50 protein-coding genes (1 of these 50 cut by a window edge) are annotated in these 57,671 nt (G+C 61.0%); 11 read left to right on the top strand and 39 right to left on the bottom strand.

Features of this window, described 5'->3' with window-relative positions; genetic code table 11:
* Nucleotides 1-742: the 5' portion of a xanthine dehydrogenase family protein molybdopterin-binding subunit gene (locus tag JL39_RS24490; RefSeq protein ID WP_037156867.1), read on the bottom strand. The gene continues 1,604 nt to the left of window position 1, outside the view; the window shows 742 of its 2,346 coding nt (coding positions 1-742); its start codon is at nucleotides 740-742; the stop codon falls past the left edge of the window.
* Nucleotides 743-858: 116 nt separating this feature from the next.
* On the bottom strand, nucleotides 859-1,347 hold the full coding sequence (locus JL39_RS24485) for a (2Fe-2S)-binding protein (protein ID WP_037156864.1): 489 nt from the start codon (nucleotides 1,345-1,347) through the stop codon (nucleotides 859-861).
* 277 nt (nucleotides 1,348-1,624) lie between these two features.
* On the opposite strand from JL39_RS24485, the gene JL39_RS24480 reads away from it, so the two are divergent.
* The 6 genes from JL39_RS24480 (at nucleotide 1,625) to JL39_RS24455 (ending at nucleotide 11,992) form a co-directional block, all read left to right on the top strand.
* Nucleotides 1,625-1,891, top strand: a complete 267-nt coding sequence (locus JL39_RS24480; protein ID WP_037156862.1) for a glycine zipper domain-containing protein — start codon at nucleotides 1,625-1,627, stop codon at nucleotides 1,889-1,891.
* 174 nt (nucleotides 1,892-2,065) lie between these two features.
* Complete coding sequence (locus JL39_RS24475) at nucleotides 2,066-3,991, top strand: autotransporter assembly complex family protein (RefSeq protein WP_081952974.1); 1,926 nt, start codon at nucleotides 2,066-2,068, stop codon at nucleotides 3,989-3,991.
* Nucleotides 3,992-4,020: 29 nt separating this feature from the next.
* On the top strand, nucleotides 4,021-8,523 hold the full coding sequence (locus JL39_RS24470) for a translocation/assembly module TamB domain-containing protein (RefSeq protein WP_037156858.1): 4,503 nt from the start codon (nucleotides 4,021-4,023) through the stop codon (nucleotides 8,521-8,523).
* Nucleotides 8,524-8,562: 39 nt separating this feature from the next.
* A complete protein-coding gene (gene rocF / locus JL39_RS24465; protein WP_037156855.1) occupies nucleotides 8,563-9,492 on the top strand; it encodes an arginase in 930 nt (309 codons plus the stop codon).
* Nucleotides 9,493-9,725: 233 nt separating this feature from the next.
* Complete coding sequence (locus JL39_RS24460) at nucleotides 9,726-11,513, top strand: PAS domain-containing methyl-accepting chemotaxis protein (protein ID WP_037156854.1); 1,788 nt, start codon at nucleotides 9,726-9,728, stop codon at nucleotides 11,511-11,513.
* Entirely contained in the window at nucleotides 11,513-11,992 is a 480-nt protein-coding gene (locus tag JL39_RS24455; protein ID WP_037156852.1) for a chemotaxis protein CheW, read from the top strand. Before JL39_RS24460 ends, JL39_RS24455 begins: the two co-directional genes overlap by 1 nt.
* Before the next feature lie 68 nt (nucleotides 11,993-12,060).
* Here the strand turns inward: JL39_RS24455 and JL39_RS24450 are convergent, their stop codons facing one another.
* From JL39_RS24450 to JL39_RS24405, 10 genes are all read right to left on the bottom strand, one after another.
* Nucleotides 12,061-13,110, bottom strand: coding sequence for an aldo/keto reductase (locus JL39_RS24450; RefSeq protein ID WP_037156849.1), 1,050 nt, complete (start codon nucleotides 13,108-13,110; stop codon nucleotides 12,061-12,063).
* A gap of 258 nt (nucleotides 13,111-13,368) precedes the next feature.
* Entirely contained in the window at nucleotides 13,369-13,707 is a 339-nt protein-coding gene (locus JL39_RS24445) for a formate dehydrogenase subunit delta (RefSeq protein WP_037156847.1), read from the bottom strand.
* Nucleotides 13,697-14,524, bottom strand: a complete 828-nt coding sequence (gene fdhD / locus JL39_RS24440) for a formate dehydrogenase accessory sulfurtransferase FdhD (protein ID WP_037156845.1) — start codon at nucleotides 14,522-14,524, stop codon at nucleotides 13,697-13,699. Before fdhD ends, JL39_RS24445 begins: the two co-directional genes overlap by 11 nt.
* Before the next feature lie 4 nt (nucleotides 14,525-14,528).
* Complete coding sequence (gene fdhF, locus JL39_RS24435; protein WP_037156843.1) at nucleotides 14,529-17,408, bottom strand: formate dehydrogenase subunit alpha; 2,880 nt, start codon at nucleotides 17,406-17,408, stop codon at nucleotides 14,529-14,531.
* Between the two features lie 4 nt (nucleotides 17,409-17,412).
* Complete coding sequence (locus JL39_RS24430; RefSeq protein ID WP_037156842.1) at nucleotides 17,413-18,969, bottom strand: NADH-quinone oxidoreductase subunit NuoF; 1,557 nt, start codon at nucleotides 18,967-18,969, stop codon at nucleotides 17,413-17,415.
* On the bottom strand, nucleotides 18,966-19,445 hold the full coding sequence (locus JL39_RS24425; RefSeq protein WP_037156840.1) for a formate dehydrogenase subunit gamma: 480 nt from the start codon (nucleotides 19,443-19,445) through the stop codon (nucleotides 18,966-18,968). The genes JL39_RS24430 and JL39_RS24425 overlap by 4 nt, the downstream gene beginning before the upstream one ends.
* 168 nt (nucleotides 19,446-19,613) lie before the next feature.
* A complete protein-coding gene (locus JL39_RS24420) occupies nucleotides 19,614-20,507 on the bottom strand; it encodes a LysR family transcriptional regulator (protein ID WP_037156838.1) in 894 nt (297 codons plus the stop codon).
* A 68-nt stretch (nucleotides 20,508-20,575) separates the two neighbouring features.
* Nucleotides 20,576-21,700, bottom strand: a complete 1,125-nt coding sequence (locus JL39_RS24415; RefSeq protein ID WP_037156836.1) for a mandelate racemase/muconate lactonizing enzyme family protein — start codon at nucleotides 21,698-21,700, stop codon at nucleotides 20,576-20,578.
* 13 nt (nucleotides 21,701-21,713) lie between these two features.
* Nucleotides 21,714-23,213: an aldehyde dehydrogenase family protein gene (locus JL39_RS24410; RefSeq protein ID WP_037156834.1), complete on the bottom strand. Its 1,500-nt coding sequence runs from the start codon at nucleotides 23,211-23,213 to the stop codon at nucleotides 21,714-21,716.
* Nucleotides 23,213-24,397 carry an iron-containing alcohol dehydrogenase gene (locus tag JL39_RS24405; RefSeq protein WP_227704333.1) on the bottom strand — a complete coding sequence of 395 codons (1,185 nt, stop codon included), beginning with the start codon at nucleotides 24,395-24,397 and terminating at the stop codon, nucleotides 23,213-23,215. Before JL39_RS24405 ends, JL39_RS24410 begins: the two co-directional genes overlap by 1 nt.
* A gap of 70 nt (nucleotides 24,398-24,467) precedes the next feature.
* On the opposite strand from JL39_RS24405, the gene JL39_RS24400 reads away from it, so the two are divergent.
* Complete coding sequence (locus tag JL39_RS24400; RefSeq protein ID WP_037156833.1) at nucleotides 24,468-25,364, top strand: LysR substrate-binding domain-containing protein; 897 nt, start codon at nucleotides 24,468-24,470, stop codon at nucleotides 25,362-25,364.
* A gap of 53 nt (nucleotides 25,365-25,417) precedes the next feature.
* Here the strand turns inward: JL39_RS24400 and JL39_RS24395 are convergent, their stop codons facing one another.
* The 10 genes from JL39_RS24395 to JL39_RS24350 all read right to left on the bottom strand — a co-directional run bounded on the left by JL39_RS24395 (nucleotide 25,418) and on the right by JL39_RS24350 (nucleotide 36,012).
* Nucleotides 25,418-25,825 carry a F0F1 ATP synthase subunit epsilon gene (locus JL39_RS24395; protein WP_037156831.1) on the bottom strand — a complete coding sequence of 136 codons (408 nt, stop codon included), beginning with the start codon at nucleotides 25,823-25,825 and terminating at the stop codon, nucleotides 25,418-25,420.
* Between the two features lie 174 nt (nucleotides 25,826-25,999).
* Nucleotides 26,000-27,430: a F0F1 ATP synthase subunit beta gene (atpD, locus tag JL39_RS24390; protein ID WP_037156829.1), complete on the bottom strand. Its 1,431-nt coding sequence runs from the start codon at nucleotides 27,428-27,430 to the stop codon at nucleotides 26,000-26,002.
* A 23-nt stretch (nucleotides 27,431-27,453) separates the two neighbouring features.
* Nucleotides 27,454-28,335, bottom strand: a complete 882-nt coding sequence (locus JL39_RS24385; protein ID WP_037156827.1) for a F0F1 ATP synthase subunit gamma — start codon at nucleotides 28,333-28,335, stop codon at nucleotides 27,454-27,456.
* Between the two features lie 42 nt (nucleotides 28,336-28,377).
* Entirely contained in the window at nucleotides 28,378-29,907 is a 1,530-nt protein-coding gene (gene atpA / locus JL39_RS24380; RefSeq protein ID WP_037156825.1) for a F0F1 ATP synthase subunit alpha, read from the bottom strand.
* The gene (locus JL39_RS24375) at nucleotides 29,907-30,473 is read right to left on the bottom strand and encodes a F0F1 ATP synthase subunit delta (protein WP_152601253.1); all 567 of its coding nucleotides are present in this window, start codon (nucleotides 30,471-30,473) and stop codon (nucleotides 29,907-29,909) included. Before JL39_RS24375 ends, atpA begins: the two co-directional genes overlap by 1 nt.
* A gap of 262 nt (nucleotides 30,474-30,735) precedes the next feature.
* Nucleotides 30,736-31,119 (bottom strand): hypothetical protein, encoded by a 384-nt coding sequence (locus tag JL39_RS24370; protein WP_037156820.1) that lies wholly within the window; start codon nucleotides 31,117-31,119, stop codon nucleotides 30,736-30,738.
* A 70-nt stretch (nucleotides 31,120-31,189) separates the two neighbouring features.
* On the bottom strand, nucleotides 31,190-33,412 hold the full coding sequence (locus JL39_RS24365; protein WP_037156818.1) for a primosomal protein N': 2,223 nt from the start codon (nucleotides 33,410-33,412) through the stop codon (nucleotides 31,190-31,192).
* Nucleotides 33,413-33,461: 49 nt separating this feature from the next.
* Complete coding sequence (locus tag JL39_RS24360; protein WP_037156816.1) at nucleotides 33,462-34,598, bottom strand: AAA family ATPase; 1,137 nt, start codon at nucleotides 34,596-34,598, stop codon at nucleotides 33,462-33,464.
* Nucleotides 34,599-34,639: 41 nt separating this feature from the next.
* Nucleotides 34,640-35,077, bottom strand: a complete 438-nt coding sequence (locus JL39_RS24355; RefSeq protein WP_037156813.1) for a GNAT family N-acetyltransferase — start codon at nucleotides 35,075-35,077, stop codon at nucleotides 34,640-34,642.
* Nucleotides 35,078-35,082: 5 nt separating this feature from the next.
* Nucleotides 35,083-36,012 carry a 1-acyl-sn-glycerol-3-phosphate acyltransferase gene (locus JL39_RS24350; RefSeq protein ID WP_037156811.1) on the bottom strand — a complete coding sequence of 310 codons (930 nt, stop codon included), beginning with the start codon at nucleotides 36,010-36,012 and terminating at the stop codon, nucleotides 35,083-35,085.
* A 151-nt stretch (nucleotides 36,013-36,163) separates the two neighbouring features.
* On the opposite strand from JL39_RS24350, the gene JL39_RS24345 reads away from it, so the two are divergent.
* Nucleotides 36,164-37,099, top strand: coding sequence for a tyrosine recombinase XerC (locus JL39_RS24345; RefSeq protein WP_037156809.1), 936 nt, complete (start codon nucleotides 36,164-36,166; stop codon nucleotides 37,097-37,099).
* Between the two features lie 79 nt (nucleotides 37,100-37,178).
* Nucleotides 37,179-38,258, top strand: coding sequence for a TraB/GumN family protein (locus JL39_RS24340; RefSeq protein ID WP_037156807.1), 1,080 nt, complete (start codon nucleotides 37,179-37,181; stop codon nucleotides 38,256-38,258).
* 3 nt (nucleotides 38,259-38,261) lie between these two features.
* Here JL39_RS24340 and JL39_RS24335 read toward each other — a convergent pair whose 3' ends face one another.
* The 16 genes from JL39_RS24335 to sdhC form a co-directional block, all read right to left on the bottom strand.
* Nucleotides 38,262-38,762 (bottom strand): cytochrome b/b6 domain-containing protein, encoded by a 501-nt coding sequence (locus tag JL39_RS24335; RefSeq protein ID WP_037156805.1) that lies wholly within the window; start codon nucleotides 38,760-38,762, stop codon nucleotides 38,262-38,264.
* Between the two features lie 365 nt (nucleotides 38,763-39,127).
* Nucleotides 39,128-40,534, bottom strand: coding sequence for a dihydrolipoyl dehydrogenase (gene lpdA, locus JL39_RS24330; protein WP_037156803.1), 1,407 nt, complete (start codon nucleotides 40,532-40,534; stop codon nucleotides 39,128-39,130).
* Nucleotides 40,535-40,573: 39 nt separating this feature from the next.
* Entirely contained in the window at nucleotides 40,574-41,077 is a 504-nt protein-coding gene (locus JL39_RS24325) for a hypothetical protein (RefSeq protein ID WP_052183090.1), read from the bottom strand.
* Between the two features lie 5 nt (nucleotides 41,078-41,082).
* Nucleotides 41,083-41,499 (bottom strand): MAPEG family protein, encoded by a 417-nt coding sequence (locus JL39_RS24320; protein ID WP_037157290.1) that lies wholly within the window; start codon nucleotides 41,497-41,499, stop codon nucleotides 41,083-41,085.
* A 15-nt stretch (nucleotides 41,500-41,514) separates the two neighbouring features.
* Nucleotides 41,515-42,768: a 2-oxoglutarate dehydrogenase complex dihydrolipoyllysine-residue succinyltransferase gene (gene odhB, locus JL39_RS24315; RefSeq protein WP_037156800.1), complete on the bottom strand. Its 1,254-nt coding sequence runs from the start codon at nucleotides 42,766-42,768 to the stop codon at nucleotides 41,515-41,517.
* Between the two features lie 58 nt (nucleotides 42,769-42,826).
* Nucleotides 42,827-45,823, bottom strand: coding sequence for a 2-oxoglutarate dehydrogenase E1 component (locus JL39_RS24310; RefSeq protein WP_037156798.1), 2,997 nt, complete (start codon nucleotides 45,821-45,823; stop codon nucleotides 42,827-42,829).
* Between the two features lie 181 nt (nucleotides 45,824-46,004).
* Nucleotides 46,005-46,910, bottom strand: coding sequence for a succinate--CoA ligase subunit alpha (sucD, locus tag JL39_RS24305; protein ID WP_037156796.1), 906 nt, complete (start codon nucleotides 46,908-46,910; stop codon nucleotides 46,005-46,007).
* Between the two features lie 19 nt (nucleotides 46,911-46,929).
* Nucleotides 46,930-48,123: an ADP-forming succinate--CoA ligase subunit beta gene (gene sucC, locus JL39_RS24300; RefSeq protein WP_037156794.1), complete on the bottom strand. Its 1,194-nt coding sequence runs from the start codon at nucleotides 48,121-48,123 to the stop codon at nucleotides 46,930-46,932.
* Nucleotides 48,124-48,159: 36 nt separating this feature from the next.
* Nucleotides 48,160-49,122 carry a malate dehydrogenase gene (gene mdh, locus JL39_RS24295; RefSeq protein WP_037156792.1) on the bottom strand — a complete coding sequence of 321 codons (963 nt, stop codon included), beginning with the start codon at nucleotides 49,120-49,122 and terminating at the stop codon, nucleotides 48,160-48,162.
* Between the two features lie 176 nt (nucleotides 49,123-49,298).
* Nucleotides 49,299-50,462, bottom strand: a complete 1,164-nt coding sequence (zapE, locus tag JL39_RS24290; protein ID WP_037156790.1) for a cell division protein ZapE — start codon at nucleotides 50,460-50,462, stop codon at nucleotides 49,299-49,301.
* Nucleotides 50,463-50,490: 28 nt separating this feature from the next.
* Complete coding sequence (locus tag JL39_RS24285) at nucleotides 50,491-51,018, bottom strand: protease inhibitor Inh/omp19 family protein (RefSeq protein ID WP_037157288.1); 528 nt, start codon at nucleotides 51,016-51,018, stop codon at nucleotides 50,491-50,493.
* Between the two features lie 265 nt (nucleotides 51,019-51,283).
* Nucleotides 51,284-52,063, bottom strand: coding sequence for a succinate dehydrogenase iron-sulfur subunit (locus JL39_RS24280; protein WP_037156787.1), 780 nt, complete (start codon nucleotides 52,061-52,063; stop codon nucleotides 51,284-51,286).
* On the bottom strand, nucleotides 52,056-52,973 hold the full coding sequence (locus tag JL39_RS24275; RefSeq protein WP_161784798.1) for a glycosyltransferase family 25 protein: 918 nt from the start codon (nucleotides 52,971-52,973) through the stop codon (nucleotides 52,056-52,058). The genes JL39_RS24280 and JL39_RS24275 overlap by 8 nt, the downstream gene beginning before the upstream one ends.
* A 13-nt stretch (nucleotides 52,974-52,986) precedes the next feature.
* Nucleotides 52,987-54,828: a succinate dehydrogenase flavoprotein subunit gene (gene sdhA / locus JL39_RS24270; protein WP_037156783.1), complete on the bottom strand. Its 1,842-nt coding sequence runs from the start codon at nucleotides 54,826-54,828 to the stop codon at nucleotides 52,987-52,989.
* A 7-nt stretch (nucleotides 54,829-54,835) separates the two neighbouring features.
* Nucleotides 54,836-55,216, bottom strand: a complete 381-nt coding sequence (sdhD, locus tag JL39_RS24265) for a succinate dehydrogenase, hydrophobic membrane anchor protein (protein WP_037156781.1) — start codon at nucleotides 55,214-55,216, stop codon at nucleotides 54,836-54,838.
* Nucleotides 55,217-55,228: 12 nt separating this feature from the next.
* A complete protein-coding gene (gene sdhC, locus JL39_RS24260; RefSeq protein ID WP_037156779.1) occupies nucleotides 55,229-55,621 on the bottom strand; it encodes a succinate dehydrogenase, cytochrome b556 subunit in 393 nt (130 codons plus the stop codon).
* Nucleotides 55,622-55,905: 284 nt separating this feature from the next.
* On the opposite strand from sdhC, the gene JL39_RS24255 reads away from it, so the two are divergent.
* On the top strand, nucleotides 55,906-56,310 hold the full coding sequence (locus JL39_RS24255) for a hypothetical protein (protein ID WP_037156777.1): 405 nt from the start codon (nucleotides 55,906-55,908) through the stop codon (nucleotides 56,308-56,310).
* 54 nt (nucleotides 56,311-56,364) lie between these two features.
* On the opposite strand, the gene JL39_RS24250 is transcribed toward JL39_RS24255, so the two are convergent.
* Nucleotides 56,365-56,733 carry a helix-turn-helix domain-containing protein gene (locus JL39_RS24250; RefSeq protein WP_037156775.1) on the bottom strand — a complete coding sequence of 123 codons (369 nt, stop codon included), beginning with the start codon at nucleotides 56,731-56,733 and terminating at the stop codon, nucleotides 56,365-56,367.
* 125 nt (nucleotides 56,734-56,858) lie between these two features.
* On the opposite strand from JL39_RS24250, the gene JL39_RS24245 reads away from it, so the two are divergent.
* Nucleotides 56,859-57,443, top strand: coding sequence for a glutathione binding-like protein (locus JL39_RS24245; protein WP_037156774.1), 585 nt, complete (start codon nucleotides 56,859-56,861; stop codon nucleotides 57,441-57,443).
* Nucleotides 57,444-57,671 lie beyond the last annotated feature (228 nt).

Below are 57,671 nucleotides of genomic sequence, written 5' to 3'. Positions count from 1 at the left end.
TGACGCGCAGCTTGTTTTCCGGCGCGACATTGTAGAACGCACTCATGACAAGGCGAGCCACGTGCGGGTTCTGGCTCGTCGTATAGCAGGTGTAGTGGTCTTCGGCCGCATCATAGATGCCGAGCGTGGCGCGCGGTTCCATCGGGTTCGGCGAAAGCCGGTTGTTGACGATCTCGATCTCGGTGACATGCGCGGCCGACGCGATCGCCCTGTCGGTCGCATCCGGATCGCCAAGCTGCCAGTCAAAGATCAGGTTGTTTGATGCTTCCGGGTGGAGCTGCGGCGCTCCGGCCTCCAGCGCTGCGGTCGCCTCGGTGACGACCGGAAGCAGCTCGTAGTCGATGACGACGGCTTCCGCCGCATCGCGGGCCTCACCGATGGAATCCGCCACGACGATCGCAACCGCATCGCCCACATAGCGCACGGTTTCAGCGGCGAGCGGCCGCCATGCGCCCATTTTCATCGGTGAGCCATCCTTCGAATGGATCATCCAGCCGCAGATGAGACTGCCGATACCATCGGCCTGCAGCTGCTTGCCGTCCAGCACATCGATGACGCCCGGCATGGACTTCGCGGCACTCGCATCGAAGCTCTTGATCCTGGCATGCGCGTGCGGACTGCGAATGAAGTAGGCGGATTTCATGCCGGGGACGATCATGTCGTCCGTATAGCGCCCCTTGCCGGTCAGGAAACGCTTGTCTTCCTTGCGGGTTACGCGTGCACCGATTCCTTCAACACCCATTTTCATCTCCTCCAGAAATGAGCGAATAGCCAATAGGAAGTAGCGAATAGAGGGAGTTCGAGTAGCGACGGGCCAAACCAGCGGCCAACTATTCGCTACTCCCTATTCGCTTGCCTTCACTCCGCCGCTTGACGGCCCGATGCCATTTCGGCATCGGCGGCGAGGATGGCCTTGACAATATTGTGGTAACCGGTACAGCGACAGATATTGCCTTCCAGCCCTGCGCGGACCTTCTCTTCTGTCAGCGAACCGCCTTCACGGTTGATCATGTCGACCGCCGTCATCACCATTCCGGGCGTGCAGAAGCCGCATTGAAGTCCGTGGTGTTCCTTGAAGGCCGCCTGCACCGGATGCAGTTCGCCCTGGCCGGCCAGCCCCTCGATCGTTGTGATCGTTGAACCGGAAGCCTGTACCGCGAGGATGGAACAGCTTTTGACCGAATGGCCGTCCATATGGATGACACAAGCGCCGCACTGGGTCGTGTCGCATCCCACATGCGTTCCGGTCAAACCAAGTTTCTCTCGGATGAAGTGCACGAGCAGGGTGCGATCCTCGCACTCGCCGCTCATCGTGCGGCCGTTCACGGTCAGCGTCACTTTCGTCATCATTTTCCTCCTCGCATCTCTCCCGGATACGGGAATCATCATTTGCTTTTTTACGGAGAGGATCAACTGCTACTTTCTATGGAAACGTCAATTATTTGGTCGGCCTCGGAACCCGTCTTGACGCTTCCACGAGCGATTCGAGGACAAATTCCTCAAAGAAATGAAGGCGGCATATGGACTCTTCTATATCGCACCCTATTGTTCCCGCGATAGTGCTGGAGCTTGCTGGCGGATGCCGCGGAAGGGCCGGCCATAATAAGACATAAGGAGAAATGTCATGAAGAAAGCCATCGTGCTTCTGATGCTTGGCGCATCGCTCGCGAGTTGCACCGCAACTGAACAAGGCGCTGGCATCGGCGCTGCATCGGGTGCCGTGATCGGTGGCCTCGCGACAGGCAACGTCCGCGGTGCGGCTGTCGGCGCCGCGATCGGCGGCGTATCGGGTGCATTGATCGGCTCCGTCGCCGAACAGCCCGGTCAGTGCTACTATCGCGACCGCTATGGCCGTCGCTATGTCGACGATTGCCCGCGCGGTTACCGATAAACGCTCGGATTGCCGGCGGAATGTGTGGCCCCGGAGCACGCTTCGGGGCTTTTTCTTTCATGAAATCATCGCGAAGGACAGACAAGGGGTACCCCGCCCCTTCTTTTGCCGTTAGATAGGTTTTGTTGGGGGCTATGAGGACTCAAAGCCGAGGCGTCGACAGTTAATTTGCGTATGCGAAACAGAAGTACGGGGCGGGAAAAGGACCGGAAGCTGAGGGGAGCAGGCATCGTCGCAATGCTCGTCGCCGCCTTTCTGTTTGCTCCGCCGCTCGCAAACGATGCCTACGCCTTCAAGATATTCGGCATAACGCTCTTCGGGGATGACGAGGAGACGGTCGAGGTCATCGATCCTGTCCGGTACGACGTGACACTTGAGACGGGAGATGCGGACAAGGATCTCAAGGAGCGCCTCGAAAATGCGGCGTCGCTCGTCACCGACGAGAAGCTGCCCGTCTCCGGCGATCTTGGTGTCATCATCAAGGCGCGGGAAGACCGCGACCGACTGATCGCCGTTCTTTATGAAGAAGCGCGTTACGGCGGCACCGTGCATATTTCCGTCAACGGCACCGACATAGACAGCTTGCCACCCAATCCGACCTTCAATCACGCTGCGCCGGTTCCGGTGACCGTTCGCATCGCCCCCGGTCCGGTCTTCAAGCTTGGCTCAGTGCGTTTTGAAGGAGATGCCGTCGGACGCGATCCCGCAAAATACGACCTGGTTCCCGGCGGAAAAGCCGGATCTCGCCTCATCCTCAAAGCCGGCGAGCAGCTTCTCGTCGATCTGAAGGATGAGGGCCGGCCGCTTGCAAAGCTTACCGAGCGACAGGTAACCGCCGATCACAGGACGAATACCATCGATGTCGTGCTTGGTGCTGCCGGTGGTCCCATGGCGCCTTTCGGTGCGGTGGCCGTTAAGGGCTCGCGCACCGTCGATGCCGCCTTCATCAGCCGTTATTCACGGCTCGACAGAGGCGGGCGTTATTCGCCGGAGCAACTGAAGAAGGCGAATGACCGCCTGCGCGAGCTCGGTGTCTTTTCGAGCGTGACGATCCGAGAAGCGGATAGACTCGCTCCGAACGGTTCGCTGCCGCTGACGATCGAGGTTTCAGAAGGCAAACATCGTTATTTCGGCTTCGGCGCCGAATACTCTTCGATCGACGGAATCGGCCTTGAAGGCTATTGGGGTCATCGCAATCTGTTCGGCGAGGCCGAATCGCTGCGTATCGAGGGCAAGGTGTCCGGCATCGGAGCTACGACCGATCTCGGCACCTACGACTACTCCGCCGGCATCATATTCACCAAACCCGGTGCCTTCGTGCCCGAGGCTACTTTCGAATCCCGTCTCGAAGCCAAGAGCGAGACGCCGGATGCCTACGAGGCACAATCGATCACCTATTCGGCCAGCATTGCCTATGAATTGAACGACAGGGACAAGTTGACTGCCGGCGGCGAAATAGCCTGGATCAATACCGACGACGCATTCGGCAAGAACCAGTATCTCACCGTCAGTCTTCCGCTTGGTTTCGAACGGGACGCCCGCGATAACAAGCTCGATCCGACGGAAGGTTATCACGCCACGCTGGCGGCTAAGCCCAGCTATGAGCTTCTGGACGGCACGGTCTTCTCCTCATTCGAAGGTTCGATCTCCGGCTATCTCGGCTTCGGGGAAGAAAATGGCATCGTGCTCGCGGGCCGGCTTGCGGCCGGTACACTGGTCGGTGCCGACGATCTTGAAAGCATTCCGGCGACGCGCAGATTCTTCGCCGGAGGCGGTGGATCGGTGCGCGGCTATGCCTATCGGGAAATTTCGCCCTATAACAGTGCCGACGAGCCGACGGGCGGGCGATCCTATACGCTGGGCTCTTTCGAAGTACGGGTAAAAGTGTCAGAGAGTATCGGCATTGTACCTTTTATCGATGTCGGTACCGTGTCGACCGGAATCATGCCTGATTTTTCTGATATACGCGCGGGAGCGGGGATCGGCGTACGATATGCCACGCCTTTTGGGCCGCTCCGACTTGACGTCGCAATTCCGTTGCAGCGTTACGATGGCGGCAGCCAATATGGGATCTATGCGGGTATAGGACAGGCATTCTGAAAGGCAGATGGAAAGGTAGCATATCGGGCATGACGCTGATGGTTCGCCTGCTGAAATGGGTTGTGAAGGCCGTGCTTGGCGCGGTCGCGATTCTGTTCGTCATGGCGTTTGGTGTTCTCCTTTTCGTGGCGCTCACTCCTGTTGGCGGACGGGTGGCGGCAGACCGAATCTCCGCAATTGTTTCCACCCCGGACCGAACCATCACCTTTTCGCGGCCGGAGGGCCTTTTGACCGGCGATCTGCGGATCGACACGCTTACCCTTTCCGACAAGACAGGGCCCTACGCCCAGATCGGCGGCATCAAGGTCGACTGGTCACCAACGGCGTTGGCCGGAGGTGTTTTCCATGCCGAACGTATTTCCGCCGAGACCGTGAATTTCATCCGTCCGCCGCGGCCCTCGAACACCCCGGAAGCACCTCAAACGACTTCGAGTTCTTCAGGATCCCCTCTCCCGATCGGCATCCGCGTCGCACAGATCGACCTGCCGGACATCAATCTCTCTCAGGCGCTTTCCGGACGGGATTTCTCCCTCTCGGTCAAGGGCTCGATAGATGCGACCGGACCCGACATCTCGCTCGATTTGCAGGCAACCCGGAAGGATGAGCCGGATGCAAAGGCATCCGCCGATGTGGTCTACGCCCCCTCCGAGAATCGTCTGACACTGAAAGCCGCTGTCTCCGAGCCGCAAGGTGGTCTGCTTGCCCGCCTCCTGCGCCTGCCGGGCGCGCCTGCGGTGGAACTGGCGCTCGACGGCGAAGGTCCGCTTTCCGATTGGGCCGGCAAATTGCAGGGCAGCGTCGGCGGCACCCCGGTCATCGCCGTCGACGGCAAGCACATGCTCATCGAGGACGGCAGGCACCGCGTCGAGGTGACTGGCGGCGGCCAGCTCGCAACCCTGTTGCCGCCCGCGTTCCGGCCTCTGTTCGACGGCACGACCGATATCAATGTCGCCGCAATCTATGCCGACTCCGGCCGCGTCGACATCGAACGCGGCAACCTCACCTCGGGCGCCGTGAAGATTTCCGCACAGGGGGTCTGGGATCCAACGGGCGACAACAGCCTCACTGCGGGTCTCGCCGGCACCAACGGTCCGGTAGCCTTCGTCTGGCCGATCAGCGGTCAGGAGAGCCGGTTTTCTTTCGAGAGCATCAATTTCACCCTGACGGGTGCCGCATCCTCGGCCCGCTTCAACGCAACGGCTGCCTTGAGCGCCGCCGAACTGCCGCAAGGTCGCTTCGGGCAAATCCGTCTGCAGGCGGAAAGCGAGGATCTCAATCTCATCGATCGCGCAGGCAGTATCCGCAGCCGGTTCACCGTTGCTCGCACGGACTTTACAAACGATAGCCTCGATCGAATCATCGGCGGGCCTGTGACGCTGGATGCGCCGCTCAGGCTCGCGCCGCCGGCGATCGGCCTCGACGCGGCGACCTTTGACAGCGCCAATGTCAATGGCACACTTTCTGGCGCCTATGACATGTCGAAGCAGGCTGTCACTGGTAATTTCCGTGTCTTCGCAAACCCTGCCGTGCTGCCGGCCGCGCTGGTCTCGAAGTTCGAGGGCAAACTTTCGGCCGAAGGTTATGTCAACGCGGCGACCGACGGCCGTGGCCGTGTAAGCCTCGAAAACTTCGTGATGCGCTCCAATGCAGTTGAGGCGAATGGTAACGTTGTTCTCGAAAACCAGACCGTGACCGGCCACCTTGCCGGCCGCATGCCGGACTTGAAGCGCTGGCTGCCCGAAGGCGAGGGCGCTGCGGGGTTCGACATCGCTGTCAACGGCCCGCTCGCCGCAATGGGCGTGAAGGCCGTTCTCAATTCCGCGGACGCACGTCTCGTCGGCCGCAAGCTCCAGAACATGAGCGTTGTCTTCGACGGTACCGCCGACCCGAACGCACCCAGGGGCAAGTTGACGGCCACGGGCTCGTTGGACGGCCAGCCGATCCGCGCCAACGCCGATATAATCTCGACACAGGGCCGTACGAGCGCACCGTCAATCAGCGCCGAGGTCGGCCCCAACAAACTCAATGGTGCGTTGAGCTTCTCACCCGATTTCCTGCCGGAAGGCCAGTTGAACTTCGATTTTCCGGATGTCTCGATGCTTGCCGCACTCGCCGCCCAACAGGCCCAGGGCGATCTCCGCGGCTCCGTGACTTTCAGCAATACGGATGGCCGGGCCGGCGCCGCAATCCGGGCCTCCGGCAATGCGCTTCGCCGCGGTTCGATCGAGATCGTCCAGCCGAACATCGATCTTGCCATTCCGGACATAAAGGCGATTGCGGCCGAGGGCACCGTGCGCGCCGCCCGCATCGGCGCCGGATCCGTTGGCGTCAGCGACATCAACCTTGACGTCAGCCATAGCGGCAGCAGGACAGGCTTCAACCTCACCGCCCAATACGACAATGCGCCGCTCAATGCCGTTGGTGATGTCCAGACCGATGGCGAGATCTCGGTGGGCATAGAGAATTTCACCGCCTCGCCACGCAACATCCCGGTTCGGCTTGCCGCCCCCACCCGTATTGCCATCGCCAATGGTGGTGCGCGGCTTGCCGGACTAACGCTCGCGACCGGCAGCGGCAGCGTCACCGTTAACGGCACTGCGGGCTCATCCCTCGACCTGACGGCCAATATCAACGCACTGCCTGCGAACCTGCTCAATGCCTTCGTTCCGGCGATCAACGCTGCCGGCACGATCTCCGGCACCGTGAACGCCACGGGGTCCACGTCCGCTCCTGCCATCCGCTATGATCTTGAATGGAATGATGCACAGCTTCGCCAGACGCGCGATGCTGGCATCAGTCCGTTTCGCCTCGAAGCAAGCGGAAGCTTTGCCAATGGGACGATCGCACTAGACACCACCCGCCTGACGGGGTCCGACGGCCTCGACCTGTCCGCCGCCGGCCGCGTTCTCCTTCAGAACGGTGTTCCGGCTCTCGACATCAACGCCCGTGCCAATGCGGTGCCCGCAAGCCTGATCAACGCCTTCGCGCCGAACCTGGGCGCCCGCGGCACAATTTCCGGGACAGTCACCGCAACCGGGACGCCGGAAGCGCCTGCCGTCCGTTACGATCTTCGCTGGGCCGATGCCGGCGTCAGCCAGACCGCATCTGCGGGGCTGGCACCACTGAACGTCACGGCAAACGGGACTTTCCAGAATGCTGCAGTCACCGTAGATACCAGACTTTCGGGTGGCGGTGGCATCTCGCTTGCGGGCCGCGGTTCGGTTTCACTGGCTGGCGAAAAGCCTCTCAACCTCAAATTCAACGGGCAATTGCCCTTCTCCATCCTCGCCGGCCAGCTTGCCGCTCAAGGCTTCGTGCTGGAAGGTACCGGCAATATCGATCTGGCAATCGGCGGCACGGCTTCGGCGCCGGCGATCACTGGCACGGCCTCCTCATCCGGCGCACGGCTTGTCGACGTGCGGCGCAACCTTGCCGTTACTGATCTTGCCGCCAATATCTCCTTCAACGGTAACAACGCCAATATTTCCCAGCTCTCCGGCAAGCTCTCAGGCGGCGGCAGCATCTCGATCCAGGGCTCGGTCGGCATTACGCCCGGCTCCGGCTTTCCGGCCGATCTGAGGATCACGCTGGCGCGGGCAACCTATGCGGACGGGACCCTCTTTGCCGCAACGGCCGACGGCGCCTTGACCCTGACCGGCCCGCTGACGTCAGGCCCCGTCCTTGGTGGCCGGGTAACGCTGACCAAGGCAGCGATCACCGTGCCTGCTCGGCTCCCGACCTCGCTTGCGGAAATAGACATCCATCACCGCAATGCCCCACCCGATGTGCTGCGACAGATGGAGGAACTCCGTCCCAGGGAGGCAACCGGCAGTTCGAGGCCGATCGCCCTCAATCTGCAGATCAGCGCTCCCAACGGCATCTTCGTCCGCGGTCGCGGTATCGATGCGGAACTCGGCGGTGACCTGACCATAACCGGCACAGCAGTAGATCCCATCGTCTCCGGCGGTTTCGAAATGCGCCGTGGACGCATCGTCATCCTCGCCAAGCGGCTCGATTTCACGGAAGGTGAAATCACCTTCGGCGGCGGGCTGATCCCGGTCCTGAACATGGAAGCCAGCACGACCTCGGCCCAGACGACAATCATCGTGAAGGTCAGCGGCGTGGCGAACGATCCGACCATCACCTTCTCTTCTTCGCCCGCCCTGCCGCAGGATGAGGTCCTGGCGCGGCTGATCTTCGGCCAGTCCATGTCCCGGCTTTCGCCGCTGCAGATCGCCCAGCTCGCCGATGCCGTTACCCAGCTCGCCGGTGGTGGTTCCACCTCCCTTCTCGAAACCCTGCGCAGCAATCTCGGCGTCGACGACCTCGATATCAACACCGACGAGACGGGCCAGACGACCGTCTCCGTCGGCCGCTACATCAACAATCGTACCTATGTGCAGGTCGAGCAGGGCGGCTCCGGCGGCGCCGAGGCCACGATCAATCTCGATATCGGCCGAGGCGTGAAACTCAAGGCCGGCGCCGGGACAGAAGGCGGCAAGGCCGGCATCTTTTACGAGCGAGAATACTGATTTCGAGCCTCATTTATCCTGCCTTTCCCGGAGAAGAGAATGAACTCCAAGGACATCACATTGATCGGCGTTCCCCTGGAAGAAGGGTCCGGCCGCGGCGGGTGCGCCATGGGCCCGGCAGCCTTCCGTCTGGCTGGCATTGTCAAGTCGCTGGAAGGCCTGGGGTTCCGCGTCAGCGATAGCGGAGACCTGCGCCCGGAACCTGCAACCGATCTCGAAGAGCGGCAGGATGCCAAGAATCTGCCGATCGTCGGCGCTTTCGCGCGGGCTCTGGAAAACCGGACCTATGAAAAGGCCAAAGCCGGTACGATACCCGTGATCATGGGCGGGGATCATAGCCTTTCCATGGGCAGCGTCCCGGGCATGGCCCGCTACGCAGCCGGGATCGGCCGGCCGCTTTTCGTGCTCTGGATCGATGCCCATGCGGATTTCAACTCGCCGGAAACCTCGCCGTCAGGCAATATTCACGGAATGCCGGTGGCCTTCTTCACAGGACAGGCGGAATTCGCACCGATCCTCGACGGCGACCGCCCCATGGTCGACCCGCGGAATGTTTTCCAGATCGGCATCCGCTCCGTCGATGAAATCGAGCGGAGGATGATCGCCGAGCACGGCGTCAACGTCTTCGACATGCGCGCCATCGATGAGAACGGCATCGCAGCGATCATGCTTCAGGTGATCGATAGGGTAAACGCCGCCAACGGTCTTTTGCATGTCAGCCTTGACGTGGATTTCCTCGATCCGGATATCGCACCGGGAGTAGGCACCACCGTACCGGGAGGCGCAACCTTCCGCGAAGCGCATCTGATCATGGAAATGTTGCATGATACCGGACTTGTCTGTTCGCTCGATCTCGTCGAGCTGAACCCGTTCCTTGACGATCGCGGCAAGAGCGCGCGGATCATGGTGGAATTGACGGCAAGCCTTTTCGGCCGGCGGGTCCTGGATCGCCCGACCCGTTCCGCTTGATCATCAGCCGCAAACACAAAAAATGCACGCCTTTCATGTAGAAAATTGACATAATAAAGTTTATGTACGTATTTTCCCCAAGGACATAAAGCAAATCATTGACCTGACGTTAATTTTTATGGGCTACTTCTTGTGAGACTCAAGTACCCCCTGCAGCGCGGTGCTTATTTCGCAAAGAAGCGACTGGCGGCTTGAGACGAAGCTCAACTCACAAGCTGGAGCAGACCAAGTCCATGTCCATCCTTTCTCTTCCAGGCGCCGACGCGAAAGCAATACTTGCAGCGCTCGGTAAATCGCAGGCGATCATCGAATTTGATCTGTCCGGAAACGTCCTCACGGCCAACGAAAATTTCTGCAAGACTCTCGGCTATACGCTCTCCGAGATCGTCGGCAAGCATCACAGCCTGTTCTGCGACCCGGCTTATACGAGGTCACAGGACTACAAGGCCTTCTGGGCGCGCCTCGGTAGCGGCAAATGTGATGCCGCTACCTACAAGCGGATCGGGAAAGGGGGCCGCGAGGTATGGATCCAGGCGTCCTACAATCCGGTCATGTCCGGCGGCAAGCCCTACAAGGTCATCAAGTTTGCGACCGACATCACTGCCGCAAAGCTGAAGGCCGCCGAAGATGAAGGGAAGATCAATGCGATCTCGCGGATCCAGGCTGTCATCGAATTTACACCGACCGGCGAGATCCTGACCGCCAACGATAATTTCCTGTCCTGCCTCGACTACCAGCTCGCCGAGATTGCCGGCAAGCATCACAGCATGTTCTGCGAGCCGGCATTCCGCGACAGCCCCGATTATCGCCAATTCTGGAAGAAGCTGGCGGGCGGCGAAGCCATCGCCCAGGAATTCAAGCGCATCGGCAAAGGCGGCAAGGTGGTCTGGATCCAGGCCTCCTACAACCCGATCTTCGATGCCGATGGCCGGGTCTTCAAGGTTGTCAAGTTTGCGACCGACATTACCGAGCGGGTGCGCGCTGTCGATGATCTTGCCGTCGGCCTTACCGCGCTGTCCCATGGTGACCTCACGGCTCAGATCGAGAAGCCTTTCATCCCGACGCTGGAAAAGATCCGTATCGATTTCAACGAGGCGATCGCCAAGCTGGCAGAGGCTATGCGTACGGTCGGCGAGAATGCAGAAGGCATCGCCGGCGGCTCCAGCGAAATCCGCCAGGCCTCCGACAGCCTGGCAAAGCGGACGGAACAGCAGGCAGCGGCAGTCGAAGAAACTGCGGCGGCGCTGGAAGAGATCAGCCGAACGGTTACCGACAGCGCCAAGCGCGCCGAAGAAGCAGGCGGCCTTGTCTCTCGCACGAAGAGCGGCGCCGAACATTCAGGCGCCGTTGTTCGCAATGCTGTCGGCGCGATGGATCAGATAGAGAACTCTTCCAAAGAAATCTCGAACATCATCGGCGTCATCGACGATATCGCGTTCCAGACCAATCTCCTGGCACTCAACGCAGGCGTCGAAGCAGCACGGGCGGGCGAAGCCGGAAAGGGCTTTGCGGTCGTTGCCCAGGAAGTCCGGGAACTCGCACAACGGTCCGCTACCGCAGCCAAGGAAATCAAGACCCTGATCTCCACCTCCTCGGAACATGTCAAGCGTGGCGTTGCCCTGGTTGGAGAGACTGGCAAAGCTCTCGAACAGATTATCGCCCAGGTGGAGGACATCAACGGCAATGTCGTCGCGATCGTGGAAGCATCCCGTGAACAATCCACGGGGATCCGCGAGATCAGCAACGCCGTGAATTCGATGGACCAGAACACACAGCAGAATGCGGCCATGGTCGAGGAAACGACGGCAGCCAGCCACAGCTTGGCCCGCGAAGCCGAAACCCTGCGCAATCTCCTGGCACAATTTAGATTTGGGCAACACTCTTCGCATAGAATTGCTCAAGCGCGACCTGATGCACGCCCTGTCGCATCGCCGGCACGCAATCTCATGGCAACGGTCGCGCGCGCCGCATCAGGGGGAGCCGCTGCCGCCCAGGCAACGGATAGTTGGGAAGAATTCTGATGGCTACGACAATCAACTCCACAAGCTACAGCGGCGAAACGCTGGAGATCATAGCTTTTCGTCTGCACGAACAGGAGTTCTGCGTGAAGACGACGACAATCCGCGAAATCCGCGGCTGGGCCCCTTCGACCCCGATCCCGCATGCGCCACCGGACGTGATCGGTGTCATGAACCTGCGCGGTTCCGTCATCCCGATCATCGACCTCGCCTACAAGCTCGGCATGAAAAGCACGGTCGCAAATGAGCGCAGCGCCATCGTTGTCGCCGAGGTGCATAACATGGTGATCGGCATGCTCGTCGACCGCGTCTCCGATATCCTCACCATTCCCTCGAGCCAGGTTCAGCCGGTTCCGGAGATTTCCGCCTCTTTCGACAAATCCTTCTCGGAAGGCATCATCGCCAACGAGAACGGGATGATCTGCTTCCTGAATCTCGCCAAGATGTTCAAGGGCACCGAGGCGGAAGACCTGGCCGCCTAAGCGGACCACGGATAAGCTTGCAAAGCCGCCCGCGCGATATCGCCGGCGGCTTTTGCTTTATTTGATGATCATTCCTTTGGTTCGAACGGGGCAGGCCTGCGTCCAGCCCCCTGACGATCGAGCATCCAGCGAGGATATTCCGGCGGCAGTGCGCTCACTTCGTCCAGCCTCGCCATATCATCGGCATCGAGCCTCAAGGTCACCGCCTTGAGATTTTCTTCGAGCTGCTCCAACCGTTTGGCTCCGATGATGACGCTGGTCACGAACGGCTTGGCCAGGATGTAGCCCAGCGCCACTTCCGCGACACTCGCGCCATGTTTGGCGGCTACTTCGCGCATGACAGCAACGCAGGCCCAGGCGCGATCCTTATCGACCGGCGGAAAATCGAAGCTCGCGCGGCGGCCTTCGCCGTTGCTTGACGCACCGGGACCGTACTTTCCGGAAAGCAGACCGCCGGCGAGCGGCGACCAGACCATCAGACCAAGCTTCTCTTCCTGCATCAACGGAACGATCTCGCGCTCCAGATCACGACCGGCGATCGAGTAATAGGCCTGCACCGTCTCGAAACGGGCAAAACCCTTGCGTTCGGAAATGCCGAGCGCCTTGGCGATGCGCCAGGCCGCCCAGTTGGAAAGGCCGACATAACGCACGAGGCCGCGTGACACGAGATCGTCCAGCGCCCGCAACGTCTCATCGATCGGCGTCACCGTATCCGTGCCATGAACTTGATAGAGATCGATATGATCCGTCTGCAGCCGTTCGAGGCTTTGCTCTACGGAATCCATGATATGGCCACGCGAAGAACCCCGATCGTTCGGCTTGTCGCCCATCTGACCATGAACCTTGGTGGCGATGATGACGTCCTTGCGCGCTACGCCGAGATTTTTGAGAGACTGGCCGAGAATACGCTCGGAATTGCCGAGCGAATAAACGTTTGCCGTATCGATGAAGTTGACGCCGGCAGCCAGCGATCGCGCGACGATCCTGTCGGCGGCGTCCTGTTCGACGCCGGCGATCTGGCCCCATTGCGAGGCGGCGCCTGCCTCTCCGAACGTCATGGTGCCGAGGCAAATTTCTGAAACGAAAAGACCCGTATTACCGAGCTGATTGTAGCGCATGGAAAACTCCCGTGTGCACCGAAGGCTGAAGATCGAGATAATCTGTACGGAGCCGGGCGGCGCGCGGAACGCGCGGGATGAGCTTGGGGAAAGCGGCGTCAGGCTCCACGATCAATCTAGATCGCATTCCCGTTTCGTCAATCGGAGCCGCCTCCGTTTTTTGGGAACTTTTATGTGAGCGAAGATTCGTTCGCCGCCCTGGGACGACGCGGCTCGGCAATCGTTGATTCGCGATCCGGAAGACAGAAATTCGCGCTATCAGGCCCTGACTTCCGGGATGCTCGGTTCGGAAAGCGATTCTCCCGATGCCGGTCCCTTGCCGCCGGGCGCCCCCTCCTCCGCGTCCTCTCCGACGCCCGATCCGGCCTTGGCGTCCGGTCGGCGGATCAGCACCGAAGCCTTGATGACAAGCGGCAGAAGCCCCTCACCGCCGTTGTCGAGATGCTCGAAAAGGTGCCGGCGCATGCGCGGCTCCCAGAACTTGTTGATATGTGTGGCGACCCCTTCGGCACGTACGTTTTCCGGCTGCGACATGAAGAAAGTGGCGATCTGGTTCGCCATCCGGATCAGTTTTTCCAGCCCCTGATCATGCGACATCGGCGACAACTCCAGTGGTAATGCGATCGGTACGCGTAAAGACTTCGAAATCTTCGCCGCGCGTCAGCGCGATGAGGGTCATACCCGCTTCTTCTGCCGTGCGGATGGCAAGCGCGGTCGGTGCGGAAATGGCGACCAGAAGGGCACTGCCGAGAATCGCCGTCTTCTGGACCATCTCGACCGAAATCCGGCTGGTGACGACGACCACGCCGGACGGGCCTTCGATGCCCTGCCGAACCAATGCGCCAGCCAGCTTATCGAGAGCATTATGGCGGCCGACATCCTCCCGTACTGCGATCAGGCCTTTGCCGGGCACGAAAAAACCGGCGCCGTGAACCGCATGGGTCTCGGCATGCAGCGGTTGCGCATCGTTGAGCGATGCGGCAGCATCAGTGACGTCCTTCAAGGTCAGCGCCAGCAGGACGGCCGAAACATCCGGCACGGGCCGTATCGCCTGGTCGATCGACTCGATGCCGCAGAGCCCGCAGCCGACCGGCCCCGCCATATGCCGCCGGCGGGTACGAAGGGCATCTTCCTTATCTTCGGCAAGCGTAACCTGCACGTCGAGGCCACGCCCTTCATCGACGACGCTGATCTCCTCTATCTCGTCCGCCGAGGTGATGATACCCTCCGTCAGGCTGAAGCCCGCGGCAAAATCTTCGAGATCGGCGGGCGTGCCCATCATCACCGCATGAGTGGAACCGCCATAGGAAAAGGCGATCGGCACCTCCTCGGGCACCACCCGCGAACCGGCGCGAATGACGCCATTACGGCGAGCGATTTCCGGGACTGTGGCGGTGGTCTTGAGCAAATTCATGCGGTTACTCCGCAGCCTCCAATTTCCCCGCGATCCGCCGCGACCGGCGAGACAGTTCTTCATAGTCGCTCTGCCATTCGGTCGGACCGTTGGAGGGCGAAACCTGCACCGCCGTCACCTTGTATTCCGGGCAATTGGTCGCCCAGTCGGAGAAGTCGGTGGTAATCACGTTTGCCTGCGTGTTCGGGTGATGGAAAGTCGTATAGACCACGCCCGGCGCCATGCGGTCCGTGATCAGTGCCCTGAGCGCCGTATCACCGGAGCGGCTGGCAAGCTTCACCCAATCGCCGTCCTTGATGCCGCGCTGCTCGGCGTCATGCGGATGGATCTCCAGCCGGTCCTCCGTATGCCACGCGACGTTGTCGGTGCGTCGCGTCTGGGCGCCGACATTGTACTGGCTGAGGATGCGGCCGGTGGTGAGTAGCAGCGGAAAGCGCGGGCCTGTGCGTTCATCGGTCGCGACATATTCCGTGCGGATGAACTTGCCTTTGCCGCGCACGAAACCGTCGACATGCATGATCGGCGAGCCGGCCGGATGGGCTTCGTTGCATGGCCATTGAACCGAACCCATCTTGTCGAGATGGTCGTAGGAAACCAGGGCGAAACTCGGCGTGGTCGCGGCGATCTCGTCCATGATTTCGGATGGATGGGTATAGCTCCAGTTGAGCCCCATCGCCTGCGCAAGCTTCTGGGTCACTTCCCAGTCGGCGTAACCGTTCTTCGGGCTCATCACCTTGCGGACTCGGTTGATGCGGCGCTCGGCATTGGTGAACGTGCCGTCCTTTTCGAGGAAGGTCGACCCCGGCAGGAAGACGTGCGCGTAATTGGCCGTCTCATTCAAAAAGAGGTCGTGGACCACCACGCATTCCATCGCAGCAAGCCCTGCCGAAACGTGTTTGGTGTCCGGGTCGGACTGCAGGATATCCTCGCCCTGGATGTAGATACCCTTGAACGTGCCCTCGACGGCCGCATCCAGCATGTTGGGAATACGCAGGCCCGGCTCGTTGTTGAGCGTCACCCCCCACATCTTCTCGAAGATGTCGCGGGTCGCGTCGTCGGAAATATGGCGATAGCCCGGCAATTCGTGCGGGAAGGAGCCCATGTCGCAGGAGCCCTGCACATTGTTCTGGCCGCGTAGCGGGTTCACGCCGACGCCCGGACGGCCGATATTGCCGGTCGCCATCGCAAGATTGGCGATCGCCATGACTGTCGTAGAACCTTGGCTGTGCTCGGTGACGCCGAGGCCGTAATAGATCGCGCCGTTGCCGCCGGTGGCATAGAGCCGCGCCGCGCCGCGGACGAGGTCGGCCGGCACGCCGGTGAATTTTTCCGTCGCCTCCGGGCTGTGCTGCTCTTCGGACACAAAGGCTGCCCAGTCCTCGAATTCCGACCAGTCGCAGCGCTCGCGGATGAATTTTTCGTCGAACAGGCCTTCGGTGACGATGACATGCGCCAGCGCGGTCAGCACGGCGACATTGGTGCCCGGCTGCAGCGGCAGGTGATAGGCGGCTTCCACATGCGGCGTACGGACAAGATCGATGCGGCGCGGATCGATGACGATCAGCTTGGCACCTTGGCGCAACCGTTTCTTCAGCCGCGAGCCGAACACCGGATGACCATCAGTCGGATTGGCGCCGATGACGATCACGACGTCCGTGTGTTCGACTGAGTCGAAATCCTGCGTGCCGGCCGAGGTGCCGAAAGCCTGGCCAAGGCCGTAACCGGTCGGCGAGTGGCAAACGCGCGCGCAGGTATCGACATTGTTGTTGCCGAAGCCGGCGCGGATCAGCTTCTGCACAAGGAAGGTCTCTTCGTTGGTGCAGCGCGACGAGGTGATGCCGCCGACCGAGTCGCGGCCATACTGATACTGCAAGCGCCTGAATTCCGACGCCACGTGCGCAAAAGCCTCTTCCCAGGTCACTTCGCGCCACGGATCGGAGATCTTCTCGCGGATCATCGGGTTGAGGATGCGGTCCTTGTGGGTCGCATAGCCATAGGCGAAACGGCCCTTGACGCAGGAATGGCCGCGGTTCGCCTGGCCATCCTTGTAGGGCACCATGCGGACGAGTTCTTCGCCACGCATCTCCGCCTTGAAGGAGCAGCCGACGCCGCAATAGGCGCAGGTCGTGACGGCCGAATGTTCCGGCTGGCCGATGGCAATCACAGACTTCTCCGTGAGTGTCGCGGTCGGGCAGGCCTGTACGCAGGCACCGCAGGAAACGCATTCCGAATCCAGGAAATGCTCGTGCATGCCGGGCGAGACGCGGCTCTCGAAACCGCGACCTTCGATCGTCAGCGCGAACGTACCCTGCACTTCCTCGCAGGCACGCACGCACCGCGAACAGACGATGCACTTCGACGGGTCATACGTGAAGTAAGGGTTCGATTCGTCTTTCGGCATCCACTTGGCGTTGATCTCGCCATTGTTGCGAGCCTTGACGTGATTGTCGCCTTCGTAGCCGTAACGGACGTCGCGGAGTCCCACCGCGCCGGCCATGTCCTGCAATTCGCAGTCGCCGTTGGCGGCGCAGGTGAGACAGTCGAGCGGGTGGTCGGAGATATAGAGTTCCATCACGCCGCGGCGGATGTCCTTCAGCCGGTTTGTCTGGGTGTGGACGACCATGCCAGGCATGACCGGCGTAGTGCAGGAGGACGGCGTTCCGGCGCGGCCTTCGATCTCCACGAGGCAGAGGCGGCAGGAGCCGAAAGCGTCGATCATGTCGGTGGCGCAAAGCTTCGGCACCTGGATGCCGGCTTCCATCGAGGCGCGCATGATCGAGGTGCCTTCCGGCACGGTGATCTGCCGCCCGTCGATCGTAAGCGTCACCTGGGTTTCGGATCCGGACGCCGGCGTGCCGTAGTCGATTTCGTGAACGAGGGACATGATGTTACTCCGCCGCTTCGATAAAGGGTGTTGGAGCGAAATCCTCCGGGAAGTGATTCATCGCGCTCATCACCGGATAGGGCGTAAAGCCGCCTAATGCACAGAGCGAGCCGAACTTCATCGTGTTGCAGAGGTCCGCCAACAGCGCCTTGTTCTTCTCAGGCTCGACGCCTTGAGCAATCTTGTCGGCCGTTTCCACGCCCCGTGTCGAGCCAATACGACACGGCGTACACTTGCCGCAGCTTTCGATGGCGCAGAATTCCATCGCGAACCGCGCCTGTTTGAGCATATCCACCGTGTCGTCGAAAACGGTAATCCCCGCATGGCCGATCAATCCGTCCCTGGCCGCAAAGGCTTCGTAATCGAACGGCGTATCGAACAGAGCACGTGGGAAATAGGCGCCCAGCGGGCCGCCCACCTGCACCGCCTTTACCGGCCGTGCGCTTGCCGTGCCGCCGCCGATATGATCGACGATCTCACCCAGCGACAGGCCGAAAGCGGTCTCGTAGAGCCCGCCATATTTGACATTGCCGGCGATCTGGATCGGGATCGTGCCCCGCGACCGGCCCATGCCGAAATCGCGATAAAAGGCCGCCCCCCGATCCATGATGACCGGCACGGAAGCAAGCGAGATGACATTGTTGACCACGGTCGGACGGCCGAGGAACCCCTTCAATGCCGGCAGCGGCGGTTTGGCGCGCACGATCCCCCGCTTGCCTTCGAGAGAATTGAGGAGCGAGGTCTCCTCGCCGCAGACATAGGCACCGGCACCCGATCGGATTTCCATGTCGAACGCATGCGCCGACCCCATCACCGACGGTCCGAGGATACCGGCGACACGGGCGATCTCGACCGCCTCCGTCATCGTCTCGATCGCATGCGGATATTCGGAACGGATATAGACATAACCCTTGGTGGCACCGGTCGCGACGCCCGCAATGATCATGCCTTCGATCAGCACGAAGGGATCGCCCTCCATGATCATACGGTCGGCAAAGGTCGCACTGTCCCCTTCGTCGGCATTGCAGACGATGTATTTCTGCGGACCGGCCGCATCCAGAACCGTCTTCCATTTGATGCCGGTCGGGAAGCCCGCTCCACCACGTCCGCGCAGGCCGCTGTCAGTGACTTCCCTGACGATCTCGGCAGGAGCCATGGAGAGCGCTTTTTCCAGTCCCTTCAGCCCCTGATACTGCCGATAGTCATCAAGGGAAACCGGATCGGTAACCCCGCACCGGGAAAAAGTAAGACGCGTTTGCTGACGAAGGAACGGAATATCCTTCGTCAGCCCGAGACAGAGCGGATGATCGCCGCCCGTCAGGAATCCGGCATCAAATAGGCCTTTCACATCGCTCGCCTTCACCGGGCCGTAGGCGACACGGCCATGCCCATTGCGAACCTCGACGAGCGGCTCCAGCCAGAACATGCCGCGCGAGCCGTTGCGCACCACTTTCGCATCGAGGCCGCGGGCTGCGATCTCCTGGGTAATCGCCTTCGCCACCTTTTCGGCTCCGAGCGCGAGCGCAGCGGCATCGCGCGGCACGAAGATTGCCACCGTCATCGGCGCACCTCCGTAATGATCTCATCAAGACAGTGCTCGTCCACGCGGCCGTAAACCTCTCCGTCCAGCATTGCAGCCGGCGCGCAGGCGCAAAGGCCCAAACAGTAGACCGGCTCCAGCGTGACGGCGCCGTCCAGCGTCGTCTGATGAAAGTCGATCCCGAAAAGTTCACGGACACGATCGGCAATACGGTCGCTGCCCATCGACTGGCAGGCCTCGGCGCGACAGAGCTTCAACACATGCCGGCCGGCCGGATGCTCGCGGAAATCATGGTAGAAAGTGACGACGCCATGCACTTCCGCGCGCGACAGGTTGAGTTCGCTGGCGATGATCGGCTTCACTTCCTCCGGCACATAACCGAACTCCGCCTGGATCGCATGCAGGATCGGCAGCATCGGGCCTTCGAGATGCTTCAGATCCCTGATGATCTGAAGCGACCGCTCGGTGAACTCACCAGCGGAAATGCGCATGTTCATATCTTCTAGCCTCCCGGCTGATCCGACACGGCCCTCTTTTCGACCATTTGCGGATCAGAAAGCTGGCGAAGCCGTCCGGCGGTCGTACTTCACCTATGAAGGCGGACTCTCGCAACGCATGCTGCAACCGTCAATAAAGGAGATTGGTTGATCGATAGAAAAAAGCTATCAATCCATCGCCGCAGGGCTCAGGTTGCGCGCTTCGTGCAATAGAGCGGAGACCAGCGGCGTAAACGGCTCGCGATGCGTCGCCACCAATCCGACGATATGACTGGCCTCAGGTTCAACGATCGGAATCGTGCTAATTTGCTTGGCGAATCCGAATGAACGAGCCACATTGCGCGGCATGATGCTCGCCCATCGGCCAGTGCCAACATGCGAGAGCAGCACGACCATGGAATTTGATTCAAGCATCGGCTCTACGGTGACGCCGGCATCTGCGAGATGCTGATTGATGATCCGGCGGTTTTGCATGTCCGGCGTCAACAGGCAGAGCCTGAGATCGGCCATCTCCTTCCAGGTCACCTGCTCGCGATCAGCCAACGGCGTACCGACTGCCGTGACCAGATTATAATGTTCGGAATAGAGCGGCACGCTCGTGACGCGGCCAAGCGGCTCGTTGTCGAGATAGGTGATCCCCGCATCGATCTCGAAATTGTCGAGTTGGGAGAGCACCTGCAACGAATTGCGCGAGACGACCGAAAAGGTGACATCCGGATGCTTTGCCTGGAAGGGTTCTGTGAGCCGCGGTATCATGGCAAGCGCGGTCGGGATCGCCGCGAGCCGGATGTGACCGGCAAGCCCCTTGCGCGCGGCGCGCATCTCTTCGCGCATGGTGCGCGTGTCGCCGACGATGCGCTTCGCCCATTCCAGCACCCGTTGTCCCTCCGGCGTCAGCCCCTGGAAACGGGAGCCACGCACGACGAGCTGCACGCCGAGGCTCTCCTCGAGCTGCCGGATCGCTGCCGAAAGCGACGGTTGCGAGATGCCGCATTCCTCGGCTGCCCGGCCGAAATGGCCTTCGCGTGCGAGCGCGATGAAGAATTCCAACTTGTCGATCATCGCAAACCTCCTGGCACCAGCGCTAACGCGTTGCGCGCCGGCATACAAGCCGGTTGGCAGCGATGACCCTAACCGATCCGCGTGGCCTTCAACCGCTCTTCGTCCAGCACGATGCCAAGACCCGGGTCCTTGCCGAGTTCCAACCAGCCATTTTCATGCGTCAGCGGCTGGACAAGAGGGAAATCGCGCCGCGCTTCGCTCCATTCCGGATTGTCGTAAGGATATTCGAGAAAGGGAGCATCGCCTGCGCCGGCCGTCAGATGCGCATTCGCCAGCACGCCGATCCCGTTCGTCCAGCTATGCGGCGTGAACATCACGCCCGCTTCGCGCGCCTGATAGACGAGCCGACGGCAGCCGGTGATACCGCCGACCAGCGCCACGTCCGGCTGGATCACGTCGAAGGCTCGTTCCTCGATGATATCCCGGAACTCGTAAAGCTCACGAGTCATCTCGCCGCCGGCGATCCGCACCGATGTCGCCTCTTTGAGCGCTTTCATGCCCTTGAGGTCGGAACGATGCAGCGGCTCCTCCATCCAGTAGATATTGAGCCGTTCGAGTTCGTGCGCCACGACGAGCGAATCCTTGAAGGTCCAGGGCAGCGTCGTGTCCCAAGGCATGCGCCAACCCTGATTGCAGTCGACCATCAGCTCCAGCCGATCACCGACACGAAGGCGGATCGCTTCCAGCGCCTTCACGTCGTCGCGCCAGTTCGAGCGCCCGCCGGCGGATGAGGAGAACCGCACTTTCATCGCGGCGAACCCTTCCTCAACATAATGTTCCGCCTGTTCCGCCATCGCGGAGGGATCTCGCAGCACGCCGGAAGAAGCGTAGAGCCGGACATGATCGGCACGCCCTCCGAGCATGCGCCAGACCGGTTCGCCCGTTATCTTCCCAGCCAGGTCCCAGAGCGCCAGATCGAGCGGCCAGCAGCGACCGTAATGGAAGTTGATATGCGACAGAACCTCGTAATGTCGCTCGATATGACGCGGATCCTGACCGATGAACAGGTCTTCATGGCCGTCGAATCCCTTCATCAGGTCACCGGAACCAATACCCTCGCGCCCATCATCGTCCCGTACCCGGACGATCGTCGCGTCGAAATGATGCCGCGGCCGGCCGTCCCAGCTTGCCTTGAAAGGCGGATCGAGCTCCAGGCGATGATGCGAAATTTCTATCGATGCGATCCGGCTCATGTCCCCTCCCCGCCTATCCGAACTGCTGCCAGATTGTCTTGTAGTCGCAATATTTGTTGATCGCGTGCACCGAACGGTCGCGCCCGAAACCGGATTGTTTGAAGCCGCCGAACGGCGTCGCAAAGCTCGACATGTCATAAGTGTTGATCCACACAGTGCCGGCATGGATTGCTTCGGAAAAGCGGTGCGCCCGGTCCATGTCCTTCGTGAAGACCGCGCCGGCAAGCCCGTAGATCGTGTCGTTGGCAAGCCGCAGCGCCTCTTCCTCCGTATCGAAGGGGATAGCCGCCAGGACCGGGCCAAAGATCTCCTGTCGGGCGAGGCTCATGTCGTTGGTCATGTCCACGAACACGCCGGGTGAGATATAGTAGCCACCGGTTTCGGTTAATCTCTGCTCGGCTCCGAAGGCGCGCCGTGCACCTTCCTTCTCGCCGGTCGCGATCATGCCGAGCACCTTCTGCATATGCGCTTCCTCGATCAGAGCGCCGATCTGCGCCGAGGGCTCGAAGGGATGCGCAAGCACAATATCGCTTTTCGTCACCGCCTCTATCTTCCCGATCAGCTCGTCCTGAACCGAGCGCTGCACGAGAAGCCGGGTCGAGGCATGGCAGGTTTCGCCGGAATTGTAGAAGCACCCCCAGGCGGCGGCCGATGCGGCGGCATCGAGATCGGCATCCGCGAAGACGACGAGCGGTGACTTGCCGCCGAGTTCCAGTGCCACGCGCTTGACGTTCGATTGCGCCGCGTATCCCATGATCAGCCTGCCCACTTCGGTCGAGCCGGTAAAGGCAATCATATCCACATCCATATGCAGCGCCAACGGCTTGCCGGCCTCTTCGCCATAACCGCAAACGACGTTCAGCACGCCCGCCGGAAGCCCCGCCTCGACAGCCAATGCAGCGAGCCGGATCGCCGAAAGCGAGGATTGTTCGGCAGGCTTTAGCACCACGGAATTGCCGGCCGTGATCGCCGGCCCAAGCTTCCAGGCATCAATGATCATCGGATAGTTCCAGGGCGTGATCGCTCCGACAACGCCGAGCGGCACCTTGCGCACCAGAGCGAGGGCGTTCGGTCCACTCGGTGCAATCTCGTCATACATCTTGTCGATCATCTCGGCATAATACTGGATGCCGTCCGCACACAGCCGCACGTCGACGTTCAGCGATGCCAGCACCGGCTTGCCGACATCAAGCGTCTCCAGCAGCGCAAGCTCTTCGCCATGGGCGCGGATCAACTCCGCCCAACGGAGCATGGCCTTTTTCTTTTCGAGCGGTTCTTGGCTTCGCCAGACGCCGCTTTCGAACGCTGCTCGTGCCACAGCAACCGCCGCATCGATATCCGCAGCATTGCCGCGAGCCAGTTCCGCGCCCGGCTTGCCGTCCATCGGGCGAACGCGGGTAAGGGTCTGTCCGGACGTCGAGGCCCGATATTCGCCATCGATGAAATGCCGGCCTTCCAGCGTCAGCGTCGATAGTTTCTTTTCCCAGTAGTCGCGGGTGTAGATTCCGGTCATCAGAGGGTCCTCGGGAGCGACATGATCTTGTCGGCGAACGCATCGATATCCGCATCGGACATGTCGCGGATTGTCGAACGCCGCATCGGCTGATTTTCCGGCGCACGCATCTCTGCGGCCAGATCGGCGGCATTGAAGGGTTCGAATGCCTTCGGCAGCGCGCGCACTATCCCGCAGCGATCCATCATGTCTGAGACGAAGGCCGGCAGCGCCGCAGCATCATCGAGACGGATCGCTTTGGCTGCGGCATGCAGATCGGCCGTATCGACTTCGACGAGCCACGGCAACGTCGCCTCGAAGCCGAGCGCAGTGGCCAGCCCGTGATGCACGGGCGCCAACCCCGCCAGCGCATGACTGATATTATGGGCTACCGCCGTCCCGCAATTGTCGATCGCGACGCCGGCATAACAGGAGCCGAGCAGCACCTTTCCGCGCGCATCGAGATTGCCAGACACCTTGACCGCCGTTTCCAGCGAGCCGGCGATGAGCCGCATCGCCTCATAAGCATAGAGCTTGGCACCCGTATGCGCATTGCGGTTGGTCGAGGCCTCGAAAGCGTGGATGAAGGCATCCATGCCGCACCAGGCCGTGAGATGCGGCGGCAGCGAAATCGTCAGCTTCGGGTCGAGGATGACGAGGTCCGCTTTGGTCTCCACCCCCCAGATCCACAGCTTCTTGCCTTCCGGACCCGTAAAAATGTTCGTCGCGGACGTTTCCGATCCCGTGCCGGCTGTCGTCGGCACCATGATCTTCTTGAGCGGATTCCTCGGCAGTTGGTTGGCGGCAAGCGCATAGAACATCGGATCGTCGCTGGACGTCGCACAGCAGGCTGCGATCTTGGCGATATCCAGCGCCGAACCGCCGCCGACACCGATCATTAGATCAGCGCCTCTGGCCGCTTCGGTCGCGGCTCGCACATGCGCAAGCTTCGGCTCTCCGGAAAAATCCGAATAAAGCCGCGCCTCAATCCCGATCTCGGCCAGATCGCCAGCAATTTCCCCGGCCAATCCCGAAGAGACCAGGAAGCCATCCATCACGATCAAGGCGGTTCGCGCACCCTCAAAGGCCTTTGCGGCGGATGCGATCTCACGAAACGCCCCGGCGGCGAAGCGGATACGAGGAATGGAAGAAGTCGAGAATGACACGGGCAGCAAATCCGGTTTGGGAATGCCTTCAGTCTGCATCACAATCTCAGCTCTTCAAATCCATCGGTTTTTCGGGATATTGGATGACTTGAGATTATGGAGAAACGTGATGCTCGACCGCATTCCTCTGGAAGCATTTCGCGTCTTCGACGCCGCCTGCCGCTTCATGAATTTTTCCCGCGCCGGCCGTGAGCTTCATATCACCCAAGCCGCCGTGAGCCGCCGCATCCAGGGGCTGGAGGATCAACTCGGCGCAAAGCTCTTCACCCGCCGCGGTCGCAATCTGGCCCTGACGCCGGAGGGTGAGCGGCTTTTCCAGCGAGTACGCGCAATGCTCGAATATCTGGAGGAAAGCCTTGAACCCTTCCGTGGCGGCGGGCGCGAAATCATCTCGATTGCTGCAAGCGGCTCGGTTTCGCATCTCTGGCTCGGCAAGCGGCTCAAGGATTTCGACAACGAAAGTCCCTCCGTTTCCGTACGGCTGCTGACGACGGATTCACCATCGGAACTGGCGTCCGAGGCCAACGATCTCGTCATCCTCTATTCCACCGGCGAACACCCGCGCTGGAATTTGACACTGCTGAGGAAGGAAATCCTGGTGCCGGTCGCCTCTCCCGCCTATCTTGCCCGAAGAGGCCTGGATGCCGCATCACTAACTGCCGATGAAGTTGCCGATCTTGATCTGATCGACTACGAGCGGTTCAACGCCAACTGGATCTCGTTCCGGCAATGGTTCACGCGCATCCCGCATCCGCCGAAAAGGTGGCCGAACCCGCGGCTTTCCTTTTCCACCTATTCGCTGGCAATCGACGCGGCCCTGCAGGGCGAAGGCATCACACTCGGCAGCATCGGACTGATCGCGGAACAACTTGCATCCGGGGCACTGATCGAAGTCGGATCGAATCGGATCGAAACCGGTTACGGCTATTATCTTGGCATGCCACGCTACCGCTCCCTTTCACCGGGGGCGACGCGCCTGCATCAGCACCTGCTCGCAGGTCAATAGACAAAAGAAAAGCGGCCTTTTGGGCCGCCAGCAATTCTTGAATGGTTGGGCACTCAGGCCGGCATGACGATGCCGTTGAGATGGGTCAGTTCTGCCAGGAACAGTTCCAGCTTGGTCTTGTGCTCATCGCTTTGGGCTTTATCGATCTCGGCCTGTGTAACCTCGATCCGCCGCTGCAGCGTCTCGCGCGTCACTTCGCTGAGCGGCACGGCGGATTCGGCAAGCAGCGTGCAGCCGGTCGGCAGGATGTCGGCGAAGCCGCCGAACACCACGTATTTGTTGATCTGGCCGGAGGCGAGTTTCACGGAAACCACGCCCGGCTTGATGGTCGTCATCGTCGGTGCGTGATTGGCCAGCACCGTCATTTCGCCGAGAGTGGCCGGAATCACCACTTCTGTGACCTTCTCCGACACGAGGAGACGCTCGGGCGAAACCAGTTCAAAATTGAAAGCGTCGGCCATAACGGTCCACTTCCTTAGAGCAATTCCAGCAAAAATTCCTAGCGGTTTTGCATCCGGAATCGCGAGAAAACAAAAGTCAGAGCATCAAAGGCGATTCTGTTTTAGCCGAGATGCTCTGTGTTCTATGCAGTGACGGCGCACCGGAAATTTTCCCGCGCGCCATCTCGTTCAGAATCAGGCCGCTTCCGCCAGCTTCTTGGCCTTCTCGACTGCTTCCTCGATCGAGCCGACCATGTAGAAGGCTGCTTCCGGAAGGTGGTCGTATTCGCCGTTGACGAGGCCCTTGAAGCCCTTGATCGTGTCTTCGAGCGCGACGAGCTTGCCCGGCGAACCGGTGAAGACTTCGGCGACGAAGAAGGGCTGCGACAGGAAGCGCTCGATCTTGCGGGCACGGGCAACCGTCAGCTTGTCCTCTTCCGACAGTTCGTCCATGCCAAGGATGGCGATGATGTCCTGAAGCGCCTTGTAGCGCTGCAGGGTCGACTGGACCTTACGAGCCACGTCGTAGTGCTCTTCACCAACGACCATCGGGTCGAGCATGCGCGAGGTGGAGTCGAGCGGATCGACGGCCGGGTAGATGCCCTTTTCGGCGATCGAACGGGAAAGAACCGTTGTCGCGTCGAGGTGGGCGAACGAGGTCGCCGGCGCCGGGTCGGTCAAGTCGTCGGCCGGAACATAGATGGCCTGAACCGAGGTGATCGAGCCTTTGGTCGTGGTGGTGATGCGCTCCTGCATCTGGCCCATGTCGGTTGCAAGCGTCGGCTGATAACCGACGGCCGAAGGAATACGGCCGAGCAGAGCCGACACTTCCGAACCTGCCTGGGTGAAGCGGAAGATGTTGTCGACGAAGAACAGAACGTCCTGGCCCCTGTCGCGGAAATCTTCGGCGACCGTCAGGCCAGTCAGAGCGACGCGAGCGCGGGCGCCCGGCGGCTCGTTCATCTGGCCGTAAACCAGGGCTGCCTTGGAACCCTCGCCGCCGCCATGCTTGTTGACGCCCGACTCGATCATTTCGTGATAGAGATCGTTGCCTTCACGGGTCCGCTCGCCGACGCCGGCGAAAACGGAGTAGCCGCCGTGCGCCTTCGCGACGTTGTTGATCAGTTCCATGATGAGAACCGTCTTGCCGACGCCTGCGCCGCCGAAGAGGCCGATCTTGCCGCCCTTCGCGTAAGGGGCGAGAAGGTCGACGACCTTGATGCCCGTGACGAGGATCTGGGCTTCCGTGGACTGTTCTACGTAGGCCGGAGCATCCTGGTGGATGGCGCGCTTGTGCTCGGTGTTGAGCGGGCCAGCTTCGTCGACCGGCTCGCCGATGACGTTCATGATGCGGCCAAGCGTTTCCGGGCCGACCGGAACCGAGATCGGAGCGCCGGTATCAGTGACCTGCTGACCGCGGACAAGACCTTCCGTCGAGTCCATCGCGATCGTGCGAACAGAGTTTTCACCGAGGTGCTGCGCGACTTCGAGAACGAGGCGGTTGCCGTTGTTGTCGGTCTCAAGCGCGTTCAGGATCGCCGGAAGGTCGCCGTCGAAAGCGACGTCAACGACAGCGCCGATAACCTGGGTCACTTTGCCGAGGGACGAGCCCGTTGCGGTAGCCATGATTCTTACCCTCTTTCTTTACCTCAGAGCGCTTCCGCGCCCGAAATGATTTCAATGAGTTCCTTGGTGATCTGCGCCTGACGCTGGCGGTTGTAGGAAAGCGTCAGCTTATTGATCATCTCACCGGCATTGCGCGTCGCGCTGTCCATCGCGGACATCTGCGCGCCATAGAAGGAAGCGTTGTTTTCAAGCAGCGCCCGGAAAATCTGCACCGCGATGTTCTTCGGCAGCAGGTCTTCGAGAATTTCCTGTTCGCCGGGCTCATACTCGTAGAGCGCCGAAGACCCGTTATTCGCTGCCTCGCTCGCTTCGAACTTTGCCGGAATGATCTGCTGAGCAGTTGCCACCTGCGAAATCACCGACTGAAAGCGCGCGAAGAACAAAGTCGCAACATCGAACTCGCCGGCATTGAACAGCCCCAATACCTTGTGCGCCACTTCATCCGCCTGCACGAAACCAAGCTGCTTGACTTCGCGGAAGGTGATGTAGTGGACGATATTTTCCTTGAAGCTGCGGCGCAGGACATCGTTGCCCTTGCGGCCGACGGTCAAGATCTTCACCGTCTTGCCCTGGGAGAGCAATTTCTGCGCATGATCGCGGGCAAGACGGATGATCGAGGAGTTGAAGCCCCCGGCCAGACCGCGTTCGCCGGTCGCGACGATCAGGAGATGAACCTGATCCTTGCCCGTTCCCGACAGCAGCAACGGCGCTTCGGCATTGCCGGCGTTGGCGGCCGAAAGGCCGGCCAGCACCTTGTTCATCCGCTCCGCATAAGGACGGGCGGCCTCGGCCGCCTCCTGGGCACGGCGCAGCTTCGCCGCGGCGACCATCTTCATCGCCTTGGTGATCTTCTGCGTCGCCTTGACGGAGGCGATCCGGTTTTTCAGATCCTTAAGTGAAGGCATCCGTTATCGGTCCCCTGGGGGTTAGTTGGGCTTGATCCGTTCTCAGGCGAAAGACTTGGCAAAGCTGTCGAGAGCCGCCTTGAGTTTCGCGCGCGTGTCGTCCGAAATCTGCTTCTCGCTACGGATCGTATCGAGGATAGCCTTGCCTTCGGTACGCAGGTAGGACAGCAGGCCCTGCTCGAACTTGCCGACCTCCGCGACGGAAATCTTGTCGAGATAGCCGTTGACGCCGGCGAAGATCACCACAACCTGCTCTTCCGTCTTGAGCGGCGAGAACTGCGGCTGCTTCAGGAGCTCGGTCAGGCGGGCACCGCGGTTCAGAAGGCGCTGTGTCGCGGCATCGAGATCCGAACCGAACTGGGCGAAGGCAGCCATTTCGCGATACTGGGCGAGTTCACCCTTGATCGAACCGGCAACCTGCTTCATCGCCTTGATCTGTGCGGCAGAACCGACACGGGAAACCGACAGACCGACGTTAACGGCCGGGCGGATACCCTGGTAGAAGAGGTCAGTTTCGAGGAAGATCTGGCCGTCGGTGATCGAGATCACATTGGTCGGAATGAAGGCCGAAACGTCGTTGCCCTGGGTTTCAATGACCGGCAGAGCAGTCAGCGAACCGGCACCGCGGTCGTCGTTGAGCTTTGCGGCGCGCTCCAGAAGGCGGGAATGCAGGTAGAAGACGTCACCCGGGTAGGCTTCACGGCCTGGCGGACGGCGCAACAGCAACGACATCTGACGATAGGCGACGGCCTGCTTGGAAAGGTCGTCGTAACCGATCAGGGCGTGCTGGCCGTTGTCACGGAAGTATTCGCCCATGGCGCAACCGGCAAACGGCGCCAGATACTGCATCGGGGCCGGGTCGGAAGCCGTAGCGGCAACGATGATCGAATACTGCAGGGCGCCGCGCTCTTCGAGAACCTTGACGAACTGGGCAACGGTCGAACGCTTCTGGCCGATGGCGACGTAGACGCAGTACAGCTTTTCCGAATCAGGGCCGTTGTCGTGAATGGCCTTCTGGTTCAGGATCGTATCGAGAATGATGGCGGTCTTGCCGGTCTGGCGGTCGCCGATGACGAGTTCGCGCTGGCCACGGCCGACCGGGATGAGGGCGTCGATGGCCTTGAGACCGGTCGACATCGGCTCATGAACCGACTTGCGCGGAATAATGCCCGGAGCCTTCACGTCGACGCGCGAACGGCGGGTTGCATTGATCGGGCCTTTGCCGTCGATCGGATTGCCAAGCGCGTCGACGACGCGGCCGAGCAGTTCCGGACCAACCGGAACGTCAACGATGGCGCCGGTCCGCTTGACGGTGTCGCCTTCCTTGATGGCACGGTCGGAACCGAAGATAACCACGCCGACGTTGTCGGCTTCGAGGTTCAGCGCCATGCCGCGGATGCCGCCCGGGAACTCGACCATTTCACCGGCCTGGACATTGTCCAGACCATAAACGCGGGCGATACCATCGCCAACGGAAAGAACCTGGCCGACTTCGGAAACCTCAGCCTCCTGGCCGAAGTTTTTGATTTGATCTTTCAGAATTGCGGAAATTTCCGCGGCGCGGATATCCATCAGCCAACCTCTTTCAGTGCAAGCTTAAGGGTGGAAAGTTTGGTGCGAAGGGAGGTGTCGATCTGACGAGAGCCGACCTTGACGATGAGACCGCCGAGAAGCGACGGATCGACCGTCACGGCGATTGCCACATCCTTGCCGGTAACGCCCTTCAGCGCCGACTTGAGCTCAGTTTCCTGCGCCGTGGAAAGCGCATATGCCGAAGTGACCTCGGCGGTGATTTCTCCGCGATGTGCCGCAGCGATCTCGCGATAGGCGCGGATCATGCCGGGGAGCGCGAAGAGGCGGCGATTGCCGGCAACGACCTTCAAAAAATTGCCGACGAGGCCCGTGATGCCAACCTTGTCGGCAACGGCGACGATGGCTTTCTGCTGCTCCTCGGCGGAAAAAACCGGGCTTGCGACCAGGCGTCGCAGGTCTTCGCTTTCGTCCAACAGCACCTGAAAACGATCAAGATCGGCACCGACCTTGTCGACCGAACCAGCCTCCAGAGCCAGTTCGAAAAGCGAGGAAGCGTAACGCTCCGCTACACCGGAAATAAGCTGGGACGTGTCTGCCACGGGCACAGTTTCCCTGTACTGCCATCCAAGCGCCAAACCTTCCGTAAAAGGTGCAGCAAGACCTTGAAATCGTTTGATTATTTCTCAGAACCTGCAGGGCGGGCGCCCTACCCTTTCCGACTTTCGCGGTTCGTCTAGCATAGGATGTAGGCCACCGCAACACGCCTGATAGAGGAAAAAGCCTTGGATGCAAGGGCTTGAACCGCATTTTATCCCGCAAGCGGAGGGATTTTCAGGCAATTGTGGTCCGCGGCCTCAAATTGAGGCGTCAAATCGTCCCGAAGACATAGGCGAGCGGCCCGGCCGCCAGCACAACCTGAAGTAAGAAAAATGCAATATTTCGAAGGGTGAAGGCCCGGTCGAAGGCGCAGGAGACGAGACGTCCGGTGGCTGCGAATCCGAGTGCGATACCGAGCACCATATAGATCCAGTCCTGGGCCAGCATGATGGCCGTCAGCCCCAGCCCAAGATGATGCGCTCCCGCGGCGCGAACGGAAGCGTACCCCTCCGGCCGCACTTCGCCGATCTGGAATGCCGTCAGGCGCAGGACGAAAGCCGGGAACAGGAAAGCGACGAGGCCGAGAACAGCAGTTGCCGCGGCGCAAACGAAAGCGAGTTGTTCGCCGAGTTCAGTGGGAAAATAGAGTTCCATCCGGTTCTCGCCCTTGTTCGAATCGTCTGATTTTAGCGCAAGCGGTAAACAACTCGCTAAGAGTGGCGACCTAGAGAAAGCTCTGAGGGTCGATATCGAGCTGGATCTGCACCGACCCACGCGGCTTCGGCCCGTTCGTCAGCATCGCCCGGAGGAAGGCCTGCATGTCGGAATTGCGCCGCCCATGTACGAGCAGCCGAAAACGGTGCCGGCCCCGCACCAGCGCAAGCGGCGCTTCCGCCGGTCCGAGCACGGAAATGCCGCTAACCTTGGGCGCAGCGGCTCTGAGCCCGCGGGCATGGCTTTCCGCATCCGCCCGCGTATCGGCCGATACGATCAGCGAGGCGAGTCGACCGAAGGGAGGGAGTATCGCCTTTTCTCTCTCGGCAATCTCGCGCTCGTAGAAAGCGCTAGCGTCGCCCGAAACGATCGCCTGCATGACCGGATGCTGCGGCTGGAAGGTCTGTAGCAGGCCGTGGCTCTTGCGACCCGTCCGGCCCGCTCGGCCGGTCACCTGGGAAAGGAGCTGAAAGGTGCGCTCCGCCGCCCGCGGATCGCCGTTCGACAGTCCAAGGTCGGAGTCGACGATGCCGACCAGCGTCATCAGCGGGAAATTGTGCCCCTTGGCGACGAGCTGCGTGCCGATGACGATATCGGCATCGCCCTTGGCGATCGCCTCCAGCTCCAGCCGCATGCGCTTGACGCCGCCGAGCAGGTCGGACGACATGACGATCGTTCGCGCGTCCGGAAAGTGCTTTTCCACTTCCTCGGCGATGCGCTCGACGCCCGGCCCGCAGGCAACGAGGTGATCGAGCGTACCGCATTCCGGGCAGGCTTCCGGCGTCGGCTCGGAGTACCCGCATTGATGGCATTGGATCTGGTTCTTGAAACGGTGTTCCACGAGCCAGCTCGAACATTGCGGGCACTGGAAACGATGGCCGCAGACGCGGCAGAGCGTCAGCGGCGCGTAGCCCCGGCGATTGAGGAAGAGCAGCGCCTGCTCACCACGCCCGATCGTCTTGGCAATTGCCCGGATCAGCACGGGCGACAAAAAGCCGCCGCGCTCCGGCGGGTGGCGTCGCATATCGATGAGATGCAGGTCTGGCATCGCCGCATCGCCGAAACGGGTCGGCAGATGCACGGTGTTGTAACGACCGGAAAGCCCATTGACCTGGCTTTCGACTGATGGCGTCGCCGAGACGAGCACGATCGGAAAATCACCGATCCGGGCGCGCACCACGGCCATGTCGCGGGCATTATAGAAAACGCGGTCTTCCTGCTTGTAGGCGGGATCGTGCTCTTCATCGACGATAATGAGCCCGAGGTTCTCGAAAGGCAGAAAGAGCGCGGAGCGGGCGCCGGCCACGACCTGCACCTCGCCCGTCACGACACCGCGCCAGACCTTTTCGCGCATGCGCGGCGAAAGATCGGAATGCCATTCGCCCGGCTTGGCGCCGAACCGGTCCTGGAAACGTTCGAGAAAGCTTGCCGTCAGCGCAATTTCCGGCAGCAGGATCAGCACCTGCTTGCCGCGCCGCAAGGTCTCCGCGATTGCCTCGAAATACACTTCCGTCTTGCCGGAGCCGGTAACGCCGTCGATCAGCGACGTGGAAAAGCCGCCGGTCCGGATCGAGTCGACGATCTCCTCGGCGGCCTCCTTCTGCGGTCCCTCGATGCGCGGCGCGATATAGTCCGGATCGGGCCTGGCGACGACGGGAGGGGGGGCCAGGAAGACCGTTTCGAATATGCCCTGTGCGGTGAGCCCGTCGATGACGCTCAATGAGACGCCGGCCGCATGCGCAAGCCCGCTACGGGTCCAGGGGATGTCTTCCTGATTGGCCAGATCGAGCACCCGGGTCCGCGCAGGCGTCAGACGCTCCGGCTGGCCGCCGAGGTAACGCAGGCCCTCCACCATCGGCTCTGGTTCGAGGGCCGCCGGCGCCCGGATCGCCATGCGTGCCACCAACCCGGGCGGCGAGAGCGTATAGTTCGCAACCCAGTCGATGAAATCGCGCATTTCTATTGAAAGCGGCGGGCAATCGAAGGCGAGCGTTATCGGTCGGAGCTTCTTCGGATCGAGCCTGTCGTCGTTCTCGCCGTCCCAGACGACGCCGATCAATTGCCGCGGCCCGACCGGTACCTGCACGACCGAGCCGGGCTCCACTGCCAAGCCTTCCGGAACCGCATAGCTATAGGCGCCCGGCACCGGCAGCGGCACCAGGACCGGCACCACTTTAACCAATGGCGGTGTTTTAAACAGCGAACCGAAGAGATCGGACGAATCTTTGCCCATGGGCGGCGAACATGCCCCGACGCGGAACAAAAGTGAACCCTGAAGAGGGCTACTCATCCTCTGTGTCGATGACCCCCGTCAGCCTCATGCCTTCGATCCAGGTGGCGCCCCCCTGTCTGATCACTCTGCGTGGCCGGCTGCCGCAACGCGCCTCGACCGCCGCAGCCAGCACTTCCGAATGCGTGACAATCCAGATCTGGCTGGAGCGGGAGGCTTCCGCAATCATGTCGGCAAGCGGCGGCAACATGTCCGGGTGCAGGCTGGTTTCCGGCTCGTTGAGCGCAATCAGTGGCGGCTGGCGATAGGACATCAGCGCGGCCGCGAGTCCCAGAAAACGAATCTGACCGTCGGAAAGCTCGCGCGGTTGAAACACCCGCCGCGGAAAATCCGGAAAGACGAGACCGAATTCCGCATGTTCGCCGGGCTCCGGCACAGAGAGCTTCGCCCCGCCGAAAGCGGCCGCAACCGCCCGGTCGAGCTCCACCGTATCCCCGCGCGTGTGCACCAGCGTCGCAAAGACCGCGGCCATGTTGCTGCCGTCCTGATCCAGGAGAGGAGAGGTCACAGCGAGACAGGGCTGCCGCAAAGGTGAGTCCCGGTCCGTGCGAAACCCGTGAAAGAACCGCCATCCATCGACCAGGCGGCGAAAGGCGCCGACTTCCGGGTAGTGCCCGGCATCGCCAAGCAGCGCGATCGCCGTCTCGGACGTCATCGCCTGTTCGGGATATTCCTCCATCCGCCCGCTTGTTCCCCGCACCATGATGCCCGGCCCGGCGCGCTTCATCATCGTCACCGGCCGCGAACCCGTCTCGACCGACAGCTCCTCCGCTTTCACCTGCGGCTCGAAGACAAAGCCCGCTGCGTCGATGGGCGGGCGAAGCCCTGCCTCGACCCGATAGCGAAAGGTGATGGCCCGCTCCTCGTCCAGCACCTCCGCCTCGAACTTGATCCGAAAATTCTTCTCCTCCCGCCTCGGGCCGGACCAGAGCGCAGACGCCATGCCGCCTTCGGCCGCAATCTCGTGAGCCAGATTGCCCCGCACAGCCGCCTGAACGAGTTGAAGAGCGCGGTAGAGGTTGGACTTTCCGACGCCGTTCTCGCCGATAAACAGGTTGACGCCGGAAAGATCCATGCGGATCGACCGGAGCGAGCGGTAGTTTTGGGCAAACATCGAGCGAAGCAGCATACCCGACTTCTACCCTAGGCCGTCGAAGAAAAGAACGCCGTTCAACTGAATTCAAGGATATGCGTATACCTTTCCCCGGCGAGCAGTCGAAAACCCATGGCCTGCCAAAACAGGACTGCACGCTCATCTCCAGCATGGACCGTGACGGTGTTCGTGTGCTTACGCGCATGCTCCAGCAGCTTGGCCGCCAGCATCCGTGCGACACCCCTATCCCTAAAACCGGGCAATACGTAGAACCGGCGCATGCGAAGCCATTCGTCGCACGACAGTTCGGTCGTGATACCGCCAACTGCAACGAGCGATCCGTCCTGATAGGCGCCGAGTAATTTTTCGCCGGGTCTATCGAACCGGTTCGTCCCGGCGGCCCATTCGACGACAAGTCGGCGGATATGCAGATATCCTTCCAGCTCCGCTGCTTCGGCCAATCGCTCGATTTCATCGGGAAGCGGATCACGGAACGGATAAGTGGAGATTTCCATATCGGTCAGGCTGCCGACGCGGCATCCGATCGTCCCGCCGCAGTGAACCTCGCATCACCATTGGCGGCAAGTTCGAAGACGGTATGATGCTCCAGTGCCTTGGTGACCTCGGCCGCATCACCTTCGAGCTGATCCGGCTGGATCATCTGGCCGATGGTGAAATCGAAACGGTCGCCCTTCTTGTTCAAAAGCTCGTAGAATACCGTCATGTCGCGCAGTTCGGTCGACCACTTGGCGAACCAATAGAACAGGCCGGAATTGCGTGCCCGCATATGGATCGGGAGTATGGGCATGTTGTATTTGCGCGCCAGCCCCACGGCCGACGTCTTCCAGGGGCGCTCATTGAGCTTCCCGTCCGCCCAATAGGCGATGCGGCCCGACGGGAAGAGCACCATCACCTTGCCGTCCTCGACCGTCTTGTTGGTCAGAACCAAAGTTTCGCGGGCCTTCAGCTTGCTCTTGTATTCTTCCCGCCATTCGACCGGAATGATCATTTCGGCAAAGCGCGGGTTTACGCGGATCGCATCGCGATTGGCGAAGATCATCATGTCAGGCCTGCGCTCTTTCAGCAGGTCGAAGATAGCGACGCCATCGGCAATACCGGTCGGATGATTGCTGACAAGGATGAAACCGCCCGCGGCAGGAATGCGCTCGGCATTGGCGATCGCAATATCCAGCTGCAGCACATTGCTCAGATATTCGAAGGACTGAAAGCCGGGCATGCTGGCAACATCGTCCGCGAATTCGATTGCCTTGCCGTAGCGCAGCAGCGCATAGAGAAACGGTCGCATCACTGGCCAAAGCGGATTCTTCACGATGCGCTCGCCGCGCTCGGCGATCAGCGTGTCAACGATATGGCCGGGCTTGCCTTGAGAAACGAGAGCGATTGTCTCCGCGAACTGTCCGAACGTGGTGGTGGAATCACGGCGCGCCATAGAAACTCCCGCTGGCAGGCCGCCATTATATCGCAGCCTGTATGATCGAACGATGACATTGTTACATGGACTAAAATAGGGCTTAGGAATTTCGTAACGCCGTCGGTAGCAATCTGGGGCGGCTTTTCTCAGAATTCAACCGGGTCCGGGAATGAACGAACTGCTGATTATTGCCGCACCCGATCTGGTCGCAAAACGCCGCGAATGGCTTCAGAGCCTGGCGAACGAACGTCGCCTTTCCGACAACACCCTGGATGCCTATGAACGCGACACGCGGCAATTCCTGACATTCCTGACCGCTCACCTGGGAGGTCCGGCCAGGCTTGCCGATATCCATACCCTGCGTCCCGCGGATCTGCGCGCCTTCCTGGCCGCGCGCCGCCGGGAAGGGGCCGGCGCACGCTCGCTAGGCCGCCATCTGGCAGGACTTCGCTCCTTCTTGCGCTATCTGGAGCGCAAGGGCCTGGTGAACGCCGCAGCCGCCGGCGCAATCCGCGCGCCGAAGCAGCCGAAATCCCTGCCGAAGCCGCTCACCGATCGCCAGGCGCTGAACCTCGTCACTACGGACGCCCAATTGCAGGAGGAACCCTGGATCGCCGCGCGCGATGCCGCGGTGCTCACCCTGCTCTATGGCTGCGGACTGCGCATCTCGGAAGCGCTAGGCCTCAAGCCCGCCGACCTCGCCCCCGGTTCGACAACGCTGCGTATCACCGGCAAGGGTGGCAAAACGCGCATCGTGCCATTGCTGCCGATCGTGTTCGATGCGGTGGCGACCTACAGGAAGCTTTGTCCGTTCCATATCGCCGCGGACCAGCCGCTTTTCCGCGGCGCGCGCGGCGGGCCGCTGCAGCCGGCGATCATCCAGCGCGAGATGCAGAAGCTCAGGAGTGCCCTCGGCCTGCCGGAAACGGCAACGCCGCACGCGCTGCGCCATTCCTTCGCCACGCATCTTCTGGCCGGTGGCGGCGATCTGCGCACCATCCAGGAACTCCTGGGCCATGCCAGCCTTTCGACGACCCAGGTCTATACCGGCGTCGATTCGTCCCGGCTGCTGGAAGTCTACGACCGCGCCCACCCGCGAGCGTAAATATGTCATTAACTACCTGCATTAAGTGCTTATCTAGAGCCTATGGCTAATATGCCGGCAGCCTTTCCGGACGGATGACATGACGACTCCCGCCTTCGCCTCTCCCGCTGGCGCCTTTTTCAGGCGCGCTCAAAGTCTCACCCTGTGGCTGATTGCGGCTGCGCATCTGATCGCGCTGGTTTCTCTCCTTCTCGTCCTTGGCTCGCTGTCGCCTGCGCAAGCGCAAACGCCCGTATGTCACGGCGTAAATCTCCTTGACGAAATGAAGGTTGAAAATCCCACCGCCTATCAGCAACTCGTGACGGAGACTGACAAGGTGCCGAACGGCAGGGGCATCTTCTGGAAGATCGGAAAAGAGGGCGTCGCTACCTCGTATCTTCTCGGAACCATGCATGTCTCCGATCCGCGGGTCCTGAAAATGCCGCCCGGAGCGGCGGATGCCCAGGCGAAGAGCAGCACGATCGTCATCGAATCCGACGAGATCCTCGACGAGAAGAAGGCGATGGCGGGCATTTTGGCGAAGCCCGAACTCACCATGTTCACGGACGGCAGCTCCATCGAAAAGCTGCTGCCGAAGGAGGACGTCGCCCTGCTCGAAGCGGGCTTGAAGCAGCGCGGCATTCCGCTTTCTGCCGTCTCGCGCATGAAGCCCTGGATGCTGATGGCATTCGTATCGCTTCCCGCATGCGAGATGGCGCGGAAGGCTGCAAACCCCGATTTTCTGGACAAGCGGATCGCTCTCGATGCTGTTGCCGCCGGCAAGCCGGTGAAGGGCCTTGAAACGTTTGTCGAGCAGCTTTCCGCCATGGCCGCCATTCCGGTCGAGTTCCACCTGAAATCGCTGGTCGAAACTGTCAGGCTTGGCCCGAAGATGGACGATGTCTTCGAGACCATGACCGAACTCTATCTCTCCGGCGACATCGGCCTCATCATGCCATTGCTCAAGACCATCGCTCCCGAAGGCGACGACGATGCGGGTTACGCCGAATTCGAGAAACTGGTCGTGACCAAGCGCAACCACGTGATGGCAGATCGTGCCGCCCCCATCCTCGCGGAAGGCGGAGCATTCATCGCCGTCGGCGCCCTTCACCTGCCGGGCGAGGAAGGGCTTGTGGAACTCCTGCGCCGGCAGGGATTCGCGGTCACGCGGGCCGATTGAGCCTCAGCCAACCGTCATGCGCCGCAGGACATTGGTCTTCCAGTAGAACTGATGCATCAGTGCGCCCAGGACATGGGCGGCGATGACGATCCAGAGCAGGGTCTTCAGAACCTCCGCATGCACTTCGCCCGCCTGGCTGTTGCCGAGATAATAGGCGCCGATGCCTGTCAATGGTATCGCGATCAACAAGACGTAGAGCGCTGCATGCACCAGCTTGGCCCCGAACCTGAAGAGAGCAGGTTCTTCCGGCGGTGTCGCCGGTGCCCCGGACGTGAAACGGAGGATGAGACGGAGAGCGAGAAGAATGAGGATCGCAATACCGACATAAGCATGGATGTTGGCGCTGGCGACCTGTTCCGCTGTCGCGCTGCCGGTGCGACGGACGGCGCGATTCCATTCTTCCATGCCTTCCGTGAACAAGAGGTTGAAGAAGACGAGCAATGCGGTGGCCCAATGCACCACACGCTGCGGAAGCGAGAATGAAACTGGAGTAACGCTTTCCATTTTTTTCACCTTTTCAATATCTTATCGATGGAAACTATAGGAGCCGCAGCTCTGTCCACAAGCAACGATCCGCAAGATGACAGAGATTTAATCCTGGATTTGCTGTTCCGCAAAAAGGCCGGTCTCTACGAACGAATGCCGGAGCAAGACAGCCGGTTTCCCATATCGGCCAGCATCGATGAAACCAGAGTGGGATGTCTGAAAGTGTGAGCCGTTTTCGGCTAAAATCCTGCTAACTCTTTGATGCAGATCAGGATGAGGTGAGCAGGCCCTGCGGCAATATGCACAAGCAAGCCAAGCCAAAAATCAGAAGCCGCGGGACGTTTCCATCCCGCGGCTTCTGAATGTTCTATCTCAAGCATTTTCTACATGTGGATCGGCTTGAAGAAGGTGCCGAGTGCCGCTTCCTTGACCGCTTCCGACATGGTCGGGTGTGCGTGGCAGGTGCGGCCGAGATCTTCCGACGACCCGCCGAATTCCATCAGCACGGCGATTTCGTGGATCATCTCGCCGGCGCCGAAGCCGACGATATGACCGCCGAGGACCCGATCGGTCTCCTTGTCGGCCAGGATCTTCACGAAACCGTCGGTCGCCAGCATCGCGCGGGCGCGGCCATTCGCCGTGAACGGGAACTTGCCGACCTTGTAGGCGATGCCCGCCGCCTTCAATTCCTCTTCCGTCTTGCCGACGGAAGCCACTTCCGGCTGGGTATAGACGACGCCCGGAATGACGTCGTAGTTCACATGGCCGTGCTGGCCGGCAAGGATTTCGGCAAGCGCCACGCCCTCGTCTTCCGCCTTGTGGGCCAGCATCGGGCCGCGAACGACGTCACCAATGGCATAGATGCCGTCGACATTGGTCTTGAAATGACCGTCGATCTCGACGCGGCCGCGGTTGTCGAGCTTGACGCCGGCCTCCTCGAGACCAAGACCTGCCGTGTAAGGCTTGCGGCCGGTAGCGATCAGCACGACGTCCGCCTCAAGCGTCTGGGCTTCGCCGCCCTTGACCGGCTCGTAGGTGACCTTGGCACCTTTGGCGGTCTTTTCGACACCGGTAACCTTGGCCTCGGTGCGGATATCCATGCCCTGTTTGACCATCATGCGCTGGAACTGCTTTGCCGCTTCGCCGTCCATGCCGCCGAGCAGCTTGTCGAGATATTCCACGACAGTGACCTTGGCACCAAGGCGCGACCAGACCGAACCGAGTTCCATCCCGATGACGCCGCCGCCGACGACGATCAGCTGCTCCGGCACCTTTTCAAGCGCGATGCCGCCGGTCGACGAGATGATCGCCTTTTCATCGATCTCGACATTGACGCCCGGAATGCCGGCAACGTCGGAGCCGGTGGCGATGACGATGTTCTTTGTTTCGATCTCCTGAACCTTGCCATCCTCGCCGGTCACCGAAACCTTGCCCGCTGAGACGATCTTGCCGGTACCCTGGAAGCCGTCGATCTTGTTCTTCTTGAAGAGGAAAGCAACGCCGTCGACATTCGACTTCACCGTCGCATCCTTGTGCGCCATCATCTTTTCAAGGTTCAGCTTGGGAGCAGAAACCTCGACGCCGAGCGCATCCATGCCATGGGCTGCATGATGGAACATCTCGGACGCGTGCAGCAGCGCCTTGGATGGAATGCAGCCGATGTTGAGGCATGTCCCGCCGTAAGTGGCGCGCTTTTCCACCACCGCGACCTTGAGGCCGAGCTGGGCTGCCTTTATGGCGCAAACATAACCGCCCGGGCCGCTTCCGATTACGACGAGATCATAAGCCATGACAAATCCTTCTCTTGATAACCTGCGGAGGAGCTGAGCTCACGCCGCCTTGCATTCCTTGAATTCATAAAGATCCCAGGGAACCTGCCTGAGACCGCTCTTGTCCCAGAGCGCCGAATGGCGGATCGCAGGGCCGAACCCCGGCATCAGGATCGCGTCCGGAGCCTCGCTTCCTTCCGGTCCCAATATGTCGATATGGCCGGTTGCCACATCGAGGATATAGGGGACGCCTGTCCAGATCGTACAAGCCCTGAGCTCCGCTCCCGTCGCATCGCCCTCAGGGCAGTTGTTCATCACCATGCCGCCCGGGCGGCGCGTTTCCTCGTCATACATGATGTGGCCGTCGAGTTTCAGCTTGCCCCCGGTGATCGTAAACAGATGGCTGACGGCCGCCGAATCCGAGCCCACCGGCCTGAACGAGAGTGTCGTCCCGGCTTCCGCCTCGGTGAACACCGCCTTCTCGATTGCGCATCGTTCCTGGGCCTCCGCCATTCCCGGCAGCAGGCAGAGCGAAACAAGCCATGTCTTGAAGGGTGCTTTCATCGCGTTCACCGGAACAGCGCGATCATCATGGCGACAAGTCCGGCGAGACCGATCAGCCAGACGAACGACCGGAAATACGGGATGCCCGCCAGATAGAGCGGCAGATAGATGAGGCGGGCGACGAACCAGATCCAGCCGCCGATCAGTCCCAAACCCGAGGCATCGTCACCCGCAAAGGCGACTCCGAGCAGAAGTCCGATAAAGGCCGGATAGGTCTCCTGAAAATTCTTCGACGCCCGCGCGGCGCGGCCAACCAACTTGCCTTTCGGCTCCAGTCCTTCATCCCGCGGCCCTGCGTTCCAGTCGCGGCCGAGTTCGCGGGTCGATAGCACGGCCTGAACCGAGATGTGGACAACGAGCAGGATCACGCTCAGGGCCAGCAGCGTCATGTAAGGCGTTGCGGTAACCCCGAGCGCTTCCATCATTGCAATCCCGTCTTAGAGATCGAGAACCAGGCGTTCCGGATCTTCCAGGCTCTCCTTCACACGGACCAGGAAGGTCACGGCTTCCTTGCCATCTACCATGCGGTGATCGTAGGAAAGCGCCAGATACATCATCGGACGGATGACGATCTGGCCGCCGATGACGACCGGACGCTCCTGGATCTTGTGCATGCCGAGGATGCCGGACTGAGGCGCATTGAGGATCGGCGAGGACATCAGCGAGCCGTAGACACCGCCGTTGGAGATCGTGAACGTGCCGCCCTGCATGTCGGCCATGGACAACGCGCCGTCACGGGCAAGCTTGCCGAGGCGGCCGATATCCTTTTCGATCTCGGCGATCGACATCTGGTCGGCATCGCGCACGACCGGAACGACGAGGCCCTTGTCGGTGCCGACGGCGACGCCGATATGGCAGTAGTTCTTGTAGATGATGTCGGTCCCGTCGATCTCGGCGTTGACGGCCGGCAGTTCCTTCAGCGCATGGGTGACCGCCTTGGTGAAGAAACCCATGAAGCCGAGCTTCACGCCGTGCTTCTTCTCGAAGATGTCCTTGTACTTGTTGCGCAGATCCATGACGGCCTTCATGTCCACCTCGTTATAGGTGGTCAGCATGGCGGCGGTGTTCTGCGCGTCCTTGAGGCGGCGGGAGATCGTCTGGCGCAGGCGCGTCATCTTCACGCGCTCTTCGCGGGCAGCATCATCGGCCGAGGAAACCGGACGCGGCGCAGCCGGTGCGGCAGGCGCCTGCGCCGGTGCGGAAATGCCCTTGGCGACGGCAGCGATCACATCACCCTTCAACACCTGGCCACGCTTGCCCGAGCCTTCGATATCGGCGGTGGAAATGTTGTTGTCCGCGGCGATCTTGGCGGCAGCCGGAGCCGGCGGCATGGAGGACGCGGCGGCAGCCGGTGCCGAGGCTGCTGCGGGAGCAGCCGCAGCAGCCTCGGCAACCTTGGCCGGAGCGGCCTCAGTGGGCTTGGCGGCCGGTGCGGCAGCCGCAACGCCTGCACCACCTTCGGCAATCTGGCCGAGCAGCGCGCCGAGACCGACGGTCTCGCCATTGTTGGCAACGATCTCGGAGAGCACGCCGGCTGCCGGCGACGGCACTTCGACGGTCACCTTGTCCGTTTCGAGCTCAAGGAGCGGTTCATCGGCCTTGACCGTATCGCCGACTTTCTTGAACCAGGTGCCGACGGTCGCCTCGCTGACGGATTCGCCGAGGGTGGGGACGCGGATTTCGGTGGCCATGATCTGTTTCCGTGTTTGTCAGATGTGTTTTTGAAAGGATGGGGAGGCGGCTGATGTCTCAGCCGCCGAGCGCGTCTTCGAGGAAGGCCTCGAGCTGCGCCAGATGCTTGGACATCTGGCCTGTCGCGGGCGAAGCCGCAGCCGGCCGGCCGGTATAGCGGACCCGCTGATACTTCGCATCGATATGGGCGAGCACCCATTCCAGGTAGGGATCGATGAAGGCCCAGGCGCCCATGTTCTTCGGCTCTTCCTGGCACCAGACCATTTCCGCATTGCGGAAGCGGGAAAGCTCGTTGATGAGCGCCTTGGCCGGGAATGGATAGAGCTGTTCGATGCGCAGCAGGTAGATGTCGTCGATGCCGCGCTTTTCGCGCTCTTCCAGAAGATCATAATAGACCTTGCCGGTGCAGAGAACGACGCGACGGATCTTCGAATCCTTCTGCAGCTTGATCGGACCGTCCTTGATGACCTCCGCATCATCCCAAAGCAGGCGATGGAAGGAGGATTCACCCGCCATTTCGGCAAGCGCCGAGGTCGCCCGCTTGTGCCGCAGGAGAGACTTCGGCGTCATCAGGATCAACGGCTTGCGGAAGTCGCGCTTCACCTGCCGGCGCAGGATATGGAAGTAGTTGGCCGGCGTGGTGCAGTTGGCAACCTGCATGTTGTCTTCCGCGCACATCTGCAGCCAGCGTTCGAGGCGGGCCGACGAGTGTTCAGGCCCCTGGCCTTCGTAACCGTGCGGCAGCAGGCAGACGAGACCGGACATGCGCAGCCACTTGCGTTCGCCCGACGAGATGAACTGGTCGAACACGACCTGCGCACCATTGGCGAAGTCGCCGAACTGGGCTTCCCAGAGCGTCAATGCGTTCGGACGGGCCAGCGAATAACCGTATTCGAAGCCCAGCACTGCCTCTTCCGAGAGCATGGAGTTGATGACTTCGTAACGGGCCTGTGTGGGCGACAGGTTGGCAAGCGGAATATAGCGGTCTTCGGTATCCTGATCGTAGAGGACCGAATGGCGCTGCGAGAACGTGCCGCGTTCGCAATCCTGGCCGGAGAGGCGGATCTTCGTACCTTCCGTTGCAAGCGAACCGAACGCCAAAGCCTCGGCCATCGCCCAGTCGATCCCTTCACCGGTTTCGATCATCTGCGCACGGTTTTCCATGAAGCGGCGGATGGTGCGATGCGCGCTGAAGCCTTCCGGGATCGTCGAAAGCTTGCGGCCGATCTCCTTCAACTGCTTCATCGGCACGGCCGTCTTGCCGCGACGCTGCTCGTCGGCATTGTCGGCCGAGCGCAGGCCGGACCATTGGCCATCCAGCCAGTCGGCCTTGTTCGGCTTGTAGCTCTGGCCGGCCTCGAACTCGGCTTCCAGATGCGCGCGCCAATCAGCCTTCATCTTCTCGAATTCGCCCTCGGTCACGAGGCCTTCGGCAATCAGGCGGTCGGCATAAAGCTGGGACACCGTCTTGTGGCCGCGGATGACCTTGTACATCTTCGGCTGCGTGAACGCCGGCTCGTCGCCTTCGTTATGGCCGAAGCGGCGGTAGCAGAACATGTCGATCACGACCGGCTTGTGGAACTTCATCCGGAATTCGGTCGCGATCTTTGCTGCATAGACGACCGCCTCCGGATCGTCGCCGTTGACGTGGAAGATCGGCGCCTCGATCATCTTGGCAACATCGGACGGATAGGGCGACGAGCGCGAGAAGGCCGGATTGGTGGTGAAGCCGATCTGGTTGTTGATGATGAAATGCATCGTGCCGGCGACGCGATGACCGCGCAGGCCGGAAAGGCCGAGCACTTCGGCAACCACGCCCTGGCCGGCAAAGGCCGCATCGCCGTGCAACAGCAGCGGCAGCACCTTGGCGCGCTCGCGCAGCGGGATGATATCGCCTTCCCAGACCTTGGCGAGCATGTCCTGCTTGGCGCGGGCCTTGCCCATGACGACCGGGTTGACGATTTCGAGATGCGACGGATTGGCCGTCAGCGACAGGTGCACCTTGTTGCCGTCGAACTCACGGTCCGAGGATGCGCCGAGGTGGTACTTCACGTCGCCCGAGCCTTCGACTTCGTCCGGCTTGAAGGAACCGCCCTTGAACTCGTGGAAGACGGCGCGGTGCGGCTTGCCCATGACATTGGTCAGCACGTTGAGGCGGCCGCGATGCGCCATGCCGAGAACGACTTCCTCGAGTCCCTCCTGGCCACCGCGCTTGATGATCTGCTCCAGCGCCGGGATGAGCGATTCACCGCCATCGAGACCGAAACGCTTCGTGCCCTTGAACCTGACGTCGAGGAACTGCTCGTAGCCTTCCGCCTCGACCAGCTTCTGCAGGATCGCCTTCTTGCCGTTTTGAGTAAATTCAACGCCCTTGTCCGGGCCCTCGATGCGCTCCTGGATCCACTGCTTCTCCTCCGGGTTGGAGATGTGCATGAACTCCACGCCGATCGTCGAGCAATAGGTGCGCTCCAGAATCTCGATCATCTCGCGAATGCTCGCGTATTCGAGGCCGAGCACGTTGTCGATGAAGATCTTGCGGTCGTAATCAGCTTCCGTGAAGCCGTAGGCCGTCGGCGAAAGCTCGTTATAATCCTCGACCGGAGCTGCAAGACCGAGCGGATCGAGCTTGGCATGCAGGTGGCCGCGCATGCGGTAGGCGCGGATCATCATGATGGCACGCACGCTGTCGCGGGTCGCCTGCAGGACAGCGGCGGGATCGACCGGCTTGCCGGAGGCTGCGGCAGAGGCTTCGGCCTTCGCCTGGACCTTCTTTTCGATCGCCTTTTCGACAACGGGCCAGTTGCCGTCGAGCGCCGAAACCAGCTCGCCATTGGCGGCGATCGGCCAGTTCTTGCGCTGCCAGGAAGCTCCGTTTGCCGCTTTCTTCACATCGTCCGGATTGTCGGCGAGCGCCTTGAAGAAAGCCTGCCATTCCGGTGCAACCGAATTCGGATCGTCCTCATACCGGGCATGAAGCTGCTCGATATAGGTTGCATTCTGACCGTCCAGGAAAGAGGTGATGAGAAATTGCTCGTTGGCTTCTTGCCGTGCCATGGTTTCTTGCGGGCGCCGCGCCCGCCTCCTGCCGTAATTGAGGCCGAAGAGCGTCGGCCGCCGCTTTCATTCATGGCGTGACATAGACCGCAGATGCGGAATGTCACGCGCGCTTTACGCGAAATACGGGCAGGCGAACCATGTTCCTTTTCGCCTGCCCGAAGCTTGCTCTTATGTGGCGTCAGCCCTTGAGGACTTCAACCAGCGTCTTACCCAGGCGGGCCGGAGACGGCGACACCTTGATACCCGCCGATTCCATGGCCGCGATTTTCGATTCCGCATCGCCCTTGCCACCGGAAACGACAGCGCCGGCATGGCCCATCGTGCGGCCCTTCGGAGCCGTGCGGCCGGCGATAAAGCCAGCCATCGGCTTCTTGCGGCCCTTCTTGGCTTCGTCCTTGAGGAACTGCGCCGCATCTTCTTCCGCCGAGCCGCCGATTTCGCCGATCATGATGATCGACTGCGTAGCGTCATCGGCCAGGAACATTTCCAGCACATCGATGAACTCGGTGCCCTTGACCGGGTCGCCACCGATGCCAACGGCCGTGGTCTGGCCGAGGCCTTCGTTCGAGGTCTGGAAGACCGCTTCGTAGGTCAGCGTGCCGGAACGCGAAACAATACCGACCGAACCCTTGCGGAAGATGGAGCCCGGCATGATGCCGATCTTGCACTCTTCCGGCGTCAGGATGCCAGGGCAGTTCGGGCCGAGCAGGCGGGACTTGGATCGGTCGAGGCGAGCCTTGACGCGAACCATGTCCATCACCGGGATACCTTCGGTGATGCAGGTGATGAACGGGATCTCGGCTTCGATCGCCTCGATGATCGCGTCGGCGGCGCCCGCCGGCGGGACGTAGATGACGGACGCATCGGCGCCGGTCTTTTCCTTGGCTTCAGCAACGGACGTGAAGATCGGCAGCGACGTGCCGTCGACGCCGGACGACCACGCTTCGCCGCCCTTTTTGGGATGAACACCGCCCACCATCTTGGTGCCGTAATAGGCGAGCGCCTGTTCCGTGTGGAAGGTGCCGGTCTTGCCGGTCAGGCCCTGGACGATGACCTTCGTGTCTTTGTTGACGAGAATAGACATTGGTTGCGGTCCTTCCAGGTTAGGCTTCGATCGCCGCGACGATCTTCTTCGCCGCGTCATCAAGGTCGTCAGCCGCAGTGATCGCGAGACCGGACTCATTCAGGATTTTCTTGCCGAGCTCGACATTGGTGCCTTCCAGGCGCACGACGAGCGGAACCTTCAGGCCGACTTCCTGCACGGCTGCGACAACGCCCTCGGCGATAACGTCGCAGCGCATGATGCCGCCGAAGATATTGACGAGAATGCCTTCGACCTTGGGGTCCGCGGTGATGATCTTGAAGGCTGCAGCGACCTTCTCCTTGCCGGCGCCGCCGCCGACGTCGCAGAAGTTCGCCGGCTCCTTGCCGTAAAGCTTGATGATGTCCATCGTCGCCATGGCGAGGCCGGCGCCATTGACCATGCAGCCGATATTACCGTCGAGCGCTACATAGGCGAGGTCCCACTTGGAGGCCTCGATTTCCTTGCTGTCTTCCTCGGTCTCGTCGCGCAGCGCCTTGATGTCATCGTGACGGAACAGCGCATTGCCATCGAACGAAACCTTGGCGTCGAGGACGCGCAGGTGGCCGTTCTGCATGACGATCAGCGGGTTGATTTCGAGAAGCGACATGTCCTTCTCGTCGAAGGCCTTGTAGAGAATCGGGAAGAGCGACTTGGCGTCCTCTGCGGCAGCACCGGTAAGCTCGAGAGCCTTGGAGATCGCAGCGACGTCGGCAGCCGTCACCCCGGCTTCCGGATCGATGGCGATCGTGTGGATCTTCTCGGGCGTATCGTGGGCGACGGCCTCGATGTCCATGCCGCCTTCGGTCGAGACGACGAAGGCCACGCGGCCGACCGAGCGATCGACCAGCAGCGAGCAATAGAGCTCACGGGAGATATCGGCGCCGTCTTCGATATAGAGGCGGTTGACTTGCTTGCCGGCTTCGCCGGTCTGCGCGGTCACCAGCGTGTTGCCGAGCATGTCCTTGACGTTGGCGACGACCTCTTCGATCGACTTGGCGAGGCGAACGCCGCCCTTGGCTTCCGGAGGCAGTTCCTTGAACTTGCCCTTGCCGCGGCCGCCGGCATGGATCTGGCTCTTCACGACGTAGAGCGGGCCGGGAAGCGACTTCGCAGCCGCCTCCGCCTCTTCGACCTTCAGGATGGCCACGCCCTGGGCCACCGGCGCACCGTAGCTCTTCAGCAGAGCCTTGGCCTGATATTCATGGATATTCATGGGTCAATCCCTGTTTCGATTATTTCAGCGCGCCCATTACTTCAGAGCGGGGGCGATGTTGATGCAGGCCTCGCAAAGACCGGCGACTGCGCCGACGGATTTCTGGAAAGCCGCCTCTTCATCCTTGTTGAATTCGACTTCGATGACGCGCTCGACACCACCGGCGCCGAGAACCACCGGAACGCCGACATACATGTCCTTCACGCCGTACTGACCGGAAAGGTAGGCTGCGCAAGGCAGCACGCGCTTCTTGTCCTTGAGGTAGGATTCGGCCATCTCGATCGCGGATGCGGCCGGAGCGTAGTAAGCCGAACCGGTCTTGAGCAGACCAACGATTTCGGCGCCGCCATCACGGGTGCGCTGGATGATCTCTTCGAGGCGCTCCTTGGTGGTCCAGCCCATCTTCACAAGGTCGGTCAACGGAATGCCGCCAACGGTGGAATAGCGTGCCAGCGGCACCATCGTATCGCCATGGCCGCCAAGAACGAATGCGGTGACGTCCTGAACGGAAACGTTGAATTCTTCGGAGATGAAGAGGCGGAAACGGGCCGAGTCGAGCACGCCGGCCATGCCGACGACCATGTTCTTCGGCAGGCCCGAGAATTTCTGGAGCGCCCAGACCATCGCGTCGAGCGGATTGGTGATGCAGATCACGAAGGCGTTCGGGGCATATTTCTTGATGCCGGCGCCGACCTGCTCCATGACCTTGAGGTTGATGCCGAGCAGGTCGTCGCGGCTCATGCCCGGCTTGCGGGCAACACCGGCGGTGACGATGCAGACGTCGGCGCCTTCGATGGCCGAATAATCGCTGGCGCCGGAGAGCTTCGCATTGAAACCTTCGACCGGACCGGACTGGGCGATGTCGAGGCCCTTGCCCTGCGGAATACCGTCGGCGATGTCGAAGAGGACGACGTCGCCCAGCTCTTTCAGGCTGGCGAGATGCGCCAGCGTGCCACCGATCATGCCAGAACCAATAAGTGCGATCTTCTTGCGCGCCATCGAAAAGCTTCCTTTCGAGATCTGAATCCACAGCAGACCAGGGCAGATCCGCCAATGTGGACGATCGCATACAGCCATACGGGAAAAATGGCAATCGATTATTTTGTGAGTATATTTTTCAATCGGTTAGATAATAAAATTCTTACGTAAACGTAAGATATAATGTCACCGAAACTTCAAACTCGGCGGCGTTTTTCCTGATGCAGTGCAAGATAGTCGGGGCTGCGCATCTCGAAGAGGCGCGAGACGGTTCGGTCGAATTCGAAGCCTTCCGTCCCCTTCCGCTCCAGGAGAATATCCTCCGGCGGCGTCGCTGCGGAAACGTAGAGTCTGACCGCATGGTCATAAAACGCATCGACCAGGTTGATCAGCCGCTTTGCCTCGTTCCGCCTGTCCGGTCCGAGCTGCGGAATATGTTCGACGAAAACGGTATCAAAACGACCGGCGATGGCCAGATAATCGGAAGCACCCAGCGGCTTGCCGCAGATATCCGAAAAATCGAAGCGCGCGGCGCGTCCGGCGGCGGCGGGAACGTGAATACTGCGGCCTTTCCTCGGGATCTCGGCCGGTTCGGCCCTCTTGCCTTCCGTCACCTGATGCCAGGCGGCCTCCATCGCCGCGTCGGCGCGCCCATCGAGCGGCGTCACATAGACCGGCAGGCTCGCAAGCTTCTGCATGCGATAATCGTTGGGCGAGTCGAGCGTCACCACGTCGACATACTTGTTGAGCAGCGCGATGAACGGCAGGAAGAGCCCGCGGTTGAGCCCGTCCTTGTAGAGGTTTTCCGGTGCCACATTGGAGGTCGCGATCAATACGCAACCGAGATTGAAAAGCTCGGTGAAAAGGCGCGCCAGGATCATTGCATCCGTAATGTCGGTCACGGAGAATTCATCGAAGCAGAGAAGCTCAGCCTCCGCATAAAGCGCTGCGGCGACCGGCGGCACCGGATCGGCCTGCCGCGTCTCACCGCGCTTCACCCTCATCCGATGCTCATGGATGCGGTTGTGCACATCCGCCATGAACTCGTGGAAATGCGCGCGGCGCTTCTTCTCCGTCGGCGCCTTCTTGAAGAACATGTCCATCAGCATGGTCTTGCCGCGCCCGACGCTGCCATGGACGTAAAGACCGCGGATTTCCCGCGGCCGCCCGCCGCCCCTGGCGAATAGCCAGCCGAGTGCGCTCTTCTTCTTCGCCGGCTTCGTTTCCCTAAGGCATGTCAGGACATGGTCGAGCCTCGCCGCCACATCGAGTTGGGCGGCATCGGCCGTCAACGCACCCGACAACGTCAGCGCCTTCAGCTCTTCGCCGACGCTCGCCGTGTATTCGGGGATGGGTTCCAACCGGACGCTCTCAAATGTGTGGAGCCGCTCAGCGGCTCAGGCTGACCGGCTGTCCGGAATTCATCGTACCGTCGAAACGGTTGTCGGCACTCTTGTAGACCCGTCCGATGACGTCGCCGGCCCGGTTCTTGAACTGGACCATCTTGCCCGACACGTCCCAGGATCCCATGGTCGTCAGTTCCCCGACGCAACCGCGGGTTCCGCCGCGCGAACCGCCCCCGAGATTGGTGAGCGTCAGGAACATGTCGCAGGAGGCGCCGGCATTCGAGACACGCCAGTTGCCGACCATGGCTTCCTTCTTGACGTCGAGAGCGCTCGCCGGCGCCGCCGCATTCGGGTCAACCGCTGCCATGTTCGGATTGGCAGCCGGAGCGGTGGGGAACTGCGATGCGCCGCCCGGAGGCGGAAGCTGACCGCCCTGCACCGACGGAACGGGCTGGGCCTGAAGAGGAGCGGGTTGAGAAGGCAAGTCGCTGTAGGGACTGTATGAAGTACGCTGGCAACCGGCAAGTGCTATCGCAAGAACAAGGCCTGTCGCCACATATCTGAACTGCATCATCTAACTCCCGCTTTCAGTCGGTATCCGCCGCTAATGCCACTGAATTGAGACCGAATTACCGTAAAGCCCCTTGGTTAATCAAGTGTGACTGAAACAATTTGGCCGCCTGTTGCGAGTTCGGGCCTGCAGAACGCTTCGATCGGTTTCGGCAAGCAACAGGGCGCCGGTGCTGTTTCGGACGATCATTCGCCGGCGAGGAAGAAATCGGCCCGCCCCCGAAATACGGGAGCGGGCCGCAAGGAAGAGCAGACATCCGAACGGCTCAGACGCGGCGCTCGACCATCATCTTCTTGATTTCGGCGATCGCCTTGGCCGGGTTCAAACCCTTCGGGCAGGTCTGCGCGCAGTTCATGATCGTATGGCAACGATAGAGCCGGAAAGGATCCTCGAGATTGTCGAGGCGCTCTCCCTTGGCTTCGTCGCGGCTATCGATCAGCCAGCGATAGGCCTGCAACAGGACGGCCGGACCGAGATAGCGGTCGCCGTTCCACCAGTAGCTCGGACAGGAGGTCGAGCAGCAGGCGCAGAGGATGCATTCGTAGAGACCGTCGAGCTTCAGGCGATCCTCGTGGCTCTGCTTCCACTCCTTTGCGGGCGGCGGCGAAACCGTCTTCAGCCAGGGCTCGATCGAACGGTGCTGGGCATAGAAATTGGTGAGGTCCGGAACAAGGTCCTTCACCACCGGCATGTGCGGCAGCGGATAGATCTTCACGGTGCCCTTGATGTCTTCCATGCCCTTGGTGCAGGCGAGCGTGTTGGTACCGTCGATATTCATGGCGCAGGAGCCGCAGATGCCTTCGCGGCAGGAGCGGCGCAGCGTCAGGGTCGGGTCGATATTGTTCTTGATATAGAGCAGACCGTCGAGAACCATCGGCCCGCAATCATCGACATCGATATAATAGGTGTCGATACGCGGGTTCTGGCCGTCGTCCGGATTCCAGCGATACACGCGGTACTCGCGAACGTTCTTGGCGCCTTCCGGCTTCGGCCAGACCTTGCCTTCGGTCATCTGGGAGTTCTTGGGGAGAGCGAGTTCAACCATTGCTAGACTTCCGATCCTTGGCGGCAAGCGCCATACTGTCTTTCAGGTTATAACCATTTGGCGCCCACGGGGCGACCGTCGTGTTCAAAAGTTTCAGGGGCCGGCCTTTGATCGCCGCCCAGACAAGCTTCAGCCGCTCCAGCGCCCGGAGCAGCGGCATCCGGACGGCCCGGCCGAACGGCGCGCGGACATGCGCCCGTTTCGACGTCTTGTCGGTGGCGATCACGCTCGCCGAGCCCGACTGCATGATGACCCAAGGGGCAAGATGCGCCACGTCGCAATCGTGGTAGGCACCGCTCCAGAGGAAGTCGTCGGCCGGCACGCAGTTCTGGTCGACACCCGCAAGCAGGCGCTCCGCACCTCGGCGCGTCACCAGATACGCGGCCGAACCCGATGCGGGACGCAGCGAACGAACCAGCCTGTGTTCACCGAGCTGACGTATCGTTATCACCTTGCGGCCACCCGGGCGGAAAACGCCCTCAAGCTTGACGATATCGACGCCGAGATCCGAACTGAGCAATTCGGAAACCGCTTCGGCGAAACCGGGCTGCGGCTCTGCGTCGTCCTCCAGCACAAGTGCATAGGTGAAATCGGAGGCAAGGAACCGCCGCCAGGTCAGCACATGACCGGCGAGACAGGCTTCTTCCGTCAGCATGAAGAGCCGGTTGCGGTGGCCGTTCCAGGCCACGCCGTCCGGCGGAAACCGCAGCGACTGCCCGCGAACGGACAAAACGGCTTGAGGATTGTTCCGCGCATCGACGGCCGCAATCCTCTCAAGTGGCCATTCGAGATGGCCGAAATGCCGTTCGATCTCGGCCCACCGGTCAGGCGAGCGACCGAGATTGATCGCGAATATGCCGAGAAGACGCCCGGAGGGCACTTTCTCGGCAGAATTCGCGATGGACGGCATGGCTGTCATGGCCTCAGTACACGCGTGCCTTGGGCTCGATCTTGTGCGGATCGATACCTTCTGCGATGAGTTCGGTATGGACCGGGCGGTAGTCGAGCTTCACCTCGCCGGCCTCGCTCACCCAGGCGAGCGTATGCTTGCGCCAGTTCTCGTCGTCGCGGCCGCCGAACGGGCCGGACGTATAGTCCTCGCGGGCGTGAGAGCCGCGGCTTTCCTTGCGCGCTTCCGCGCCGTAGACCGTGGTGATCGCATTTGCCATCAGATTCTGCAGTTCGAGCGTCTCGACGAGGTCGGAGTTCCAGATCATCGAACGGTCGGTGACCTTGATGTCCTTGAGCTCGCCCCAGATTTCCGAAAGCCGGCGGCAGCCGGATTCGAGCGATTCCTGGGTACGGAACACGGCCGCGTCTTCCTGCATGGCGCGCTGCATCTTGTCGCGCAGCACGGCGGTCGGCGTGGAGCCGCTGGCGTGGCGCAGGCCGTCGAAACGCTCCATGATCCTGTCGCAGGCCGCCTTGTTGAGCGCCGGAACCGGCGCGGCCCTGTCGATAACCTGGCCGGCGCGGATCGCAGCGGCGCGGCCGAAAACCACGAGGTCGATCAGCGAGTTGGAGCCGAGACGGTTAGCGCCGTGCACCGAGGCGCAGCCCGCTTCGCCGACAGCCATCAGTCCGGGTGCGATCCGCTCCGGGTTGGAGGCATCGGCATTCAGGACTTCGCCCCAGAAATTGGTCGGGATGCCGCCCATGTTGTAATGCACGGTCGGCAGGACCGGAATGGGCTCACGGGTCACGTCGACGCCCGCGAAGATCTTGGCGCTCTCGGAAATGCCTGGCAGACGCTCGTGCAGGACGGCCGGATCGAGATGGTCGAGATGCAGAAAGATGTGGTCCTTGTTTTTGCCGACGCCGCGGCCTTCGCGGATTTCCAGCGTCATGCAACGGGAAACAACGTCGCGGGAGGCGAGGTCTTTGGCCGAAGGCGCATAGCGTTCCATGAAGCGCTCGCCCTCGGAATTGACGAGGTAGCCGCCTTCGCCGCGTGCGCCTTCGGTGATGAGACAGCCCGAACCATAGATGCCGGTCGGATGGAACTGCACGAACTCCATGTCCTGCAGGGGCAGGCCGGCGCGGGCGATCATACCGCCGCCGTCGCCGGTGCAGGTATGGGCGGACGTTGCCGAGAAATAGGCGCGGCCGTAACCGCCGGTCGCCAGCACCACCATCTTGGCAGCGAAGCGATGGATCGTGCCGTCGTCCAGGCACCAGGCGACAACGCCGGTGCAGCGGCCGTCGTCCGACATGATCAGGTCGAGCGCGAAATATTCGACGAAGAATTCCGCATTGTTCCTGAGCGACTGGCCATAAAGCGTGTGCAGGATCGCGTGACCGGTGCGGTCGGCGGCAGCGCAGGTGCGCTGCACCGGCGGGCCTTCGCCATAGTTCTGCATATGGCCGCCGAACGGACGTTGATAGATCTTGCCTTCCTCGTTGCGGGAGAAGGGCACGCCGTAATGCTCGAGTTCGTAGACGGCCTTCGGCGCTTCCATGACCATGTACTGCATGGCATCCACGTCGCCGAGCCAGTCGGAGCCCTTGACGGTGTCGTAGAGGTGCCACTGCCAGCTGTCCGGCGTCATGTTCTGCAGCGAGGCGGCGATGCCGCCCTGTGCCGCGACGGTATGCGAGCGGGTCGGGAAAACCTTGGTGATGCAGGCGGTCTTGAAGCCCTGCTCGGCCATTCCGAGCGTGGCGCGCAGGCCAGCGCCACCGGCGCCCACGACGATCACGTCATAGGAATGGTCGACATAGGTATAGGCCTTGCCGGTCTGGGCGATGGGTGTGATCGATGCCATAACGGGATTATCCTGCAAACGCGATTTTCAGGACGGCGAGAAGACAGAGGCCGCCGATCAGGAAGGAAAAGAAGGCATTGAGGATGAGAAGAGCGATCTTCATGCCTTCGGAATGGATGTAATCCTGGATGATCTCTTCCATGCCGAGACGCATATGCACGATACTGGCGACGATGGTCAGCGCATTGATCGTGGCAACGAAGGGATTGGCGAGTGCGCCGACCACTTCGGCATAGGGCCTGCCGGCATAGATGATCAGGAAGACGATGTAGAAAACGAGGAGCGGAACGAGCGCGACGGACGTGGTCCTGACGCGCCAGAAATGCTCCGTACCGCTCTTGGCCGAACCAAGGCCGCGGACTTTTCCGAGAGGAGTGCGCATATCCATGATCCTGTCTCCTCAGCGAACGATAAGCACGACCGCCCAGACCAGGACAGTCAGGACGATGGAAGCGACAAGATTGGCCTTGGCGAGCATGGTCGAGAATTCCTTCTCGAAGCCATAGCCGAGATCCCACATGATGTGGCGCAGACCACCGAGCAGATGGTGGATGAGGGCCCAGGTATAGCCGAAAAGTACGAGCTGTCCGATGAGCGAGCCGAACAGCCAGTTGACCCAGTTGAAATATTCCTCGCCGGAAGCGGCCGAGATCAGCCAGGCTGCAACAAGCAGCGTGCCGAAGTAGAGCGCTCCGCCGGTAATGCGGTGGACGATTGACATCGCCATGGTGGGAATGAATTTATAGATTTGCAGATGCGGCGACAGGGGCCGGTTATTTGTCACATTCGCCATCAGAACCTCGCGGCGTCGTATGCGGTATCACGGGCGGGCGCCCAACAATGCACGATGCCGAAGAAATGTGCATTGCATCATCGGCGTGGTTTAATCTTCGAAATCACGGACGACAAGAACAATTCAAACGGATTTCAAATTTAATCGATTGTGTCTTTCTCAAGGCGACATCGGCTCGAACCCGGCGCTCACATTAACCACGATTTGCAAAGAATTCATTGCCGGCGCGACGAGCGAGGCCGTTTCATGTTAACGTTTCGTTAACGATTTTGCCGGAGTTCGCCATGATCGCGAATCGCATGAAGCCTGTTTTCGTTGCCGGCCTGGTGCTGGCAGCGACATTGTCGTCCCCATCGCAGGCGGGCGACCGCGACTACGGCCACTGGCACTATCTATCCGCGCCCGCCGGTGCATTTGTCTCCAATAGCGACCTCGCCGCCTTTGTCAGCAAGCCCGGCATTTTCAGCGGCACGTTCGACATAGCCCGCACCGCAAGCCGTAGCGTCTATATCCTGCGGAGCTATCGGGACACGCCCTTCACGAGCCCCGTTATATCAATGACAGGGAGCGGCTCGGTTTCGCCTTCCGTGAAGATCATCGATGTCACCGGCGAAACGGAGGATGCTTTCGCGCCCGTCAACGCCTGCATCTACGAGGCCGGTGCCTGCGTCATCCGCGGCGGGAATTGAGACCGGAAGGCAAGCTGAATACCGCTATCGCAATATGAGCGGCCGCAGCCCGTCTCACGGTGAACGCGCGTCGTATTGAAGGCGATTGCCCTCTATCTCCAACTGATGGGCGGCCGCCCATTGGGCAAGCTGATGCGCAGTCTCGGCCAGGGAATAGCCGAGCGGCGTCAGCGAATATTCGACCTGTGGCGGAGAGCTGTGGTGAACGATTCGCTCGACCATGCCGTCACGTTCCAGTGTCTTCAGCGTGCGTGTCAGCATCTGCTGCGAGATACCGCCGACATGCCGCTTGATCTCGTTGAAACGCCGCGAACCCAGGCTCAAGGCCACAACGACCTGTATCGTCCATTTGTCGCCCACGCGGCTCAGGATCTCGCTGACGGCCTTGCAGCCAGCATGTGCCGGTTTGGCGGTCACATCCATCTGACCTGCTCCTAAAAATATGCTTTTGACGGGCATTTTTAGGTCACATAAATGGCTGTGGTCAACAATATGGACCATCCCGACGGGAAGAAGCCCTCAGGCGGGTCTATCGCAAGGAGACCACCGTGAAGCTCTTTTATTACCCGGCAGCCTGCAGCCTGGCCGATCATATCGCCCTCATCGAGACCGGCCTTCCCTACGGGCTATCCGGCATCGGTCGCGAAAAGAAAACCGAAGACGGCCGCGACTTCCTGTCGATCAACCCGAAAGGCTACATTCCCGCCCTCGAACTCGAGGACGGTACGATCCTGACGGAAAACCAGATCATCCTGAACTATATCGCCGAACGGAGCGGCAAGCTTCTTCCCGAGGGAGGCATCGCACGGTGGCGGACGCTGGAAGCTCTCGCCTTCATGTCGTCCGAGATTCACACGAACTATGCCCCCTTCTTCAGGGATTTTCCGGAGCCCGAAAAAGTCCGCGCCCGCGAAAAACTCAAGAAGGCCTTCGCCATCCTCGCCGACCAGATGGGCCAAAAGCAATTCCTGATCGCCGACGAGATGACGATCGCCGACTGCTACCTATTCTGGGTGCTGATGGTCGCACCGAAAAGCGGGGTCGAACTGCCGGAAAACCTGCAGGCCTGCTTCGACCGTATGAGGGTACGATCCTCGGTCATCCAGGCATTCGCCGAGGAAGGACTGGCGTGATCCTTCAGTTACGGACGAGCTGACCGGGCACGTTCTACTGGCCGGCGTGCCGTGTCAGCCCTCCACGCAAGGGGAAGCCGGTGCACCCATCCGATCTCCCCCCTTGAGGGGGAGATGCCCGGCAGGGCAGAGGGGGGTGTGGTGAGGCAAATCAAGGCCTTGGGAGAAATCGGCAGAAAAAATCACTCCCTTTCATCCCCGCCCTCTTGCGTCATGCCTAGAATTGCC

It is taken from the genome of Rhizobium sp. YS-1r (assembly GCF_000757525.1).
GTDB classification, from domain to species: Bacteria; Pseudomonadota; Alphaproteobacteria; order Rhizobiales; family Rhizobiaceae; genus Neorhizobium; species Neorhizobium petrolearium.
This window is presented reverse-complemented; position numbering and strand designations above follow the sequence as displayed.

Coding starts and splice junctions, on each gene's coding strand:
- JL39_RS24415 (WP_037156836.1), bottom strand. CDS start 21,700: ATGAGCCGGATCGCATCGATAGAAATTTCGCATCATCGCCTGGAGCTC.
- JL39_RS24350 (WP_037156811.1), bottom strand. CDS start 36,012: ATGGCGCGCCGTGATTCCACCACCACGTTCGGACAGTTCGCGGAGACA.
- JL39_RS24250 (WP_037156775.1), bottom strand. CDS start 56,733: ATGGATGTGACCGCCAAACCGGCACATGCTGGCTGCAAGGCCGTCAGC.
- sdhA (WP_037156783.1), bottom strand. CDS start 54,828: ATGGCATCGATCACACCCATCGCCCAGACCGGCAAGGCCTATACCTAT.
- JL39_RS24480 (WP_037156862.1), top strand. CDS start 1,625: ATGAAGAAAGCCATCGTGCTTCTGATGCTTGGCGCATCGCTCGCGAGT.
- JL39_RS24335 (WP_037156805.1), bottom strand. CDS start 38,762: ATGGAAAGCGTTACTCCAGTTTCATTCTCGCTTCCGCAGCGTGTGGTG.
- JL39_RS24420 (WP_037156838.1), bottom strand. CDS start 20,507: ATGATCGACAAGTTGGAATTCTTCATCGCGCTCGCACGCGAAGGCCAT.
- JL39_RS24410 (WP_037156834.1), bottom strand. CDS start 23,213: ATGACCGGAATCTACACCCGCGACTACTGGGAAAAGAAACTATCGACG.
- JL39_RS24405 (WP_227704333.1), bottom strand. CDS start 24,397: ATGCAGACTGAAGGCATTCCCAAACCGGATTTGCTGCCCGTGTCATTC.
- JL39_RS24385 (WP_037156827.1), bottom strand. CDS start 28,335: ATGCCTTCACTTAAGGATCTGAAAAACCGGATCGCCTCCGTCAAGGCG.
- fdhF (WP_037156843.1), bottom strand. CDS start 17,408: ATGTCCCTCGTTCACGAAATCGACTACGGCACGCCGGCGTCCGGATCC.
- JL39_RS24485 (WP_037156864.1), bottom strand. CDS start 1,347: ATGACGAAAGTGACGCTGACCGTGAACGGCCGCACGATGAGCGGCGAG.
- mdh (WP_037156792.1), bottom strand. CDS start 49,122: ATGGCGCGCAAGAAGATCGCACTTATTGGTTCTGGCATGATCGGTGGC.
- JL39_RS24395 (WP_037156831.1), bottom strand. CDS start 25,825: ATGGCCGACGCTTTCAATTTTGAACTGGTTTCGCCCGAGCGTCTCCTC.
- JL39_RS24325 (WP_052183090.1), bottom strand. CDS start 41,077: ATGAAAGCACCCTTCAAGACATGGCTTGTTTCGCTCTGCCTGCTGCCG.
- JL39_RS24470 (WP_037156858.1), top strand. CDS start 4,021: ATGACGCTGATGGTTCGCCTGCTGAAATGGGTTGTGAAGGCCGTGCTT.
- sdhD (WP_037156781.1), bottom strand. CDS start 55,216: ATGGATATGCGCACTCCTCTCGGAAAAGTCCGCGGCCTTGGTTCGGCC.
- JL39_RS24365 (WP_037156818.1), bottom strand. CDS start 33,412: ATGGGCAAAGATTCGTCCGATCTCTTCGGTTCGCTGTTTAAAACACCG.
- sdhC (WP_037156779.1), bottom strand. CDS start 55,621: ATGGCGAATGTGACAAATAACCGGCCCCTGTCGCCGCATCTGCAAATC.
- atpD (WP_037156829.1), bottom strand. CDS start 27,430: ATGGCTACCGCAACGGGCTCGTCCCTCGGCAAAGTGACCCAGGTTATC.
- JL39_RS24275 (WP_161784798.1), bottom strand. CDS start 52,973: ATGCCGTCCATCGCGAATTCTGCCGAGAAAGTGCCCTCCGGGCGTCTT.
- JL39_RS24280 (WP_037156787.1), bottom strand. CDS start 52,063: ATGGTTGAACTCGCTCTCCCCAAGAACTCCCAGATGACCGAAGGCAAG.
- sucD (WP_037156796.1), bottom strand. CDS start 46,910: ATGTCTATTCTCGTCAACAAAGACACGAAGGTCATCGTCCAGGGCCTG.
- fdhD (WP_037156845.1), bottom strand. CDS start 14,524: ATGAATTTGCTCAAGACCACCGCCACAGTCCCGGAAATCGCTCGCCGT.
- sucC (WP_037156794.1), bottom strand. CDS start 48,123: ATGAATATCCATGAATATCAGGCCAAGGCTCTGCTGAAGAGCTACGGT.
- JL39_RS24360 (WP_037156816.1), bottom strand. CDS start 34,598: ATGCTGCTTCGCTCGATGTTTGCCCAAAACTACCGCTCGCTCCGGTCG.
- lpdA (WP_037156803.1), bottom strand. CDS start 40,534: ATGGCTTATGATCTCGTCGTAATCGGAAGCGGCCCGGGCGGTTATGTT.
- JL39_RS24355 (WP_037156813.1), bottom strand. CDS start 35,077: ATGGAAATCTCCACTTATCCGTTCCGTGATCCGCTTCCCGATGAAATC.
- JL39_RS24320 (WP_037157290.1), bottom strand. CDS start 41,499: ATGGAAGCGCTCGGGGTTACCGCAACGCCTTACATGACGCTGCTGGCC.
- JL39_RS24450 (WP_037156849.1), bottom strand. CDS start 13,110: ATGCGCTACAATCAGCTCGGTAATACGGGTCTTTTCGTTTCAGAAATT.
- JL39_RS24445 (WP_037156847.1), bottom strand. CDS start 13,707: ATGTCGCATGATCAGGGGCTGGAAAAACTGATCCGGATGGCGAACCAG.
- odhB (WP_037156800.1), bottom strand. CDS start 42,768: ATGGCCACCGAAATCCGCGTCCCCACCCTCGGCGAATCCGTCAGCGAG.
- JL39_RS24460 (WP_037156854.1), top strand. CDS start 9,726: ATGTCCATCCTTTCTCTTCCAGGCGCCGACGCGAAAGCAATACTTGCA.
- JL39_RS24340 (WP_037156807.1), top strand. CDS start 37,179: ATGACGACTCCCGCCTTCGCCTCTCCCGCTGGCGCCTTTTTCAGGCGC.
- JL39_RS24425 (WP_037156840.1), bottom strand. CDS start 19,445: ATGAACATGCGCATTTCCGCTGGTGAGTTCACCGAGCGGTCGCTTCAG.
- JL39_RS24455 (WP_037156852.1), top strand. CDS start 11,513: ATGGCTACGACAATCAACTCCACAAGCTACAGCGGCGAAACGCTGGAG.
- JL39_RS24345 (WP_037156809.1), top strand. CDS start 36,164: ATGAACGAACTGCTGATTATTGCCGCACCCGATCTGGTCGCAAAACGC.
- JL39_RS24370 (WP_037156820.1), bottom strand. CDS start 31,119: ATGGAACTCTATTTTCCCACTGAACTCGGCGAACAACTCGCTTTCGTT.
- rocF (WP_037156855.1), top strand. CDS start 8,563: ATGAACTCCAAGGACATCACATTGATCGGCGTTCCCCTGGAAGAAGGG.
- JL39_RS24430 (WP_037156842.1), bottom strand. CDS start 18,969: ATGACGGTGGCAATCTTCGTGCCGCGCGATGCCGCTGCGCTCGCGCTC.
- JL39_RS24255 (WP_037156777.1), top strand. CDS start 55,906: ATGATCGCGAATCGCATGAAGCCTGTTTTCGTTGCCGGCCTGGTGCTG.
- atpA (WP_037156825.1), bottom strand. CDS start 29,907: ATGGATATCCGCGCCGCGGAAATTTCCGCAATTCTGAAAGATCAAATC.
- JL39_RS24310 (WP_037156798.1), bottom strand. CDS start 45,823: ATGGCACGGCAAGAAGCCAACGAGCAATTTCTCATCACCTCTTTCCTG.
- JL39_RS24400 (WP_037156833.1), top strand. CDS start 24,468: ATGCTCGACCGCATTCCTCTGGAAGCATTTCGCGTCTTCGACGCCGCC.
- JL39_RS24475 (WP_081952974.1), top strand. CDS start 2,066: ATGCGAAACAGAAGTACGGGGCGGGAAAAGGACCGGAAGCTGAGGGGA.
- JL39_RS24285 (WP_037157288.1), bottom strand. CDS start 51,018: ATGCAGTTCAGATATGTGGCGACAGGCCTTGTTCTTGCGATAGCACTT.